This window comes from Microcoleus sp. Pol12B3 (assembly GCF_036701355.1).
Taxonomy (GTDB): Bacteria; Cyanobacteriota; Cyanobacteriia; order Cyanobacteriales; family Microcoleaceae; genus Microcoleus.
Genome location: NZ_JAUBQS010000001.1, coordinates 1 through 57,671 on the forward strand (window position 1 = coordinate 1; position 57,671 = coordinate 57,671).

A 57,671-nucleotide genomic window follows, 5' to 3' on the forward strand; every position below is an offset into this window, starting at 1 on the left:
ATAGGGTTTCATCATGAGACTCCTCAAAAGATTGGGGTAGTGCTATTATCCTCTATCCTTTACATAAAAGCACTACCTATTTTTGGATCTAGCTCAAGCAATTGAAGGGTTTCATAGAATTTATTGTGAAGGAAATTATTGTGATGAGGACACATTCAAAAAAATTAAAAATAAGCTAAATGAGACATTTTCTTCAGAACTAAAAAAATATGATATCGATCAAGCTTATTATGAGTCTTTACTAAGAAAAACAGAATATTGGAATGAATACTCTTTAAAAGAAAGGCTAGAAGATTTTTTGGATGATGGAAGTATATTCTGGAAAATATATTTTTTAAAATTGACACTAGAATCAATGTCATGTACTTTATTGCGTTATGCTAGTTTATTGCATTATGCTAGTTTATTGCGTTATGCTTATTCTCACTTAATATACTATTCGGAAAATAATTTTTCTAGTTGCTTACCTGATAATTTTTTTATCTCAAATGAGGACAAAGAAAATTTCATCAAACAAGTTAGAGACACAAGAGGTTTTTTAACTCATCCTAGTTCTGATTCAAAGTCGAAGAAAAAAAGTAGACATATAGTATCTGGTAATGAATTAGAAAATTTAATACGTAAGCTCAAAATCATTCTGGAAATTTGTTTACTAAAATCACTAGGACTTGATTCATCAAAGATTAAGGCGTTGACTCGTTCACGCCATCTCCTCTGATAAATCACACATATTTAACCAAGGTGGGCAAATAATGCCCTCCCTAATTCCTACTTCCCTACCGTGAAATACTCATTCTTAGCATACACGCTAATAATGCAGTCTCCCACTTCAAAAAACATCCCCTCTTGCTCATCTTTATAAAATTGCAAGTTGCCGTATTTAGAATTAATTTCCTCAGCAGTCGCCGCTTTTGCCTCCATTTCATCCGGGATAAGTCCGGTAGAACCGATATAGAAAACCAGCGGTGAAACTTTTTCCCTGTACACTTTTTCAGCATAAGCTTCCAGTCGCTCATTCGCATTAGCTAAAGCAGCGACAAACTCCTCTCGCTTGACATCTTCTCCCTGCCATTTCGCTTGCAAAAGGCGCAGCAAACTATCTGCACCCACTTTGGCTAAAGTAACGCTAACAATTCCGTTATTCTCCAACCCCAAAAACTCATCGAAAATCAGTTTCATCAAGTCGTCAACTTTGGTAATTTTTGTGCGGGATGACAACGTTTTGTGTGCGAAGACAACAGGCTCATCTAAGGTGATGTCAAATGTCGGTTTTGCTAGCTTTTCGCCCGTGTTTTTTTGGTAAACTTCATAAAGGCGATCGAGAAATTTGTTGGCAGAGTGCAATTTGCCGAAGTTGAGGATGTTTTTGCTGCCGATGTCGATTTTGTAGCTGACTCGCGAATCTACTGAACCGTTGGCGATAGCACTTTTTAAATCTGTGTATTCCGTCGTCGTCGGAAAGTTGATGTAAAGGTTTTTTGACAGATAATGCTGTTTCAATTCTTCCAATTGTTCCGCAGTGTAAGCCTCGGATTCTTCCTTCAAATGAGCCGAGAGAATGCTAGAGAGAATTTTGATTTCTGCGAGTTCCTCAAACACTCCGTCAAGGCTGCCGTAACGCCCGTCAAAAGGCACGAGGGGCAAAGTCTCTAACTTAATATCGTACTCTGAACGGAAGTCAAATTCTTGCACGGGCGAACCGTCTTTTTCAAGAACACCGCATTTTTTGAGCAAATCAAACACTGGTTTGCTGCTGATTTTTGTTCGCAGCGACTTAATATTAACTTCGCCGTCGCTGACAATGGTATAATTGTTGAAAGTATTGAGGTCGGTAACTAGAATTCCCGCCACTTCTGCGATTAAAGTTTCATCCTCAACTTTTACCAGCTTAGCTTTCCGGGTAATCAGCATATTGATGGTAGCGGTATTTTGATTGATGGCAAATGAACCCATTTGCACGTATTCGCCACCATCTAAGAATTCAGTTTTCAGCCAAGGCTTGACAAGGTTGCCGTTTTCGTCTCGCTTTCCCTCAAGTCGCTTCAAACCTTTTCGCTGATAATTTTCTTGCAAATGTTTCAAGTTGATGATGATGCTGTTGCTGTTTTCCTCGAATATCTCGATCAACTCCAGCAGGGAAATTTTATCGCTGACTTTTACCCGATCGCCAATTTCATGATTTTTCAACACATCAGGCGCAAAAACAGCCTGTTCCAAATCTTCCGTAAACTCCGCTATTTGGGCATTTGTCAAAGCTTTAACGTGTTTTTCCGTCAAAGTAGCGTCGAAGGTGCTCGCCAGCGCATATTTAGCCGTATTTAAATTGCCGTCAGCGAGGTTAGCTTTCGCAAAAGCAAACACCGACTCATCAGTTTGAGCAACGGGAACATCTAGTTTGTCATACTCATCTTTCGCGACTTTCTGATATTTGTAAAAAAGTCCCCGATCGTCTGCTTTCAGCCCGCAGATTTTCAGCGTGCTCGATGAACCGTTAATTTTCTTGCCACTTTTGGAAACAAAAACTTGATAATCGTATTCCTTAATTAACGGTTCTTCCAGCGGAGGTGCAACGGAACTGCCTAACAGTTTTGTGCTGTCGTAAAGAGCATCATAAACCATTTTGACTTCGCCAGCGCGGATGCAATTTCCCGATAATGTGTTGGCGATTTTGGAGAGAAGTTTGAAATCAGCACAGGCATAGGATATCGTGTTGGCAAACACATCCATGCCTTTGAGTTCTTCGCAGATTTCCCCGATTTTTGCAGCTTCCGAATTGGCACTGGGGTCATTTGCATAGCCGTCGGTGTGCAAATTGATCGCTGTCATTTCTCCCGCTTTAACCAGAGATTTAGCGAGTTGCATCGACTGCGATATGCAGGTACAGCCAGCCGTGTGGATTTTTTGAATTTCTTTGATATATTGAGAGTCAAACTTCAGCACTTCTTGAATGGGAATTCGCTGGAAATGACAAATTACGTCCCCATTGCTAGCATAGGAAATCAGGCTGACAATTAGCTGGTAATTGTTGTATTCGTCTAAGGTCAAAAGCTTGATTAGGGTTTCTTTCAGCGGTTCTAAGTCATAATACATTGAGCCGGAACGGTCGATGATGATGATGCTGTGAGCGACGGATTTTTCTGGGATATCGCCGGGCTTTCTTTCTAAATTAATGCGATCGACTAGATAGAATGCCTTTGCGTTTCCGGCAAAATTGTAGAGGGTAAATTTGGTGCGAGTATTCGAGGCTGCTTGGCTGCTGGAACTTTTGGCTTGAGATGATTGTTTTGCTTGCCGTGCCATAGTTTTGACCTATGTTGATTTATTCCTCAACTTTATGATTACACGCGCTTCTGTGGATGTCAAGGCCTGTCGAGAAAATTATCTGCGAGGCTGAATAAGCATTAATATTTAGGGCTGCGCTGCCAGGGAAAACTGCGGCGGTAGGCTAAAGGTGGGCTTTTTTGGCAAAAGTAGTGGATCTGCGTAAATATTTAGTAAATATTTACTAAATCATGCTTTATTTAGAAAATCCGCTGCTCAAACTTTATCTAAATCTGATCGCATGGGTGGCGTTGGGATTTTTTCTCGGCCGCCTGCTACCGAGAAGCTATTCTACATATTTAGCCAAGTTTCTTTTCTTCTTTGGCACGCCCTTGAGCATTGTTGCTTTTATCCGCCGTGCCAATTTGTCGGGCGCTATTTGGATGGCGCCGCTAATAGCTTGGGCGGCAATTCTAGCAGGTGGAGGACTCGCTTGGATTTTGATAAATTTCGGTGTCGGCGAGGAACGTTTTAAGACTCTTAATCCGATCGCCCAAAATAGCCCGGAACACACTACTGCTTGGAGTTTGCCCGCTCAAGGCAGCTTCTTATTGGCAACGATGGTGGGTAATACGGGTTATTTAGGCATTCCCGTCACGTTGTCCTTATTAGGCTCGGAACACTTTGCCTGGGCGTTGTTTTACGACTTGCTAGGCACTACCATGGCAATCAATATACTGGGAGTTGCTATTGCTTCTCACTGCGGTAAAAGCGATCGCCCTCAGAGTTGGTTAGGTCCGGTGCGGGCAATTTTTCTGAATCCGGCACTGTGGGCTTTTGGTTTAGGATTTGTCTCGCGCAGCTTGCCACTGTCGGTACCTATCGCAGAATTGTTAACAACAGGCGCTTGGACTGTAATTACTTTATCTTTAATTACGATCGGGATGCAGTTGAGCAAGTTGAATTCCTTGCACAACCTCAAACAAGTTTTGGCTTGTCTGGGGATTAAAATGTTGTTTATTCCCTTGGTAATTGGAACGGGATTAACATTTTTTGGGATCACGGGCGCGCCCCGACTTGTGCTAGTGCTGCAAATGGCAATGCCTCCTGCTTTTGGTACTACATTGCTGGCAGAAGCTTTCAATCTCGATCGCGAATTAGCCGTAACTGCGATCGGCCTCGGCTGCGTTAGTTTATTATTCACTATTCCAATATGGATGAGGCTATTTAATTTTTAAATAAAAGTGGATTGGTTTATTTTAAAAAAGGAAATTTGGCGTGACCTAAATCACAATTGCCAGCGATTTAGATCATATTAATGATACTTAAATATCACAGGAGTTGGAAACTATCTTTTCTTCTGTTAAGCTACAAACAGCCCGCCCATGAGGCCGATAATAAAAATATGAAAACTCAAAATTTTACATTGAGAGGTTATCAAACGCTCGAGCGCATTTACTCAGGAACTCGCACCCAAGTTTATCGAGCTTTCCGTATTCAGGACAAAGTGCCCGTCGCGATTAAAGTCTTGCATAGCGAGTATCCCACCTTTAGCGAACTCGTGCAATTTCGGAATCAATATACGATCGCCAAAAACCTCAACTTGCCCGGAATCATCCAAACATACAGCTTAGAAGCCTACCAAAACAGCTATGCGCTGGTAATGGAAGACTTCGGGGGAATTTCGCTCAAAGAATGGACTCAACAAGGGGAAACTCTACTCAATTTAAGCGAGTTTTTACAAATGGCGATCGCACTATGCCACACCTTAAATATTCTCTACCGAGAACGCATCATTCACAAAGACCTCAAACCCAGCAACATTTTAATTAACCCGCAAACCAAACAAATCAAATTAATCGACTTTAGTATTGCATCTTTATTGCCACGAGAAACCCAAACCCTGCTTAATCCTAATGTTTTAGAAGGGACACTTGCTTACATTTCTCCCGAACAAACTGGCAGAATGAACCGGGGAATTGACTACCGGACTGATTTTTATTCAGTTGGTGTCACCTTCTACGAATTACTGACAGGAGAGTTGCCATTTCAATCAAATGACCCGATGGAGTTAGTACATTGCCATATCGCCGAAGTAGCACCCTTAGTACACGAAATCAACCCACAAATTCCATATGTACTTTCAGAGATTGTCAGCAAATTGATGGCAAAAAATGCGGAAGACCGCTATCAAAGTGCTTTAGGACTGAAAACCGATCTAGAAAAATGTTTAGATCGGCTTAAAGAAACTGGGGAAATTCAGAGTTTTGAAATTGGGCAAAGAGATGTGAGCGATCGCTTCCTCATTCCCGAAAAACTTTACGGACGAGAAGCTGAAGTATCAATACTGCTGCAAGCATTTGAGCGAGTTAGTCAAGGCGCAACAGAAATGATGCTGGTAGCTGGCTTTTCTGGGATTGGTAAAACAGCAGTAGTTAACGAAGTGCATAAACCGATCGTGCGCCAACGCGGTTATTTTATCAAAGGCAAATACGATCAATTTCAGCGTAACATTCCTTTAAGTGCCTTCGTGCAAGCCTTTCGGGATTTAATGGGGCAATTGGTAAGTGAAAGCGATGCCCAAATCAAACAATGGAAAACTAAGATTTTAGAAGCCCTCGGTGACAGCGGACAAGTTGTTATTGAAGTCATCCCCGAACTAGAAATAATTATCGGTCAACAACCACCAGCTCCAGAATTATCGGGAACACCAGCACAAAATAGATTTAATTTATTGTTTCAAAAATTTATCCAAGTCTTTACCAATGCCTCACATCCCTTAGTGATGTTTTTAGATGATTTACAATGGGCAGATTTGGCATCGCTGAACTTAATGCAGCTCCTCATGGCTGATACGGGATATCTGTTATTAATTGGTGCATACCGCGATAATGAAGTCAACCCCGGACATCCATTGATGTTGACTTTGGGCGAGATACAAAAAAAACAAGCAACGATTAATACGATTACTTTAGTACCATTGAGTCAAGTCACAGTGAATCACTTAGTTGCTGACACCCTGAAATGCTCAAAAAAGTGGGCAGGTAATATTTTTCAACTGATTTATCAAAGAACCAAAGGAAATCCCTTATTTGTTACTCAGTTTCTTAAAGCATTACATCAAGACAATCTCATTCACTTCAATTTTGAATCAGGCTGCTGGCAATGCGATATTACCCAAGTTAACCAGCAGGTGCTTACAGATGATGTTGTATCCTTTATAGCATTGCAATTACAAAAATTGCCGCGATCGACTCAAAATGTATTAAAATTAGCCGCTTGTGTTGGTAATCAGTTCGATCTAGCGATTTTGGCAATTGTTTCGGAACAGTCCGAGATAGAAACTGCTGCTGAGTTGTGGAAAACTTTACAAGAAGGATTAATTTTACCTATTAGTGATGTTTATAAATTTTATCAAGAAAATGATGGCGATAAATTAACGCTAGAGAAGGGAAATACCACTAAACAATTCGCACGATATAAATTTTTACATGACCGAGTACAGCAAGCGGCTTATTCGCTGATTCCCGATTCTCAAAAACAAGCAACTCATCTCAAAATCGGACAATTACTTCGCAAAAATTTATCACAAATAGAACAAGAGGACAAACTGTTTGATATTGTCGAGCATTTGAATAAAGGAATTAAGTTAATTACTGAACCGAGAGAACAAGAAATGTTAGCTCAACTAAATTTAAAAGCTGGAGGTAAGGCGAGAAATTCTATAGCATACGCGGCAGCAATAACATATTTTCAAACAGGCATCGATCTACTACAAATACACTGTTGGCAAAGTCAGTATGAATTAGCTTTAAACCTCCATATTGCTGCGGCTGAAGCTAGTTATTTGAATAGTGACTTTGAGGGGATGGAACAGATAGCAACAATTATGTTGCGCTCGGCTCAAACGATTTTAGACAAAATCAAAATTTACGAAATTCAAATTGCAGCGCAAGTTGTACAAAGTAATGTGTTGGAGGCGATCGCTATTGGCAGAAAAGCATTAGAGCAATTGGGGCTTGAACTGCCTACAGAACCCGATCCAGCTAAGACTAGCATAATGCTACAAAGCCTTGCTACCCAACTCGAAGGTAGAAAAATTGAAGACTTGATAAATCTGCCATTAATGACCGATCCTACCGATCGAGCCGCAATGGAATTGATGGCAATGTTGTTTTCACCCATTATCCAAGGAATGCCCGGTTTATTGCCCTTACTGAGTTCGATGATGGTGAATTTATCTCTTCGATCCGGCAATACCGTGGCATCAACAACTGGGTACGGTATTCACGGCATGGTATTGTGTGCTTTCTTGGAAGATCCTTCCGCAGGCTATGCTTTTGGTAAATTGGCTCTAAATTTACTGGAAAAACTTAATATAAAAAAAATTAAATCCGGTGTTATGTCTCTATTTGGTTGCTTTATTCAACATTACCAAGAGCGCTTGGGTGCCACAATCCCGACTCTGAAAGCAGCTTACTATGCTGGCATAGAAACTGGAGATTTTTTACACGCTGGTTTTGCTCTCGGTGGTCACAGTAATGGCAGGTTTTTTAGCGGTGAAGAACTGAATAGTTTTATTCAAGACATGGCTGATTATAGTGTGGCATTGGCTCAGGTGAAACAAGAATCTGCTCGAGTATATGTAAATTTAGGCAAACAAGCAGCAGAAAACTTGATTGAATTAGTCAGTCAACCATATTGCTTGATCGGCAATTCATATAATGAAACGTTGATGCTAACTAAGCACCAGCAGGATAATGATTTAACAGCGATGGCGCAAGCTTACATCTACAAACTGCTGCTTGCTTACTACTTTGGTAATTATGCAGATGCACGCAACTATATCGACCAAGCGAAACCGTGTTTAATGGCAGTATCGGGATCGATTTTTGTTCCTATTTTCCATTTTTATGCCGCGCTAACTTATCTAGCACTCTTCCCTACCCAACCAGAACCGGAGCAAGCCGAACTGCTTGCTGTTGCTGCCACCCATCAAACGATTCTGCACCAGTGGGCGCACTATGCCACGATGAACCACTTGCATAAATGGTATTTAGTTGAAGCCGAACGCCATCGAGTTTTGGGTGAAAAAGTCGCAGCCAGTGAGTGTTATGACCGAGCCATAAATCTTGCTAGAGAACATCAATTCATCAACGAAGAAGCCCTCGCCAACGAACTAGCAGGAAAGTTTTACTTACAATGGAATAAACAGCGCATCGCTCAAGAATACGCGATTGAAGCTTACTATGGCTATGCTCGTTGGGGTGCAAAAGCCAAAGTCGCTGATTTAGACAAACGCTATCCCCAATTACTTGCTCCCGTATTACAGCAAACTCGTTGTACTCTTTCCACTAACGAAACTATCTTCGCCTTGGGGACTGTTACATCCACCAGTTCGGCTACTTCTAGCAGCAGTGCCTCTGTGGCTTTAGATTTAGCTACCATTCTCAAAGCTTCCCAAGCTATCTCCAGCGAAATCGAACTGTCCAAACTGCTTTCATCGTTGCTTTCCATTGTCATCGAAAATGCGGGGGCAGATAAATGCGTATTAACACTGCTACGAGACGAGCGCTTGCTAATTAAAGGCTCAATTAACAAGGGAAGAAACCCAGTTGTGTTGCAGAGGATTCCTATTGAGGAGAGTCAGGAAATTCCCCTAAAGCTAATTTACAAAGTTAAGCACAACAATCAGGCTGTTGTGCTGGTGAATGCGACAGCAGATCCTACTTTAGCCAACGATCCGTATATCATGCGCCAGCAGCCGAAGAGTATCTTGTGCAGTCCGATTTTGCATCAAGGCAAGTTGATGGGCATTTTATATCTGGAAAATAGTTTAGCAATAGGAGCATTTACGAGCGATCGCGTCGAACTCCTGAATCTACTTTGCGCTCAAGTCGCAATTTCCCTAGAAAATGCCCGACTTTACGAACAAGCCCAACAAATGCTAGTAGAACTGCGTGCCAGCAAAGCCCGCTTTCAAAAGCTAGTGGATAATCTTCCTGGCATAATTTACCAGATTTGCCTGGCTCCTGATGGTTCTGTTTCAATTCCCTACGTTAGTCCAGGCTGCGCCGCTCTATATGAAGTGTCACCCCAAGATTTCTTGGCAGGCATCACAAATTTTCGGATGCTCGAGCATCCAGACGATCGCCGATCTCTGACTGAGGCGTTCATCCATTCTGCCGAGACTCTCACGCCTTTTGAGCAGGAATGGCGCATTATTACGACCTCTGGCACTGTGAAATGGGTGCAGGCGGCATCACGACCGGAACGGCAGGCCGACGGCTCGATCGTCTGGGATGGCGTGATGATGGATATTAGCGATCGCAAAATTGCAGAACTTGCCTTCGAGCAAAAATCAGTGGAATTAGAACAAGCATTACACAACTTGCAAAACGCCCAATTACAAATCGTCCAAAGTGAGAAAATGTCGGCTTTAGGTAATTTAGTAGCTGGTGTGGCGCATGAAATGAATAACCCCCTTGGCTTTATTGCTGCCAGTCTCCAAGAAACTAAACCTACGATTGCCGAGTTGCTCGAACACTTGCAACTCTATCAAGAAACTTTCCCCAACCAGAGCGAGCCAATTATCGACCATGCCGAAGAAATCGATCTGGAATATACCTTGGAAGACTTACCTAAGATAATGGATTCCATGTCTATGGCCTGTGAAAGGCTGAAAAATATCAGTACCAGCCTCTGCACTTTCTCGCGTGCGGATCGAGATTATAAAGTTCCTTTCAACATTCATGAAGGCATTGATAGTACGCTTTTAATTCTCAAACATCGCCTCAAAGCTAATCACAAACGTCCTGCCATTGAAGTGATTACCAACTATGGAGATTTACCGATGGTCGAGTGTTTGCCGGGACAAATAAATCAAGTATTTATGAATATTATAGCTAATGCGATCGATGCTTTGGACGAATCCAATGCCGGGCGAACTATAACAGAAATCAAGGCTCATCCCAATCGAATTATCATTCAAACATCGGTGGAAAATCAGTTAGTAAAAATTGCCATTGCCGATAATGGTAGTGGCATGAATGAATCGGTCAAAGAAAAGATATTTGACCAGTTATTTACAACCAAAGCAGTCGGGAAAGGAACGGGATTGGGATTGGCGATCGCTAAGTCTATCGTTGTCGAAAAACATGGCGGTGCAATTCACGTTAATTCTACATTGGGGGAAGGAAGTGAATTTGAGATAGTGTTACCTATTACTGAATAAAAGTAGAAGATATTCTTCATTATTGGAGATTTGAGACTGAATAACTGGCAAGGAAAGATGATTTAATGATGGGGAAGTCGGACCTACAGTTGCATTTTTTTAAACTGGTATCTGAAGTAAAAGTTTGAGGAGGAAGAATGACAAAAGTTATTCCTTTTTCCTTCTTGCTTATTTCCTTGGTCGAGTTTGACCGAGAGAATCCAGGATACAAGCCCCCGGATTCATTCCTTCGCAGACTCAGGACGAAAAAATAAAAAATCTGTATCGAAAAACCAGCCTCCGAATTTATCCGTGGGGTCAATGCTTCAATTCTTTAATCTAAAATATAAAATCTAAAATCGATTGACTTTCTTGAGTCCGCTCGACTAATTTCTATTTAAAAAAATCCATAATAACGAAATTAGATTGCCGATCGAGCATTATACCAGCCCCGATCGCAACTGCAGACACGAGCAAAACTTCCAGCGCCCCTTCGGCAGATTGCCAAAATCTCAATTATGCTAACCTAGGCAAGCAGCAATCCCTTGTCACGAAGGCGATTAACATAATTTCAAACAATTTATTTTATTGAGGACCGGTGTATCCCGTATGGCAAACCTGATCGGCACAGACAGCAACGACTTTATTCTAGGAACTCCGCTGGGCGATCGAATTCGCGCCTTAGATGGCGATGACACGCCCCTGGGTGCGGGAGGAGATGACACCCTAGAGGGCGACGGCGGCAACGACCAGCTTCTTGGAGCGGACGGAGCAGATTCGTTGCTTGGCGGTGAAGGAAATGACGAACTCATTGGCAACCAAGGGCGCGATTTTGCTTCCGGCGGGAACGGCGACGACTCGATTCGCGGCGGTTTGGGCAACGACATCCTCGAAGGCAACGACGGGATAGACAGCGTGGTGGGAGACGCTGGGGACGACTTAGTTTTTGGCAACGGAGGCTCTGATGTGATTGCCGGGGGTACTGGCAACGACACCCTCACAGGGAATGACGGCGACGATTCCGTGTTCGGGAATGCTGATGATGACTTTCTCTACGGGAATTTTGGGAACGATTCTCTCAACGGTGGCAGTGGTAGGGATCAAATGTTGGGCGCTGAGGGCAACGATTATTTGACCGCCAGCGACGGCGACGACACTTTGTACGGCAATGCCGACAACGATTCGCTCTTCGGAGATGCTGGTAATGACCAGATATTCGGTGGGAAGGCTGACGATACAGCTTTTGGCGGCAGCGGTTCCGATACCCTTCGCGGCGATGAAGGCGACGACTCGGTACTGGGAGATGAAGGTAATGACTTCCTGTTTGGCGGCAAAGGTAATGATGGTATAGACGGCGGTTTTGGCGATGACTCCTTGGCTGGAGGTATCGGCGACGATACCATTTTGGGAGGTTTCGGCAATGACAATTTATTAGGGGCAGAGGGTAATGATTCTCTGATCGGAGGTGAGGGTTCGGATACTCTGATTGGCGGCAGCGGCAGCGATGTCTTTGGATTGGGAGCCGGGCCTGGCAGTTTGGCTTTAATTACTGATTACAATGACACGGAGGATTTCTTTGGACTGCCGAGCAATTTATCTTTCGCTCAACTGCAAGTTCGCCAAGGTAACGGTGCCAATGTCAGGGATACAGTAATTACGACGCTCGATGGCAAGCTTTTAGCAATTTTGACAGACACTCCGGCCGCTCTGATCGAGGCGAATGATTTTATCGCTGTGACTGGGACAGTTACCCCCAGACCAACCACCATTACAACTACAACTACAACTACAGTTACCAGCACAACTACAGATCCAACTCTAACTCCAACTCCGACTGAGACGCCGACTCCGACTCCGACTCCAACTCCGACTCCGACTCCAACTCCGACTCCGACGCCGACTCCGACTCCGACGCCGACTCCGACTCCGACGCCGACTCCGACGCCGACTCCAACTCCGACTCCGACAGCAGCACCGACGCCAACTCCAACTCCGACGCCAACTCCAACTCCGACAGCAGCACCGACTCCGACGCCGACAGCAGCACCGACTCCGACGCCGACAGCAGCACCGACCCCGACGCCGACAGCAGCACCGACCCCGACTCCGACTGCTTCGAGGATTCCAACTCCGCCGACAGTTAGCGTGCCTGATTCGCCTCTGCTATCAATTAGTTCGATTCCCCCGACTCCCAGACTATTGCCAATGCCGGGTCAGACGCCGATATTCCCGACGGCGGTGCCGAACCCGATACCTTTTCCTACACCTGTTCCTACACCTTTCGGGTTCTAGGTGCGATCGCGCAGCTCGCTGATGAGTGATGAGTTAATGTAAAACTCACTAAACTCATCACTCAAAACTATTTAACATCCTGGGGAGTTTCGGCCGAGTCTTCTGGCGACTCGGCCGGAGAATCTTCTAGGGGAGATAATTGTTGGGTGTACCCCAAGAGCGATCGAAGTTTCATGCGGTGGATGTAAGGCCAGCCGCCATTGGCTTCAATATTCCTGAGCAGTTTGTAAAGTGCTTGGCGGTTGTCGGGAAAAGACGCTTGAAACAAACCGTCGCGAATTTCCCGGTGCGAAGCTTCCAGTGTCCGCAGCAGGGCCAAAAGCAGCAGGCTGTCTCCCTGACAATTTTCGGCTAAAGTCCGAATCGCCTCTGTCACTGATTGCATTTGAGACTGCAAATTTTCTGACTCTAAATCTTTGCCGTTGTCCATACCGCTGCTTCCTTTGAAATCTACAAGGCCTTTGTCCCCAGCCTTTTGGTCAACCGACTAATCGAGCTAGTCGCGATCGCCATTCGGGGTCATAAGCAAAGTAACTTAAGTAGGTTGACTTAAGCAATATTAATTTGCAGTCCAAGTCAGGAAAAGAGCACCACCCGTCGTACCATGTGTATTGGGCTGCGATCGGAACATGATTGAGAAATCATAAGTTCTTGCTTATTTTCACGCCGCACTAGCTTGATTGTTTGAGTCAATGCCGGTGTCGGTGAAGCGAGGGATCAGGATCTAAATGCTGCCCGAAGCGCTGGCCTAGCCTGCCGGCGGGCAATTATATTTTGCTCGAAGTAGGGCTTTTTCTTAATATAATCCGATGTTGGATATTGAGGTTTGCAATGAAATATCGTGCTTTAATTGTTGCACTTTTAGCATTTTGCATGAGTGCGCTGGTTGCTTGTTCTTCTGCTCCTGACACGACGGTGGCGACTACCGAGTTGCTCACCTACGACCAGATTAGAGGTACTGGCTTGGCTAATAACTGCCCTAGCTTGGCAGAAACTTCTCGGGGATCGATCCCCATCGAAGCGGGCGCCACCTATAAACTGACTGGTTTGTGTTTGCAGCCTACAACTTATTTTGTGAAGGAAGAACCAGCAAACAAACGCCAAGAAGCGGAATTTGTGCCTGGTAAATTGCTGACACGGTTCACGTCGAGCATTGACCAAGTTCAAGGTACGCTCAAGGTCGATACTGACGGTACTCTGACTTTCACAGAAGAAGACGGCTTGGATTTTCAAGCTATTACGATTCAGTTACCGGGCGGAGAGCAAGTACCTTTCTTGTTTACCATTAAACAGCTAGTGGCCAGTTCCGAACCGGGAGTGGTTGCTATCAATACTTCCACCGATTTGCGAGGGGAGTTTAACGTTCCTTCTTACCGCAGCGCAGGCTTTTTAGACCCTAAAGCTCGCGGGGTAGCGACTGGCTACGACAATGCTGTGGCGCTTCCGGCTAGTGACAATTCCAAACGCGTGCGGGCTAATGTTAAGGTGGCTGACACTCGCGCCAAGGCGGGCAAAATTTCTCTCCAAGTTGCTAAAGTTAACAGCGGCACTGGCGAAATTGGCGGGATTTTTGAGAGTACGCAGCCTTCTGATACTGATTTGGGAGCTAGACCCGCTCTGGACGTGAAAATTCGGGGTTTGTTTTATGCTCGCATTGAGCCTTCTGTGTCATAAAATTGGGTTTCAGGATCGATCGAACTTGAGCAGTTTTTTGCCCTAGAGCTACTGCTCACCCTTCATTAGCCAACAGTCTTGAGCAACATAACTTAGGACTGTTGACTAATGACTAAATTTATGATTTAATTTGCATGAATACCAAGTTATTTATTTGGCATTTTTAATTAATTAAAGTATTGTATTAAAACAGCCTTAAAATTGTCATTTACTTTTAAAAAATTCCGGTTAAATTCTGGCTTGTGCCGAAGGTCTTCTGCCGGATCAAGTTCTGCCTTCTGTCGAAAAACTTTCGGATAATCCAGCTAAATCCCAGCACCTTCCGAAATTTAAACAGGTGTGTCCGCTATCACACCTATTAAGTGCTAGGATTACACTACCTAAAAGTGAATTTTTTTAGACTAGATTGGAAACTAGATCTAAAGCAAGCTCAGTCCTCTGCTCTACCCACCCTTATGCCACCATGTCTACCACAGTGCCGAACGAGCTAAAAAGCGAAAATTTGCAATTGTTGCGCGAGTATCAACTTTCGGGATCGAATGAAACCCGCAATCAGTTAGTTAAACTGAATATCGGGCTGGTGAGAAAAGAAGTTTATCACTGGATAAACCAGTGCGGTGAAAGCTACGACGATTTGCTGCAAGTCGGGTGTATTGGGTTGATCAGGGCGATCGAGCGGTTTGATATCGCCAAGGGACACGCTTTTAGTTCCTTTGCAATTCCCTACATACGGGGTGAAATTCAACACTACTTGCGGGACAAAAGCCCTTCTGTGCGATTTCCCCGCCATTGGCAGTCCCTCGAACGCAAATCAGTCGCAGCAATCAAAGATTTGCAGGTGCAGTTAAACCGCAAACCTACGGATGCTGAAGTAGCAGCAGTCCTTGAGGTTTCTGTGCAAGAATGGCAAGAAATTAAGTTGGCCCATCTCAACCGATCGCCTCTGAGTTTGGACGCGCCGATGCAAGATGAAGATGAGGGGGCGACTTGTCTGGGAGAATTGGTTCCCGATAGCAAGTATCGGAGTTTTCAGTTGGCGCAAGAGGATCAAATTCGCGTACAGCAAGCTTTGGCTATGTTGGAACAACGTACTCGCGAGATATTGGAGTTTGTGTTTCTCTACGATTTGACGCAGAAAGAAACGGCTGAACGGTTGGGTATCAGTGCGGTGACTGTTTCTCGGCGAGTTAAGAAGGGGCTGGATTTGCTGAAAGAAATCATGACGAAACAGCTTTAGTCAGCAGTCATGAGTCATTAATCATTGGTCATTGGTCAGCCGTAGTTATACCAATTCTGAAAAGTAGTGCTAGATATCAATTATCAGCTATCGCCTGCCGGAAACGGCACTGCCGTGTCCGGCAGGTGGTAAGAGCGAATGAACGATAATTTATATATAGCCATCCTAAATCATTTGTGAATTTCTTACTCCCGAACCGCGGGTTCGGGGAGAGCTGGGGTGGGGTAAAAAATTTACGACTCCTGTAAGGATTGCTATAGGACAATTACTGTAGCAAGACTTTTTAAAATGGGTATTAGTCAACAATCAGCAGTAGTCAGTCAACAGTCAATAGTCAACAGCCATCGGTAATTAGTCAGTGGCTACCAAGAACAAATAGCAAATGACTAATGACTAATGACTAATGACTACTAACTAATTTTTAGATGCTGCGGACAAATTTATCCAGCCTTTCTACAGCTTTTTTAATTGTGCTTAAATCGGTGGCGTAAGACAAGCGAATATGGTCGTCTGCACCAAAAGCAATCCCCGGAATAACGGCTACTTGCTGCTGTTCTAAGAAAGCGTCGCAAAATTCCAGAGAATTCAATCCAGTCTTGCTGATGTTGACAAACATATAGAAAGCACCGTCTGGTTTAATACAGCTAATCCCAGGGATAGCATCGAGTAATTCAAATATTACCTGACGCCTTTGGGCAAAAGCTAGACGCATTGTTTCGACAGACTCTTGACTGCTTTCCAAAGCTGCGATCGCCCCGTACTGTGCAAAAGTACACACATTTGAGGTACTGTGACCTTGAATCGTGCCGGTAGCTTTGATTAATTCGATCGGTCCGGCCAAATAACCGACTCGCCAGCCTGTCATCGAGTAAGCTTTAGCAAAACCGCTGCTGATTAGGGTGCGATCGAAGATTTCTTTGCCTAGGGAACCGATGCTGACGTGTTGAGCGCCGTCATATATAATTTTTTCGTAAATCTCGTCAGCAACGACTAAAATATCTCGATCGACTATCACTTCGGCCAATGCTTTGAGTTCCGCCGGAGTATAAACCATTCCCGTCGGGTTAGAGGGCGAATTCAGTACAAATAACTTGGTTTTGGGAGTAATCGCTCGACTCAGTTGTTCCGGTGTAATTTTATATCCTGTAGAAGCATCAGTCTGTACAATTACTGGCTTGCCGCTGGCGAGTTTCACCATTTCTGGGTAGCTTAGCCAGTAGGGAGCCGGAATAATTACTTCTTCTCCAGGCTCGATCAGAGCCATCATCAGATTGTAGAGGGAATGCTTGCCACCGTTGGTGACAATGATATTTTCCGGTTGATAGTTGAGATTATTGTCATCGCGGAGTTTGCGGGCGATCGCAGCTTTTAACTGCGGTTCCCCAGCCACAGGACCGTACTTAGTCTTCCCCTCGTCTAAAGCTTGTTTTGCCGCTGCTTTAACGTGTTCGGGGGTATCAAAGTCTGGTTCTCCCGTACTCAAACTACAGACATCAATCCCTTCGGCCTTCATGGCTTTAGCCTTAGCGGCGATCGCCAAGGTTATAGAAGGAGAAACCTCACCCACTCGTGCTGCCAACTTAATCATTGGATTTTAGATATTAGATTTTTGACTTTAGATCATAGGGTGACAAATCTTGATATTCAACCCTGTTGTTAGGAAATTATGACATTTGTTTACATATAGTAAATCTAAAATCTCAAATCTAAAATCTAAAATCTAAAATTTAAAATCGATTGACATTATTATTGTACCATTTTTGATGCCTCATTACCCTCAACGCCGATCTGCAAGCTTATGGATCTCAAATCTCTGATTCGCGACATTCCTGATTTCCCCAAGCCGGGAATTCTGTTTCGAGACATTACAACTTTGCTGCGCGACCCGCAAGGGCTCAGTTACACCATTGACAACTTAGCCGAAAAATGCTCTGCAATGTCTGCTGACTATGTGGTGGGCATGGAATCGCGCGGCTTTATCTTTGGCGCGCCTTTGGCTTATAAAATGGGAATAGGCTTTATTCCTGTCCGCAAACCGGGGAAACTACCCGGTGCGGTTCATTTTGCTGAGTACGAGTTGGAGTACGGTGTCGATCGACTGGAGATGCACCGAGATGCGATGACATCCGGCAGCCGGGTGCTGATTGTGGACGATTTAATCGCCACTGGCGGAACAGCGGCTGCGACGGCTAAGTTGTTAGAGCAAGCTGGCTGCGAGCTTGTCGGTTTTGCTTTTATCATTGAATTGCAGGGTTTGGGCGGCAGGCAGAAATTGCCCGATGTGCCGATCGTCACGCTAGTGGAATATTAGTTAGTTCACTGTTAATTACTCGTTGTGGTAAGGTGCGCAGTGCGCACCCTACATCTTACTAAGGATACCAGTTATAAAAAATAATGCAAATGTAGGCACCCTCCCAACCTGGTAGTTATCACTCATTCACAAATCTAAAATCTAAAATCTAAAATCTAAAATAGCATGACTTCTCTTAAGTTAAATCGGAATTGGCGAGCGTTGAATTCTCTGTTTGGCAACGAGACATTTACTTATGTTTTAAAGCGACTGTTGCAGGCACTTTTAACGCTATTTTTGGCTTCGATGCTTTGTTTTGCAATTATTGAGCTAGCACCGGGCAATTACTTGGATACTTTGAGCCAAAATCCGAAGATTTCGCCGGAGACACTCAAGCAACTCGAACAGCAGTTCGGCTTAGATAAACCAGCGATTGTGCAGTATTGGCTGTGGCTGCAACAAATTGTGACGCGGGGGAATTTTGGCACGAGTTTTGTGTATCAGCGATCCGTAGCTTCGCTGCTGTGGGAACGGGTACCGGCGACGTTATTAATGGCGATCGCATCTTTGTTGGTGACGTGGGCGATCGCGATTCCCTTGGGAATTATCGCCGCCGTCAATCAAAACCGCACAGTCGATCGAGTTCTGCAAGTAGTCAGCTACACGGGACAGGGATTTCCGAGCTTTATCACAGCGTTGCTGCTGCTATTTTTTGCTCAGAATACTTCGCCTCTGTTTCCCGTCGGAGGAATGACAAGTATTGACCATGCAGACTTACCTTGGTGGGGTCAAATCCTCGATTACGGCTGGCACTTAATTTTGCCAACTGTCGCCCTCAGCCTTACTGGTTTTGCGGGTTTGCAAAGATTGATGCGCGGACAATTGTTGGACGTGCTGCGTCAAGATTATATCCGAACAGCACGGGCGAAAGGTTTGCCGGACGATCGAGTAATTTACATTCATGCTTTGCGAAATGCTGTTAATCCGTTAATTACCCTATTGGGTTTTGAGTTTGCTAGTTTGTTGAGCGGTGCGTTTATTGCCGAATATTTCTTTAATTGGCCGGGTTTGGGAAAGCTGACTCTGGATGCGGTGAACAATCAAGATTTGTATTTAGTAATGGCAAGTTTGATGATGGGTGCGACGATGTTGATTGTGGGGAATTTGTTGGCGGATTTGCTGCTGAAAGCTGTCGATCCTCGGATTAAGCTGGAAGATTTGAAATAACAGACTTCACTCAGCGATCGGATGTCAATTGTCACTCAAATTTTGTCCCCCTTGGAGTGTTTTATGTCAGAACAAAAACCAAACGAGCCAAGGAGTTTTAGCCGCTTTGCCGACTGGTGCAGGCATATTGACAGTCTTTCAGAAGGGGCAAGGCACACAGTTGAAGTGTTGTTAAAACAGGCTGGGACTGATGATGCTGAAGCTGCGGAGCGAATACTTTTAAGCATGACAGAACTCGATATCGGTGGCAATGAAATTACCGACATCAGCTCCCTCGGTTCGCTCACCAATCTGACAAAACTGGATCTCTACATCAATGAAATTACCGACATCAGCTCCCTCGGCTCGCTCACCAATCTGACAACACTGATGCTCAACTGGAATTATATTACCGACATCAGCTCCCTTCGCTCGCTCACCAATCTGACAACACTAAATCTCTGCATGAATCAAATTACCGATATCAGCTCCCTCGGCTCGCTCACCAATCTAACAACACTGTATCTCGGCGATAATCGAATTACCGACATCAGCTCCCTCCGCTCGCTGACCAATCTGAAACAACTGTCTTTCGGCTACTATTACCCTCCAATTGCCCCTCTTAGAGTGTTAGGCGAACTCGCACAGAAACGTCTTGCTCTCTCGACTAAGCCAATTGATGCTGAAAAAGCCACAGAAGCAGTCAAAATTGCCTATGCAGCTATTGGCATAGAAGCACCAGAAGTGATTATTTGCAGCAGTCCCCGCGACGCTTATCTCCAAATCTTCAACTTGCTGAAATGCGATCGTTCACTAAACTGCTCAAACGAATGGATCTGGAATCGACCGGGGCAAAAGCTAGACGGGAAATGGATGTCTCGATCGATTGTGGGAGAATTTGCCAGTCCGGCGGTGTGGGAGTATGAACTCGATCGCGTGACAATCGAGCCCGAAACAGATAGCACACTGATTTGGCTAATGAGGGACTTTGCTAACGAATATGGGCGATCTGAACCAACTATAGAGCATGATTTTTCCCATTCTTTGTACGACCTGACATCCCCTGAAACCCCCACGACTTTGCTTAAAGAAATCTATTTGACTCAATGGTATATCTCTTCATTAGGCGTCAATCTTTCCCAAAAGGCACAAGAAATACATCACTGCCAAAAGCTGCTTTTCGAGCATTGCGGTTTTATATTTCCCTTTGAAAAAACTTGCTTTGTGTGCGATCGCCCCCGCCACCTGCGCTTTGACAGTCAAAACCGCTTGCACGCGGAAGGAGAACCTGCGATTGAGTTTGCGGATGGATGGAATTTTTACTATTATCACGGCGTCAGATTGCCTGAAAAATACGGTCAACTCCACCCAAATAAATGGCAATCCCAATGGCTTATAGCAGAAGAGAATGCCGAGCTGAGGCGAGTGTTAATTGAAGGAATTGGGTAAGATCGCATTTGTCAAGAGTTGGAAGCCAAACAAATAGATAGATAGTTGGCAGGAATATGCACTATTACAAATAGATAACGCCGATGTCGAGCCGATTAGTTTGTTAAAAATGACTTGTCCGAGTACGGGATTCATTCACGCTTTGAGAGTGCCGCCTGACTTGACATCAGCTAGGGAGGCAATTCGCTGGGCAAATTGGGATATCGATGCAGAGGAATTTTCCGTGCAGACTTGATATATAGCGGTTCGAGCGAAAGATGAGGTACGTAGTTGGGCTTTAGCCCTATACGTTTAAGTGGTTATATAATCTATCAATCATACCTCATCTTTTTGAGAAAGGCTATAGCAGAAGGAAGAAGGAAGAGGGAAGAAGGAAGAAGGAAGAGTTAATATTAGCAAGGATTTCAGCGATCGATAATGTCTTTGTTTTAATTTCAGAAACGAGATGACAATTCCTGCAAGAACGAGCTAGGCTAGCTGTAGGCATCTATTTCAATCGGGACTTACGCGCGGACGATGGGAAACGGTTTTTTTTGGGGAATACTTAGTTATAGCACCTAAAAGCGACAAAAACCCTGTTTCTTTGGTGTGGATGCGTAATATCCTGTCCGGTAGATTAGCGATTTGTCGTCGGGCGGGGGCAGGTTTATAAGATTGTCGGTTTTCGGCAATTATTGTCGGTGAACCTGCCCCTACAAGACATGGCGTTTGTAATAACGGATCGGATCTATCTGAGATATTGCTGCATTCTCCATTAGCTGTAGGGGCGGGTTCGCCAGTAGGCTTAAAGTTTGCAGACAGGTTAAATAAACCCGCCCTCCCCAACTCCTATTATTCCCAGAAATGCACCAATAAAAATTCATTTACCATCCAAAAATGGCAAAACAACTAGCAATAGAAACTCGCGGGCTGACGAAACAATTCGATCGCCATATAGCAGTCAATGACATCGATTTGCAAGTAGCAGCAGGCGAAGTATGCGGACTGATCGGCCCCAACGGTGCCGGCAAAACTACTTTGCTGCGGATGTTGGCGGCTGCTGAGGAACCGACTACAGGGGAAATTTACATCAACGGGGATAGGTTATTGCGCGATCGATCGCACCCGATTCTCAAACAGCGCATCGGCTTTCTTCCCGATGACTTTCCCCTCTACGACGACTTGACTGTTTGGGATTATTTAGACTATTTTGCCCGACTCTACAACCTCCAGCAACCGCGCCGCCGAGAGCGAATCAACTCCGTGTTAGAACTGGTGCAACTAACCAACAAGCGCAACAGCTTAATTTCCACCCTGTCGCGGGGAATGAAACAGCGCCTCAGTTTGGGAAGAACTATTATCCACGAACCGCTATTGTTGTTGTTAGACGAACCCGTTTCTGGCTTAGATCCGATCGCCCGAATGCAGTTCCGCGAAATTATCAAAGTTTTGCAAGAAGCCGGCATGACCGTAGTCATATCATCTCACGTCCTCAGTGACTTAGCCGAACTTTGTACCTGGGTAGGCATCATGGAACTCGGATATCTGGTCGAAAGCGCACCTTTACAAGAACTTTACAAACGCCTCAGCCGCCAGCAAATTTTTATGTCGGTTTTAGCAAATAAATTAGAAGCGCTAACATCGGAATTAAAAAACTTTCCTTGGGTGGAAAATTGGGCAATAATCCCGGAAACTCAGCAGGTGTGCGTTGATTTTTCAGGAAGCCCGGAAGATGCAGCCAATTTATTACGCGAACTCGTCGCGGCCAACATTCCCCTAACCGAATTCCACTGCACTCAAGAAGACTTAGAAACCATCTTCCTCAAGATGGGGCACCAGCAAGCATCCTAATTTGCTCGTTTCCTGTTTCCCACAATAAACAGTGAGTTATAACTAAGTCGTCACCCATTCCTAATCACCAATAACCAATGACACTCCACTTACTAGACAAAATAGGCAACTGGAATCCCCAGTTATTTCGAGAAATCAAAGGTCGCTTGAATACTGGCAATATGGCGATCGCCTCTGCCTTTTCCGTAAGCGCTCAACTGCTACTGTTCAAGTCTTTCAATGCCCAGATACCCGTTCCCCCACCTCATGGAGAGTACACTAACCCCATCTATCACAGATTTTGCACTTTCGATGGTGCCATTCGCTCTGCGTCTGAGAAACAGTGCGTCAGAGATGCCTTCGGCAACTTTGTTATTAACTGGCCGATGTGGTGGCTAGAGATATTCATTTGGCTGAGCATATTGAGCGTGTTAGCCCTATTAGTAGGAGGGACTTATATGCTGGTCAGCGACTTAGACAAGGAGGAACGCCGCGGCACGCTCAACTTTATTCGCCTCAGTCCCCAGTCAGCAAAAACAATTTTTCTCGGCAAAATGCTCGGCGTCCCAATTTTACTGTATCTAGCAGCAATTCTGACAGTACCGCTGCATTTGTACGCTGGATTAGTCGCTCAAATACCCCTACATGAAATTTTATGTTTCTACATAGCGGTTGCAGGTAGCTGTGCTTTGTTTTACAGCACGGCGATGCTATTTGGATTGACAACCAGTTGGTTGGGAGGATTTCAACCTTGGTTGGCTAGCGCTATGGTTTTTGTTGTGTTTGGGATTTCTTGGCTGCCGCTCACGCGAACTGCTGGGGATGTGTTACATTTTTTGTCTCCCATTGCTATGCTGAGATATCAGCTTTTTATAGTTGATAAAACTGATTTCGATTCGTTAGTTGAAAACTCAGACAAGTTGCAATGGTTTTACTCGCCAGTGGGTACAAATATTGCGAGTGGCATTGCTTTGTCTCTCTTGGTTTGTGGTACAGGAACCTACTGGATGTGGCAGGGATGGCAGCGCCGCTTTCCAAATCCCAGTGCTACAGTTTTGAGCAAGCGGCAAAGTTATTTGCTAGTTATCTGCTGTCAGGTAATATTTTTAGGGTTTGCACTCCAATCAGACGCCCCAGACAACGCTAATCTCATCTGTTTACTTATCTTGAATTTGGTGATGTTCTTAGCTTTAATTGCAGCTTTAACATCTGACAGACAATCATTGTACGATTGGGCGAGGTATCGGAAACAAATCGTTCCCAGCAATCAGAAGCTGTGGCGACGCTACCCACTACTCGATTTAATTTGGAGCGATAAAAGTCCGGCTGTAGTTGCGATCGCGATTAATTTCCTCAGCTCAGTAATAATTTTAACACCTTGGGCACTGTTGGAAAAAAGTGAGAATAATGGATTTTGGGGTGTAATTTTCTGCCTGAACATAATCCTAATTTACGCAGCCATCACCCAACTATTCCTATTTACAAAAACCCGAAATCAGGAAATTTGGGCTGCCTGCACAGTCGGTGGCGCTATCTTGTTGCCGCCTCTGATTTTATCTATGCTCTTGCTAACCCCTGAAAAAGCTCCTCTTTTGTGGTTGTGTTCAACATTTGGTGGCTTTTGGTCTTCGTCGTCTCTGGCAGCGTCAGGAAATACGATTTTGCTCTCCATACTGAGTCAGTGGACTGTCTTGGTGTTGTTGAATCTCAAATTGCGATCGCAACTGAGACTCGCAGGGCAATCAGCTTCTAAAGCACTGCTGAAAGCGTGAAAAAGCAGGGGAAGGGATCAAACGTGAAACTCCGATTCAGGCAGGGGCTTAAACCCCTGCCTGAAAGCTTAAGTCGTCTGAAGACGACTGTTAAACTAAATTATTATGCCAATTCTGCATTTATAATAATCCACTTTATATTGAGCGATGGTGGTCGCCGCTACACACACAAAGCCCACCTTCGCAGGCTTTAAGATTAAAGTTAAAAAATAATTTCTGACTGTACCGATCCAAAATTATAGAGTCAGCGTATATTACTAATGAAAGCAGTACAAAATTTCATAGGTTCGCACCGCTAAAAATTTCAGCTTGCCTGTTTGCAGTTGAGCTGCGATCGCCCTTAGCGACACAGCAAACTATAAAATACTGCTAAGTGGTCTGTATTTAGGAGTGAGTTTATTTTAATCCGGGGGCGAGTTTATGTATCATTTGAGCTGCCTGTAATACTTTGATTACAACCCACCCCTACAGCCGAAAATAAGAAAAACTATCCTAAAAGTGCTAATTTGTGATATTTTGACTGAGAATACCGCCGTCGTTAGGCAACAGAAGTATCAAAAGTATCAAATTTAGAGGGTAATTAGATCGTGGCAGATATTAGAGGCAGCGCACAAGCAGACTTGCTAGCAGGGACTCCAGAAAATGACCTAATTTTTGGTTTGATGGGCAATGACACCATTACGGCAAACTCTGGTAATGACAGTATTTATGGAGGAAAACAAAGCGATTTAATTGAGGGCAATTTAGGTCAAGATTCGCTTTTTGGAGATTTAGAGAACGACACTGTTAACGGCGGAGACGGTAACGATTTTTTGGTGGGCGGAAAAGGCAGCGATTCCATTTCGGGAAACTCCGGCAATGATGTTTTGTCGGGCGATCGAGATACTGATATCCTGATAGGCGGAGACGGGGCAGACTTATTTGTTTTGAGGCGCTATGCGGAGGCAGATCCTGGTCGTACCAGCGGCGGTGTTAGTTTGGCAAATGCGGACGCGATCGCCGATTTTGTACCAGGTACAGATTTAATCGGTTTGGGGGAAGGTCTTAGTTTTAGCGACTTAAATATTCTAGAAGCTGGAAACAATACTGTTATCCAAGACCGCGTAACAGGAGAATTTCTCGCTACCCTCCAAGGGGTGAGACAAAGTGCGATCAACCAGGCAAGTTTCACTAATAATATTAGCAGCGTTGTTCCCAATCCCCCGCCTCCAGCGCGGACAACGGCTTATGCTTTAACTCCTGCTAATCGGATTGTCGGTTTTAGCCTTTCCAATCCGGGAAGTGTGATCTCAGATTTGCCCGTGACTGGATTGCAAGCGGGAGAAAGTTTGCTGGGAATTGATTATCGGCCGGCTAACGGTTTGCTTTACGGTGTGGGTTCTAGCAATCGCTTGTATACTGTCAATCCGATGACTGGGGAAGCAAGTCCAGTGGGTAACGGGGAGTTTGCTGTTCCACTAACTCCGGGGGCTGCGGGTTTTGATTTCAATCCGACAGTCGATCGAATTCGGTTTGTCAATCAAGCCGATCAAAACGCCCGCCTCAACCCGGATACCGGGGCACTTGTGGATTTTGACACGCTGGCGGGGGGAATTCAACTCGACGGGAATTTGGCTTATGCTGCAGGCGATCGCAATTTTGGAAGTTCTCCGGCTGCTGCTGGGGCTGCGTATGTGAATAACTTTGCCGGCGCAACTTCCACCACCCTGTTTGCAATTGACAGCGATTTGGATGTTTTGGTGCGCCAAGATCCGCCGAATAATGGAGTGTTGAATACGATCGGATCTTTGGGAGTTGATGCTACTAGCGTTCTCGGCTTTGATGTCAGGAGTATTGGCGGCCGCGAGGTGGCAGTGGCGGCCCTGGAAGTTGGGGGCGTTTCGGGCTTGTACAATATCAATTTAAGTAGCGGTCAAGCTTCCTTTGTCGGTCAAATTGCCGACGGGAGACAGATTAACGGTTTGGCTTTGCCTTTGCCTACAGCTTACGCTTTAACTGTCAGAAATGGCGCTGAAACAATTGTCGGTTTTAACGAGGCGGGACCGCGGGCAATTCTCAGCGACGTGGCAGTTACAGGATTGCAGCCCGGAGAAAGTTTGCTGGGAATTGATTTTCGCCCCGCTAACGGTGTGCTTTACGGTGTGGGTTCTAGCAATCGCTTGTACGCGATTAATCCAGTTACTGGGGCTGCAAGTCAAGTCGGTAGCGGGCAGTTTGCTGTTCCCCTAACTCCGGGGGCTGCGGGTTTTGATTTCAATCCGACGGTCGATCGAATTCGGTTTGTCAATCAAGCCGGTCAAAACGCCCGTCTCAACCCTGATACTGGGGCACTTGTAGATTTTGACACCCTGACGGGGGGAATTCAACTCGACGGGAATTTGGCTTATGCTGCGGGCGATCGCAATTTTGGCAATCCCGGCGCTGCTGCTGCTGCTGCATATGTGAATAACTTTGCAGGGGCAACTTCGACGACACTATTTGCAATTGACACCAATTTAGACGTTTTGGTGCGGCAAGATCCGCCGAATAATGGAGTGTTGAATACGATCGGATCTTTGGGAATTGATGCTGGTACTGTTCTCGGCTTTGATATCAGGAGTGTTAACGGTAACCAGACGGCTTTGGCTGCGATCGAGGTTGGGGGAGTTTCCAGCCTGTACAATATCAATTTGACCACAGGTCAAGCTTCGATCGTCGGTCAAATTGGCGACGGCAGGGGATTTAAAGGTTTGGCACTAACTTTGATTTAGATGTTCTTAGTTGCCAATCTGGAATAGTAGTAAGGTGCGAATTACGCACCTTACAAATATGGTTAAGGCATAAGTCCTGTTAGTCAAACAAGTTTTGGAAAGCATACCAACCCTCGCCGAGATAAAAAATATTTTGATCGCCGTTGTTGCTACCGGGGGCCAAGCGAAAATTTATAGCTTGGAAACCACCGGCTTTGCGAGATAAATCCCGAACGAAACCCTGATGCGCCCACTTACCCTCTATCTCAATTGAGGTGATATTGGTTGTTGTCGGCGAGATTGCCAGATTATTTGGGGCAGATTCAGATGGGTCGTACACTCTATAGACACCAAGAACCTCCAAAATTCCTATTTTTTGACTCGGATTAAACTCCAATACTTTGTTTTGAGAGGTTGCGAATTTTACTCGGTCGGCTAATTTTTCTAATTCCGGCTTGTAAAGCGTGAAATTCAACCATAATACAAGATGTGTTGCCCAAGTTAGTGACAGAATCCCTGCTAGCAATGGAATTATCCACCAACGAAACTGTTTCAGCCGTAGACGTGCATTGCTTAGACTGTACACCCAAATTAGCAAGATTGACAGCCAAAGCAACCAAGCTAAACTATCCCAACTAAAATTAGATAATGAAGATAAGAAATTTAAAGGAATGTACAAAATAAATTTGACAGGAGCTAGGATAATTTTAGTTATATCTATAGGGTCAAGAATTTGATAGCTTGGCGACAATAAGCAGCCTAAGATAGTAGCGAAAGAGAAAAAGGCTATGCTATTCCAAATCTTCCCGGTCGATACGTTTAATCTTGAAAAATTTTTCATTTTTTATTATTCCTGAAGTTGTTGATGTTTTCTCTATTTTAAACTATAATAAATTTAGGAGTTACGCATAAACTCTATCTGTAAGGCGGGCCCTAAGCACTTTACCCCCTACAAATAGTGCAAAAATTGCACCTTTGCGTAAGTCCCTACAATTCATCGCCAATCTGAACAGCTAAAACATAAGATGTTATCTCAAGTTTTTTACTTGCTGCGTTCTCGTGCTGACGGCAAATATATCAGCGCTTGTCCCAATCCAGATTCGGCGGTGAGTTACCTGCTGATGTTTCGCGAAGACTATGACGCTTTGAGCTATCTCAACGCCCACGCTGCTGATGTTGCCGATCGATTCGGAGTAGAATCAATTTCCGGTTCTCAGGTAAAAAAGCTACTCGAACGTTGGGGATTTAACGGTGTGGGGGTTGTTCAAGACCCGCTGTTACCCAATATTGAGTTTTTATTGACAAAGGATTGACAATTGACAAGATTTGCTATTCACTCGGTTTCAGGAAGAAATCGGGTTTTTTTGTCAAGTTTTGAGTCGATCGCTCGATCGAGCTTGTACACTTGCGATCCCCATATCTAGTGCAAATTGTCAAATATATTAACCTTTAACCCTAAATCTGAATCCTGTTGTATATTCGTAGTCTGTTGATATATTCCGACACGTCAGTACACAACCTATGGTTCGAGAATTAGAGCGATCGAGTGCCAGCGAGAAACGCAACCTGTCCGATTTCCCCGAAACAGCACCCGCAGCCAATCCAGTATTTTTCAGGACTTACAGTCGCCGTACCGAGACGGGAAGGGAGACTTGGGCCCAAGTGTGCGATCGAACAGTCAAGGGGCTGCAAAAGCTGGGAAACCTCACCCCCGAAGAAACACAACTGCTGCACCGGATGCAAAACCAGCTCAAAACCCTCGCTTCAGGCCGCTGGCTGTGGGTAGGCGGCAGCAAATGGATCGAGCAACCAGAGAATTTTTCCGGCGCATATAATTGCTCCTCAACAAATATTCTCGACTGGCGTTCCTTTGGCTTGTTAATGGATTTGGCAATGATGGGCTGCGGCACTGGGGCAGTCTTGGAACCACAATATATCAACCAACTGCCGCCGATTCGCAACCGTTTAACCCTAACCATGCAAGGCGAAATCGGCTCTACACCCGCCCAGTCGCGCCGTCAAGAAACAGAAGTAAAAATAGCAGAAAAAACCGCAACTATTTATGTCGGAGATTCTCGCCAAGGTTGGGTAAACTCCTATCAAACTTTGCTGGAATTATCCACAGATGAAAGATTTGCAGGAGAAGTTCAAGTATTCATTGATTTGAGCGATGTTCGCCCGGTGGGAGAACCTTTAAAAGGTTTTGGCGGAGTAGCAAATCCGGTGAAATTGCCTGACCTTTATCAGCGCTGCGCAGCTATTTTGAATAAAGCTTTAGGGCGGCAGTTAAATTCAGTTGAATGCTGCGTTCTGATAGATGAAGCGGCGGTCACGATCGTCGCCGGAAATATTAGAAGATCGGCCGGAATGCGTCAGTTTTCTTCTGATGACGAACTGGGGGCAAATGCTAAAAACAATTTGTGGCAACAAGATGAAAGCGGCAACTGGAGAATAGATCCAGAACGCGATGCCCTTCGGATGGCTAACCATACGCGAGTTTTCCATACCAAACCTACACTAGAAGAATGTATTGATGCTGTCCGCAAACAGTATTACAGCGGCGAAGGTGCGATTCAATGGGCCGGCGAAGCTGTAGCTAGATCTAACGTTGATTTACTTTCAACACCGAGTCTTAAACTTGAATTTTTGAAAGCTTACGACGAAGGAAAATCTAAAGAGTGGTTGCAGGAACGCTATCCTAATATGACTGCGGAAGAATTAGAGCATCGGTTAGTCCGTGTGGGCTTAAACCCGTGTGGTAAGTAATTTTGCCTCACGTTAAAAACTTCGCAAAATCGGAGAAGACTGAGATGTTAACTCCGAGGTAAGTAAGGGAATTAAAAATTCTTTACCACCGTAGAGCGTACCGGGTGAACCTTCTTTTTTGAAGAATATAATCCTGGCAAGAGTGCGGGGCATTTACAAGTAAAGTAGATGAAAAAGTACGCCGAGCTACAGAGAAAATCGAATCTGTAGAACTAAAGGATAAAAAGCCTTTAGGGTAACAAAACTGGAAATCATCGGCTCTAATTTCCACTGTAATTTGGCGGAGGTTCACCTCAATCAAATTGATCCTTACAACTTCAAAGAACAGGAGGAAGCTTTCAGGGCTGCGGCTCTATCTGTCGCGGTACTTCTCAATCACAAATTTCTTGAACCCCGCTATCAATACAGCCGCGAACTAGACCCGATTGTCGGCGTATCTTTCACGGGATTGTTCGATTTCTTCGTTCACGCTTTCGGCGTTGAGTGGCTGCGCTGGTGGGTGGAAGGCCGCCCGCAAACTCCGCAAGGAATCGCTTTTAAACAGCGGGAAGAAGAGTATTTGAGTGGTTGGCGCGAGATTGTCGATCGCGTAGTATGGGATTATTGCGATCGCCATTCCTTAAAACGCCCAAATCGCTGCACAACCGTTCAACCATCGGGTACTAAATCTCTGCTGACAGGTGCTTCCCCCGGCTGGCATCCGCCGAAAGCCCAGCGTTTTATTCGCCGAATCACTTTCGGCAAAAACGACCCCGTAGCCCTCGCCTGCATCGACTACGGATACAACGTGATTCCGTCTCAATCTGACAAAGATGAAAACGGCAATTTGCTGAACAATCCCTTCGACGAACGCTGTACAGAATGGCTGGTAGAAATACCTGTTGCTGTAAGTTGGGCTGACTTGCCCGGTGCTGATGAAATTGACATTAACAAGTTCTCAGCGGCGGCACAAATGGACTTTTATATGCAGGTGCAAAAGTTCTATGTGCGACATAACACTTCGGCCACAATTGAATTGCGCGAAAATGAAGTAGAAAGTTTGGGTACTCGGATTTACGAAGCGATTCGCGATGATGAAGGCTACATTTCCGCAGCGCTTTTGGCTCGGTTTGATGCTCTTGAAACTTTCCCGCGTTTGCCCTTTGAACCGATAAACAAGGAAACTTACACCAAGATGGTGGAAGAGACTTTAGCGCGCCGCGAAATTGATGTTTTTCATGCGGCTTTGAGTCGCTATGACTTAGGTGAAATGATGGATTCGGGGCCGGCGGGCTGCGATTCTGATAAGTGTTTGATGCCGGAGACTAAGGCTATGTAATAGCCTTGAAGTAAATCCCCCAAATGGGGGATTTTTTATGTTTAATTCCAGATAAACATAAAATCGTAGATACTGTCTTGGTCTGTCAAGGGGTAGCGTTCAAATAATTGGGGTCGAAAGGCTTTTGGGATTTTAAAATCCCAAAAGCCAAATGCACTAACTTCCGATATCAGGGAAAAAACGTACATTGAGTGGGGGCAGGTTGCTCAGATTATTAATTTTTGGCGATTATGGTTGGTAAAAGTATGCCCTAGAGGAATTGGGGTTTAATGTTCCGCCGTCAAAAGCTTGAATTGCTCGGTATCAATGCGACTTGCTCGATACAAAACTTCAGCTATTTCCGAAAGCGCTAGCACAGAATGTGCGCGATAACCGTTGGCCTGCATCTTATCTTTGACTCCCTGTTCGTGGTCGATTAATACCACGATATCTTCCACATTCAAGCCAGCCGATTTTAACTTAGCCGCGCCTTCCATCACGCTTTTGCCACTAATCAAAATATCATCGACTACGACAATCGTTTCTCCTGCCTGAAAATGCCCCTCAATCAATTTGCCTGCACCGTAAGTTTTCACCTCCTTGCGCGGGAAAATCATCGGGCGTTCCATCCGCAATGCTAAACCCGTTGCTGTGGGTAAAGAACCGTAGGGAATTCCGGCAATGCGATCGAATTTTAAATCCTTGAGAATGTCTGCATAAGCGCTGACAATTTGGTGGAAAATCTGCGGAATAGAAATTATTTTCCGCAAGTCGATGTAATATGGAAATACGGCGCCCGATGCTTGTACGTGGTCGCCAAAAACTACGCAGCCGATGTCATAAAGTTGCAAGATTAAATCGCGATGAGGTTCCGGTTGCAAAAAGCAAACATCCGGCAGCCACAATTCGCAAGTGGGACTACCTTCGATCGCCCGCAGCCTCTGTTTATTAATACTATCCCGCAATTTCTCAATTTCTCGGCGCGGCTCTTTCCCCGCTAATAAGCTCGGGGGGACTGGCAGCAGCAAATCTTCACCATTCTTGCTTAAACCAGCCGCCAGCAGTTGTGCGAGGTCGTTTTCTTCTGTTAGGTCATTTTCTGCGGGGATGTCTCCTTCGACTAAAATCAGGCGTTCAGGAGCCTCTTTGCGGATGCGGGCTAACATATCCGGCATTACTCCTACTTCTAAACCGACTTTTTCGGGAGTTCCCCAAGTTTGAGAGAGTCGGACTAATTGCAAGTAAAAAGGGTTGTTTGGCGTTGGGTATTCTTGCAAAGCCGCCGCTGACGGGTTGGCGCTGGCACAGAGGACAAAAACAGTTTTTCCAGCGTATAACAAAAATGGCGCTACTTGGTCGAATCCGGGATAGGGACTTAAGGTAATAGCGTCAACTCGCCAGTCTTGAAATACAATTTTGGCAAACACTGTGCTGGTATTTAAATCGCAGTGTTTGGCATCTAAAATTACTGGCAGGTGAGGGGGAATAATTGTTAAAATTTCTTGCAGCAATGCCCAACCGGGAATACCGAGAGATTGGTAAAAACCGAGGGTGATTTTGCAGGCACAGATTAAATCGGCTGTTTCGTCGATCGCACTTTTTAGCTTTGACAACAAATCAGTTACAAAAGTTTGAGTCTCTTCCCCAGTCATGGAAACTAGGGCGGGCAAGGTTTCCGGGTCGGGGTCGAGGGCTAAATAAAGCAAACTTTGATTGCTTTCAACAGCCGCTAACAGTTTATCGAAAAAGTTGGTTCGATCCGTCATAGTGTGTTATGGAGGTAAGGGGAATTTAAAAAATTGCAGATCAAAGTGGGAGGGGTGTTGTGCCGGAAGAAACCGATCCCCGTTGAAATTGAAATTAAGAATCTTTTAAGATTGTAGAATGTAAAGAGCAGGAAATCTGTAACTTTGGGAGCAGTTTCATGGGGAATGATTTTCGGGTTGGCTACACCAGTGATTGCACCTAACCCGCAGCAAATCAATTAGTTGCGGTAAACTAACCAGTGTCCCGGCGGCGATTTGAGCGGCATTCGCCTGCGGTACGCGAGTTTAGCAAATGCGAATTTGCAAGGGACAGATTTGAGAGAAGCAAATTTTAGGGAAGCTAATTTATCCGGGGCAAATTTGAGCGGGGCTTCTTAGCGGCAAGCTAATTTACAAGGTACTAATTTTACTCAAGCTAATTTAATCCAGAGCCCGTTTAACGGGGCTAATCTAAAAAATCCTACCGTTGGAGGTATTATTTGGGTTGACGGTAGTATTAAATAGATGCAGAAGCTAAAGGAATGCCCGCCTTATATTAGGGATAGTAATAAATGATCGGTACGATCGACTTTACGATTTGGGACGAGTTGCTGCAACGCTACGTTGACGATTTGGGCCGCGTCAATTATCGGGGCTGGAAAGCTGAGGGGGCGGATGTTTTGAGGGCGTGGCTGGAAAGTTTGGCGGATCTGGATTTGGCGGATGGTACTGATGCGGATGCGCGGCTGGCGTTGTGGCTGAATGCGTATAATGCGATCGCAATTTCTCAAGTTCTGGAAGTATATCCGATCGCGTCCATCCGTCCCAAAGTTTTGGGAATTCCCAACTGGCTGAGTTTTTTGGATTTTTTCACTCGTTCAAATACGATTATTGGCGGCAAAAAGTACAGTCTCAATCAAATCGAACACGCAATATTGCGGCCGGAATTTGCCGAACCGCGCATCCATTTTGCATTAGTTTGCGCTTCAGTCGGGTGCCCGCTGCTGCGCCGGGGGGCTTATTTCCCGGAGTCGGTACGGACTCAATTAGAAGCGGATGCGAGGCGTTTTATTCACAATCCTGATAAGGTGCGATATGATGCCGAGAAAAAGACGCTTTATTTGAGCAAGATTTTTAAGTGGTACGGCGAGGATTTTGTAAAGGCGGCGGGTTCGGTGGCTGAGTATGTGGGCGGTTATTTGGGGACGGAGGCGGCTGTGGGTGATAAATGGGCGATCGTTTTTTTGCCTTACGACTGGAATTTGAATCGGGTTGAAGGATAAAATTTGCGCCTAGGGATAGGTGTTTTTTTGAGGGAGTAATTTTTTTCGGCTGTCGTTACCCCTTCAAATTGCCAGATTCAACAGGGCGATCGGATCACGTAAATAGTTGACGTGTACTATAGAGAGGTTATTATAATGGTTTGAAGCTCAAAACTTGTAAACGCTGATATTTTCAGTATTTAATAAATATAAAATATGCCTCAAAGAATTAGTGATGTGTTTCAGGTAGATTCAATAATATTAAGGGAACATAATGTATTTAATGGATTTATTGATAATGATTCAAAACTATATATAGACCCAAGACTCTTATCAAAAACATCTGTGATAGAGCTAAAAAATGCTGATGAAAAAGTTATGAATTATTTTGAAAACAGAATAAAAGAAATACAAGTTATTATTGAAGTAAAAAAAGAACTTAAGGAATTAAAAGCTAAGGAAAGTTCAGAGAATTTCTTTTATAGACCTTCACCTAAATATTTGAGACTTCAAGAAGAGTATAAAGAAATAAGAGTTGAAGTTCGTGATAAATTAATATTTTCTGAAACTCCTCTAGCTGGTTTAGGATACTCAAACAAAGGTAGTGGAGGTAAAGGTATTGGATGGAGTATAGCATGGGATTTATTAGATAATATTACAAGTTTTGTAGAAGTGGGGCTGGTAGATCCTATTATTTTTCAATTAGCAGCAGTTTTTCAAAAAAATATAGGTGCTGATAGAATTAGTGATATGATTATTTCTATAATTTTACCAGAATTAGCTCAATTTTCAAGTCGTATTGCAGAACAATTAAATTTACCCAAAGCTGATTCAACTGATATTAATGGTAATAGATATTGTAATTTACCTTGTTACTTAGATAAAGGAATTCTTTTAGTACCCGAAAATATATTAACTTTTCTTCCAATTAGTTATTTGTGGAGTGAAAAAGATGCTATAAAACATCATAATTTAGAACTTAGAAATTATATGAATGATAGAATGCGAACTTTATTTGCCGATGGTTTAACATGGAATGATATTGTTAAAGATAAGAATAGTTTACAAGAATTACTTGTAGAGCATCCTGATATGATGACAAAATTAATTGATACATATAAATCAACAAAACCTATCCCCTATGATTTTATTAAAGATCCTGAAAATTTATTTAGTTGGCATGATGTTGCAAGATTTTATTCTGAAAAATATCCTTTAAATATTGAAAATATTAGTGATATATATTTTATTAATAGTGAAGAATTGTTAGAAACAATACGTGTATATTTTTCACAAATTGTAAGTTGGGGACTGTGTAAAGAATTTTATAATGTAATAAATTTTCCTCAAATAAAACGTGTTCCTAAAGAAGAAACAATAGCATTATTTATACTATCAGAATTGTTAGATTATCATCTAAAAGATAGTTGTTTAACTGTGGAATGCGTCCCTAAAGAAAACGTTATAAAATTTTCTAATCATGATAGAATCATATTGAAATTCACTTCTAGCCGTGGGATAATTAAAAAATGTCATAAATTAATAATAGAAAATAATCATCCCAATTCTACTAATTCAACTACTATTTTGTTTCTTATAATTGTTAATGGTGGTAAGTCAGAGAACGAGATTAGATCATCATTTAATGTAAATGGAAAAAACATATATATAGAAAGTGAGTTTTTTAAAATATTTTTTATTAATGCCAGATGGTAAAAATAACTATACGTTAAGGTCGGATGGTTTCATAGTCCTATCATATTTATGGTTCTATAGGCGCACGATGCTCGGACGGCTGTATAGTCTTACCATAGGTACGGGTTGTATTCTAAGCACGTTTTACACATCTGACACGTCTGGCACGGCTCCCTCATACGTTTAGCGGATGGTCGGAGCGATCGTCTTGCTTGCACGGTCAGACGGTCTAGCGGCTTGCACGGTCTAGCCGTCGTAGCGGTGGCAAGGTCTAGCAAGAAAGCGTCACGGGTGCAATAATCAGCCCTAAGTATAATTTATAGGTCTTTATGTAAATCACCCATAAGTATAATGTCCAGGTCTTTATGTAAAGGGTATATTTTTAATAACCATTTGTAAATGTAAGGAATAAAATTAGTGGCTACACTCAAATTTGATTTAAGAGAACTGAATTTAGTACCTTGTGAGGGTGGAAATTCATTTATAGAAACTCCAGAATATTCAGATTTTTATGTTTTTTTAGATACATCCGTAGTTAAGTATTTGACTGACTGTAAACATATAATTGCTCTTAATAATATGTTTCTAATTATTGAAACTGAAAATGATGAACATTGGAGAATTTCACACCGTAATGAAGAAGGTGGTTTTTGGGGTTGTGTTGTTGGTGGAAAAATAATAAAAAAAGTAGAGGAGAAAATAAAAATATTGTGTTCTGAAGCTGATATTAAATTTAGCACATCTAGGGTTTCTGGAATAGATAACTGACGTATTGGTTAGGGTTACAAGCTTTAGGCGGGGAAAGTTGAGTTTCCCCGCCTATATTTATTTAGCAAAGTAAGGTTGGTGATATTCTCACGTCACTATCTAAAAATGGTGTGACTGTTAGCGAAACTTACAGGTTGCAATCAACCTAAATCCCTATCAGGGATTGAAACATGGCCTCAATCAGGTTGAGGGTGGAGATTTTCACTAATCGGTAGGTGGTTAGATGAATGCTAACCAATTAGCTATCGATCCGCCCTTAAACATCTCCACTCAAAATCTGTTGAACCGTCAAACTTAGCTGTGGAAACATCGGAGATACTATCCCCTCTCCATGCCGAAATACCCCAACCTCAACATATTGCCCCTCCTCAAGCCGCAAAACCGTCACCACTTGTTCAATTGGATCGATAACCCAATACTCTGCGATGCCCCGCGCTGCGTACTGAGCTCGTTTGCGTTGGCGAAGCCCTCGAAGAGGATCGTAATCCCGATCCCTGCCCAGTCTACCCGGACTCACTACCTCCACAACAAACCGAGGAGGCAACATATCGAAAGTGATAGTTAGCCTGATTGCTGTCAGCGGAATATGTTCAGGTTCCAGAATTATCAAATCGGGGTAGCGGTTGGCCGCATCTCCCGATCGCAAAACGGCAACTTGAACCTCGCAATTATGCGTTTTAATCAGCCTGAGTGGCACTAGCCCGCTGCTAGCAAGATAGAAAAATAGATAGTTAGCAATGAAATTATTAGGTTCAGATTCTGGTGGCAAAGCTATTAACTCCCCATCAATTAACTCATAGCGTTGACCCGTATCATTTGAGTAATTAAGGTAATCGTCAAAAGTTAATTTTTTAGATTGAGCTTGTACCATAATATTACATTCCTTGATTTATTCGTTTCTTTCTCCTGGGAGTTTGTTTATGTAGAAACGGTTTCAACAGCCGAAGGATATCAATCAAATCTGCTGTGCAAGTTCAGCAGGTGTCCCAGCCTCGCTCGACAATCAACCCACAAGTGACATATTAAAAACTATCACAGTTCAAATCCTCTGGAATATAAACAATGATTTCAGATAAATTTCGGCGCGAGTTGCGAGAACAAGCCAAACTCTGGCAAGCAGAAGGACTCATCGACACTTCATTCTACCAACAACTTTCCGAACGCTACCAATTCAACACACTCGAAACGGCCTCCCGCAACCGTTTCCTCAGCATTCTCATCAGTCTCGGCGGCATTCTCCTCGGTATAGGAGTCATCACCTTTGTAGCCGCAAACTGGCAAGTTTGGTCGCGAGAAGTGAGAGTTGCACTGCTGCTAAGTCTTTTCGTAGCAGTCAATGCAGCAGGTTTCTATCTGTGGCGAATTCCCCCATCCCGAAGCCAAAACTCCAATCCCAATATGCCCGCAACAAAAGGGCGAAACAAACTCCTAGGTGAAGGATTGTTGCTGTTAGGAGCTCTGATTTTAGGAGCAAATATGGCATTGATGGCGCAAATGTTCCACATTGGCGGTTCTTCCTACGGACTTTTCCTTGCTTGGGGAATCGGCGTGCTCGGAATGGCTTACAGTTTGCGGTTGACTTCTTTGGGCGTTTTGTCAGCCCTTTTGATCGGTTTGGGCTATTGGCTTGCCGTGTTAGATTGGTCTTCCAAAGTCGAGTTTTCTTGGCTGGAAGTTTTGGTGCGGCAAATGCCGATCGCAGCCAGTATAATGTTTGTGCCGCTGGCTTATTGGTGTCGATCGCGTGCTATTTTTGCCATAGGTGCGATCGCGATAATTTTTTCCCTACAAGTTTCTATCGTCCAAGGCTTAAATCTAACCTGGGGTACAGCAATTTTTTGCGCCCTACCGCCCGCTTTGCTGTGGGGATACGACGATGGAATGTGGCCGAAGGTACACGGCAGGCTGTTTCAACCTACCGCCCGCAGTTTAGCACTGCTGTTTCTCGCCGGTGTATTTTATGTTCTTTCTTTCTACGGGTTTTGGCAAGATTCGCCGAATCCTGCGCCAACAGAGTCCGATTGGGTTTTGCTGGCAAATGTGGCTGTTTTGGGCGGTTTCACCGTGTTTGAATGGCTGCGTTTGGGACGTTTGGAACTGCGGCGGCCCAAACAAAAAGGAGTGGATTTGACCACAAGTGCGATCGCACTTTTGATAGTCACCAGCGCCTTAATACCGCTTATTCACCTCAATTTTACCCCCATTCCTCAATTAGCGACTTTTCTGTTCAATGTTTTCTTGTTTTTGCTCGCTGTCGGCTTAATCCGAGAAGGTTTAGCATTAGGAAACCGCCGGAGTTTTTGGGGAGGAATGGTATTAATTACCCTGCAAATTATCAGCAGAGTCTTTGAATATAACACAGGATTGTTGCTCAAATCATTTGTATTTGTTTTGTGCGGGATAGGCGTAATTGCTGCGGGTTTGTGGTTCGAGCGCCACTTCGCAAAAATCCCCGATGAATAGAAATTATTCATCTCTCTCTTCTCTCACTCAGCGCCCTCTGCGGTCTCTGTGGTTTAATCATTCCGAAACCACCGTAAACAATATCACCCATACATAACGTGAACACAAACAACATTGACTTATTAGTTAAAAATCCAGATACAACAAATCTGTTTCAGCTTCCACCGGAAGCAAAACGCCTTCCTGCGTGGCGGCTATGGGTTCCTTTGCTGCTGCAAATCGGACTAATTGCCGCCGTACCCGCGACCGCAGTTTACACTTTTATTACTGGGAAAACAGTTGTCCTGCAAACAGCACCAGTAGATCCTTACGACTTTTTGCGCGGATATTACCAAGTTTTGAGATATGATATTTCCGATCTCACAAATCTCCAAAAACTCCCCGGCTGGAAAAATTTACCGACCGAAAAAACACCTTGTCCTCCCGGAGTTGTTTGTCCAAAAAATACGCACAATCTCAAACCAAAAACCAGTTTTTATGTAATCTTAGAAACTCCCAAAGCCGCGACTAATCCCGGCCGCCCCCAAGCTTGGAAACCCGTCCGCGTCAGTCTAGAAAATCCCACCAATTTGCCCGCCAATCAAATCGCCATTAAGGGCAAATATAACGGTTGGCAGATGGAATACGGCTTAGAAACTTATTATATGCCAGAGGATGAAAGGGAAAAAGTCAATCAGGAGATTAGCGAAGCTCAAAGGAAGCAGCGACAATCTTTTTTGGTAGAAGTAAAGATTGACAAAACAGGCCATGCCGTGCCAGTGAGTTTGTGGGTGCGCGATCGCAATTATCGATTTTAGCTGATATCTTGCACCATTGTCAGCAACAGGCTGTCCGGCCTGTTCCACAAAATATAAATTTTCTCGCTTCACAGGCCCAAAAGCCTGTTCCTAAACAAGTAATTGAGAATGGTGCAACATATGAGTTTTAGGCAATCAGGTCAAAAGGTCGATCGGCTTTTTGGTCTAGGTTTGAGTATTTTAGCTTAGGGAGGGGGCTGCTGGTGGGCGATTCCCTACCGCAACGGACTCGCACCCACGTTCGGTATAGCTTCGCTGGCGCAGACATTTCAATTGCCGACAACCCAAGAGAATCTATTAAGATATATAAGACTTGTGCAAATCTTGCCAATTCAAGGGCGCAAGTCATGACTCTACTGGAGCTTCTCATGTTAGCCGAGCTAATCTCTGCCAGACGAATACTCAAGACCAAACTCCTCGACTTCTTAGGACTTCCCGAAAATTGCCAAGACAAAACAGATCATCTCGTCAACCGAATTGTATCCCTGCTGGAAGCAAATCCAGCCGAACAAGAAAGATTTTGGGAAACATTCAAAAGTGAATTAGCCGTCGATCCTGCTGAATTAGAAGCAATGCTCAAGTGTTCGCCAGCAGAACGCCAGCAGTGGATTGAACAAGACAAACTCCCTGTTCTAGAATACCGCTCTTTCCGCAAATCAGGAATCCATTTAGAATATCCCGTTCACGACAGAAGATTCATCTTAAGTCTAACGCCAACCGATATTAATAATTGGCGCAAAGAACCCAAAGGGCTGATTAAAAATAATCGCCCAATACCCCCCCCAATCAATACAGAAAAACCTGAAGAAAACGAACAATCGCGAGTAGCTTTTAGTTCCGAGTGGGAAAAAATCATTGCCGACTGGAAAGAACAAGGTTCGGCGGAAATTTCAGCAACATTCCAGCTAGCTTACTGGACAGTTTGGGCGTCGCGGTGGGCAAAAGAAAATCAGCTCAACAGCTTTAAAGCAATTAATAAATATAAGGAAATCTACGAAACTCACCAGCACGAATGGTACGAGCGAAAAAATCAAGCAGTCAAGTTACTGATTGAAATGCCCTACGCCATGCTTTACTTCTACCGTCCGGCCGATGCTGACAAATTATATCTCGAACTGTGCGACGACCACCAGGAAATGATGAAAGATGGCTACTATTGGGATAAGTGGGATTTTTTCTATCAGAACCGCAAACTTGTAAATAAGTGCCGCGAATGCGTGTACTCCGAAACCAAAGATTATTACTCGCTTTACTATCTCGAAATCAAGAGCGACAAGTTTCCCGATTTTAGTTTTTCTTTCCACACGCCCTACACCATCGGCAGAAAATTTTTGCCGCATCCAGAAACGCTGCCTTATGTAGACCACGTAGAACAGGACGGCATTTTTCGCTTTGGCCGCCCGCTGCTGGAACAAGAGAAAGTTATTCACACCGAAAAGGATGTATTGCTCAAGTTTGAGGCTGCTTTGGCAGCAGCGAAAAAGTTTGTTTAGTTAGGAGTCATTAGTCATGAGTCATTAGTAGACTTATTGCAGGTTTTTTGAGTGCTAGGGAAACCGCAGATAAACGCAGATGCTTTTCCAGAGCGTCGGCAAGAAAAGGTGATTTTGTATACTAATGACTGTTGACTAATTATATCAAATTTATTCTCTTTATCTGCGTGAATCAGCGTCAATCCATTGTTATCGGCGGTTAATACATTCTCTTTTTTTAACCGCAGATGATGGCCGATCGACACAGATTAACGCAGATAATAAATGAGAGAGATTCTGGTTGCACCCGGGGTGATTTTTGACGGTTGACTGGATTTGACACCCCACGATGCTACCGGATTTGATATAACTTTTGAACTTGGATTACTTGAATGCTGCAGCCAGCAGAAATTTTGGGTTGTTGAGCTTCTTTGAAATTGTACGATCGCCATTCCACCTCTGCCAACAAAGTTTCCAAGTTAGTTCCGCTCAACTTCCATGCAGTTTCAGTCTCAAACAACCACAAAAATACAGCCAACCCTGGCAAAAATACCGGATTTGTGGGTAGATGAAAATCTACCAAAATGAATAGACCACCGTACTCGATCGCGCGCTACACTTCTTAAAAGATTTGTCGCAACTGTGCCGATCGTATTTCGTGCATCGCAACGCTGCTGTCTGCCAAGTCAAACTGACAGTCGGCAAAAGGCCTCGAATCGGCAAAAGCTTCTACATAATTGGCTGATGGCACATTTTTTCTGGCCGGTTGCAGAGATATTGGCGCAGCGTCAACTCCTGTGACATCCTAGGAATATTGCACCAGAAATTGCTTCATTTGACCGCTACCGCAGCAAAGGTCTAAAACTTTAGCTTCGGCGCTGACGGTCAAATTTTATCAGGCTAGTTGGCCCAAACGAGCATTGCCGCCTACGCTCACTCGCAGCCAGACGCGCGATCGCATCCTAGAGCCACTGATACCGATAACTTAAATCTCTAAAAAATGTTGCCACAGTCAAAATTATGTATACCTTGCTATCGACTTAAGATATTATTAAGTTATATGATAAAGATAAGTAACAGAACTGAGACGATGGGAGAGCTGTAACCGCTATGGGTCGTGTGGGAGTATTGCTATTAAACTTGGGCGGGCCAGATCAAATCGAGGATGTCCGTCCTTTCCTGTTCAACTTGTTTGCTGACCCGGAAATCATTCGCATTCCGTTTCCGTGGATGCAAAAACCGCTCGCCTGGTTGATTTCGACCCTGCGCTTTCAAAAATCCCAGGAAAACTACCGCCAAATCGGGGGCGGCTCTCCTTTGCGGCGGATTACCGAGGAACAAGCGGCTTCGCTGCAAGAACTCTTGCAAGAAAAGGGACAGGATGCTCGAGTTTACGTGGGGATGCGTTACTGGCATCCTTTTACCGAAGAGGCACTCGCCAAAATAAAGCGCGATCGCATTGAACATTTGACAATCTTGCCGCTGTATCCTCAATTTTCCATCAGCACCAGCGGTTCTAGCTTCCGGCAGCTAGAAGAAATGTGGGGCAAAGATCCAGCCCTCAAGGATATCGAATATACCGCGATTCCTTCTTGGTATAAGCGGCCAGGCTACATTCAGGCAATGTCGGAACTGATAGCCCAAGAACTAGACCACAATCCAGATCCCGATCGAGTTCACATCTTTTTCAGCGCCCACGGCGTCCCCCTCAGCTACGTAGAAGAGGCTGGAGATCCCTATCAGCGCGAGATTGAAGATTGCACTCGTCTGATTATGGAACATTTGAACCGACCGAACGAACACACTCTAGCTTATCAAAGTCGGGTTGGCCCGGTGGAATGGCTCAAGCCTTACACCGAAGACGCCATTACCGAATTGGCAGAAAATGGAGTCCAAGATTTGTTGGTAGTTCCGATTAGTTTCGTTTCCGAACACATCGAGACTCTGCAAGAAATTGACATGGAGTATCGGGAATTAGCAGAAGAATCGGGAATTCAGAATTTCTACCGAGTGCCCGCCCTGAATACTCATCCGGTGTTTATTGAAGCCTTGGCCGATTTAGTCATCGAGTCGATAGAATCTCCCAGCGTTAAATTCTCGGATGTGATACGCCCTTCCAAGATAGTGAAAATGTACCCTCAAGAGCAGTGGGAGTGGGGTTTGACCACGGGGGCTGAAGTCTGGAACGGTCGTGTGGCGATGATTGGTTTTGTAGCACTATTGCTGGAGTTAATTACGGGTCAGGGCCCGCTACATTCGATCGGATTGCTTTAAATTGACAGTTGACAGTTGACAGTTGACCGTTGACTGTTGACTGTTGTTACAAATCACTAATGATATCAAATCCGTTGGGAGCGGAATTATTCATCTCTCTCTTCTCAAACTCAGCGCCCTCTGCGGTCTCTGCTGTTAAATCATTCCGAAACAACCGTAAACGATATGATTAATCGCCAATAACTAATCAATAATTAATCAGGATCGTGCTTGCGGCGGCGGGGATTTCCCCTATCGCCCGGTATTCCCTGACTTTTGTACCACCGATACCACTCTTTAGAACTGCGAATTGCCAGCCACAGCAGCATCATCGCAACTAACCCTCCCTGCCGCGGGGCGTCAAAGGCAAACAAAACCAAGGAAATGCACAGAACATCTTGGAGAAAAATCACCCAAATCGGCAAACCCTGCAGCCGATAAAACCATCCTGCTTGTACCAGTTGCAGCACTAAAGCCAACAAACCTCCGACAATACCAATTATCCACAGCATCCAAGGGTGAGCAATAATTTCCTCGATCGAACTTAATTGAGCGATCGTAATTCCCATAATTGCTCCTACAATGGGGCTGAAAATAATTTGCACAATTTGTAGCACCCGCTGCCCCACAAAAGTTTTAGAAGCAAATAACTCTAACAGCGACCAACTCACCAAGATGGTGATAGCCACTTGGGGGGGGACCCCCGACAATAAAGGTATTTCTGACCAAAGTTTGTCAATCCGCAACAAACCAATTAACAGCAGGGGCAGGGCAATTCTCATACCCCCTGCCGCAGACGCAGAGAGTGCGGCTAGGAGTCCAACCATAATAATAATTCAGTTTCTAACGTCAGCTAAAGCCTCGATCTATTTCAGAATTTAATTCCCCTGATGGCTGGCTGTAATTTGAGCAATCGAACTCAAATTGCGGCTTGAGGTTAAATATCACCTTCTATTGTAAGTGTATCTGCTTAATCGCTGCTTGGCACTGCTCGAAAAGTCGATCGACACAAGGTAGTTGACTGTTGTCAGAAGAAAGGAGGCAGCATTCAACCAGGATTGTGATTAAATTAGCTTAAGCACTCCAAGCCTTCTTCTCTCTGACAACAGTCAACTAACAACAGTCAACAGTCAACTAACTTCTTATGTCTGATTCATTATTTGCCGATGCCAGTCGCCGATTAGAACGAGCCTTAAAATATGTGTCCCTTTCCGAGGATACGATCGAACGGCTGAAATATCCCAAATCCAGTTTAATTGTATCTATTCCCGTGCGGATGGACGACGGTTCCCTGCGAATTTTTCAAGGTTATCGGGTGCGCTACGACAATACCAGAGGCCCGTCTAAAGGAGGAGTGCGCTATCATCCGGGAGTATCCCTTGATGAAGTGCAATCCTTAGCATTTTGGATGACTTTTAAATGTGCAGTTTTGAACTTGCCTTTTGGAGGAGCCAAGGGCGGAATTACTCTCAATCCCAAGGAATTGTCTAAACTGGAATTGGAACGGTTGAGCCGGGGCTATGTCGATGCGATCGCAGATTTCATCGGCCCCGATGTCGATATTCCCGCACCGGATGTCTACACCAATCCCATGATTATGGGTTGGATGATGGATCAGTACAATATTATTAAGCGACAGCTTTCTCCAGCGGTGGTGACTGGAAAACCAGTGACAATTGGTGGCAGTCTGGGCAGAGATACGGCAACAGCAATGGGTGCTTTTTTTGTAGTAGAAACTATTTTACCCAAATTTGAACTCAATCCTCAAGATACCACTGTAGCAGTACAAGGTTTTGGTAATGCAGGTGCCGAAATAGCTGAACTGCTCTGGAAAGCAGGTTACAAAGTTGTTGCTGTCAGCGATTCCCAAGGGGGAATTTATGCTAAACAAGGGCTGGATATCCCCAGTATTCGAGGCTTTAAAGACTCTCACAAAGGTATCAAAGCTCTTTACTGTGAAGGCTCTGTTTGCAATATTATCGAACACGAAATCTTGACAAATGAGCAACTTTTAGCATTAGATGTAAACGTGCTAATTCCAGCCGCTTTGGAGAATCAAATAACGGAAGCGAATGTTAATGATGTTAAGGCTAAGTTTATTTTTGAAGTAGCTAACGGCCCGATTGATTCTGCTGCTGATTTGATTTTAGAAACGAGGGGAATTCACGTAATTCCTGATATTTTAGTTAATGCCGGAGGCGTAACGGTTAGTTATTTCGAGTGGGTGCAAAATCGCAGCGGACTTTATTGGACGCTGGAGGAAGTCAACCAGCGGTTGAAGCATAAAATGGTTGAAGAAACAGAAGCAATTTGGAAAGAATCTCAGGAATTGTCAGTTTCCATGAGAACTGCTGCTTACGTGTACGGGTTAAATAGACTCGGGGAAGCGATGAATGCGAAGGGAACGCGGGATTATTATGTGAACGGTTGAGGGAAGTGCGGTAAGATTGTGCGATCGCACAATCTTACCGCAGTTATTCGAGAAGAGTGCAGTCTACGAACCGACTTGGCAAAACTTAGCTCAGAATAGGGAAATTTTAGGCCTGCACGCAGCAGTTTATTTGACCGCAACTTTGCTATTGCACAAGCGGAAAGATATTTTAAAATAGAGATTTTAAATAGAGAGAAATATGTTAATTTTTACGAACTACCTAATTGTACAAGACCCGCACTTATCATGTAGGGGAAACCACCGGAGGATTACCCCGAACAAACACCATATTGCGAGATCATGCTTAAGTTTGGATCTTGCAATTTTCTAAATCAATCGCCGCTGCACAATACGGGCATTCTTTTTTACAGCACTTCCGGATGTTATGAGGTACAGTAGCAGCAATTAGTAAACCAGTTTTTAAGATGTTTCGGATTAATCAAGTCAAGAGGCACAGCAATTATCGTGTCAACCATTTTAGTGCTGGTTGGTGAAAACAGTCGCAATAAAGATTTGAGTTGCGACCACCATAATTCAATTGGATTAAAATCAGGAGAGTATGGGGACAAGCACAAGATATAAGCACCCACCGCTTCAATCATAGGCTTAATTGAATCTACTTTATGCGCTGGTAAGTTATCAATTCACGTCTACTGGTCCCGACCACAAGTGTGGCACTAAACATTGATCGATAAACACCTCAAATGCTAGGTCATCCATCGAGTTGTCTATGGTCATTAATGCCACTACTGGCTGGAAACTAATTCCACCAATTACTGTGATTTTATTGGCCCGATAAAAAGGTTTGACAGCATAGGCTCTCGTTCCTCGTTGGGAACCTGCATGAGTTCTGGTTAAACAAGCGTAATACTCCTGTATCATCTAAAAAAACTAGATTTTTGGGGTCGATATGCTTGACTTTTTCCCAATGCTCTCACCTTAATTTCATGACTCTTTCTGTGCCAGCTTGGCTACTTCTCACTGTGTTTTTTTTACGATTTAATCCCAACTTTTGTAAAGCGTTACACGTGGCTGTTCTACCCACCCAATTTCCCGTCTCCTGGGCAAATAACTCACACAATTCTAGTAAGGTAGAATCGGGAGGTGCTGCCACTCTTTGTCTCAACTCTGCTGTGGAATAATTCAAATGACTGTATCTCGGTTTGCCCCTGGGTTTCGGGTGTAAGTTTCCCTCTATTTTTTGTTGCTTGACCAGTTTTTGAACAGAGCTTTTACTGACGGAAAATATCGCTGCTGTTTTTCTGATCGACAGCTTCTGATCTTGATGGGCTGCTACTATTTTTGTTTGCAAATCTACTGAATACGCTTTTCTTGGTGTATTCTTTTAATCTATTATTATTGTACCTCATAACACCCGGAAGTGCTGTAACTTGTGAGTAATGGGTTAGCCCCCGCTTGGGCATACGGTTTCAAATTACACCAGAAACCCTGGAAATTTATCGCCCAGACGATCGCAAATTCCTCACTTCCGTAGAATTAGATCGACTTCGAGGACAGGAAAGCCAACTTGCACGCGAACAGCAAGAAAAACAACTCGTTCAACAACAGCTAGAAGAAGAACGCACTCTGCGACAACAGTAACAGCAGCGATATCAAGCTTTAATAGAATGGCTGCGAGAAAAAGGCATGGACCCCCAACAATTGTAAGGGCGATCGCCCGCCCAACACCACCAATACCTCCAGACTTGCTACTGTAAAGAGAGTTAGATTTAATCAAAATCAGCGCAAGCAATTATGAGCGGTACTGTTACATCCCCCAACAACCTCAACCAGCAGCGGCCACTCTCCACGGAATCCGCTGACACTTCCAGTTCCCTGCTGGGCGACTTCATCCAAGAAACTCTCGCCTTAACCAAGCGCCTGTTTATTCAATTGCAGCGCCGCCCCTCGACGCTAGTTGCAGGAATTATTCAGCCGCTGATGTGGTTGGTTTTGTTCGGAGCTCTGTTTGAAAATGCTCCCGCAGGCTTGTTCGGCGAAAGCCAGAATTACGGACAATTTCTCGGTGCTGGTGTAATCGTTTTTACTGCATTTGCCGGGGCGCTGAATGCTGGTTTGCCGATTATGTTCGATCGCGAGTTCGGATTTCTCAACCGCTTATTAGTCGCGCCGTTGGCTTCCAGATTTTCGATCGTCCTCGCTTCGGCTATTTTTATCGTCACCCTCAGCTTCATCCAAACCGGCACAATTGTCACGGCCGGAGCATTTTTGGGCGCCGGATTCCCCGGAATTGCCGGACTCGGGGCGATCGCCCTAATTGTCCTACTATTAGTTTTGGGCGTCACCGGCTTGAGTCTGGGTTTAGCCTTCGCCCTTCCCGGCCACGTAGAATTAATAGCGGTAATTTTTGTTACTAACCTACCGCTGTTATTTGCCAGCACAGCCCTCGCGCCGCTGTCATTTATGCCAGAGTGGCTGCAAGTTGTGGTGACTCTCAATCCTCTGAGTTACGCGATCGAACCCATCCGCTACCTGTACCTGCACAGCGATTGGTCCCTAGCCAGTGTCGTGATGCAGGCTCCTTGGGGTAATGTTACCTTTGGAGGAGCGCTGTTAGTATTGCTAGCCTTTGATTTGGTGGCGCTGCTGAGCATTCAACCGCTGCTGCGACGCCGGTTTGCGTGAGGAAGGGCGATCGCGACCTATCTGCGGGCGATCGTTTAACCTGCACCATCAATTGTAGGGACACGGCATTGCCGTGTCCTTAGCCCCAGCGAAGTAATATAATATTTAGTCACAAGTCAGAATATTGTTTAGATAGAATTGTTTTTTTGAAAGTTCAACTAATAAATTATGAACACCAAAACTTCCAAATCGGGCAAATTGATGATGGGGATTGCTGCAAGCGCGATCGCATCCTGTACTCTGTTATCGCCTCAAGCAAGCTTCGCTCAAGCCAGCGGTTTAAATAATGCCCAACCGCTGCAAGACTTTCAAACTCAAGACAATACCGACCCCTTTTCCGGCCGCAGCAGCGGCAGCGGAATATTTGATTTAATTCACCGGTCCAATTTGGGAGGCGGACGCAGCATGGAAGAATTTAATAGCGAACAGCGCCAAAATTTGAACGATGCGGCCGCAGAATTTCGCAACAAACAGCGCCTTTTGCTGCAAAAACAAGACCCAACAGTGCCTTCACCCGCTATCGCACCAGCAGAAGTTACCGCCCCCGTCCCTTAGATTGACAAGTTTTGTTCGCACCAAGGACTTGAGTTTTTATTTGCTAAAAACTTCCGACATAGAAAACTAATTTCTTCGTCTCAAGTGAGATGGACGAAAGTTTGTGTAGCAGCGATTTCAAGATCCGAATCTTATCTAAAAACCATCCTCCTTAATCCCGTTCCAACCACGCGCGCATTTTACCCGGATTAAGCAAACCGTAAGGATCGACCAACTCTTTAAACTGCAACTGTTCCACATTAATACTTTTCATCCCTCCATCTTCCAATATATAAGTGTGAGGATTAGCAATCAGTGCGCCTTGCTGTTCGTGATAGCGAATAATTTCATTGAGCCGTGATTCGGTAGTGTAGCGAACTATTTGCAAAGCTGCGGCGATCGCCCTGCCGTTCATCCGCAAAAACTCCAAGTGCATCATCACCTCATCCCCATAATAATTGTACAGTTCCTCAATTAACTTCAAACCTTTATCTGGGGGAAAAAGCGTCTGCAAATAAGTCAGAGACGGGTCAGCGCTGCGAGCGTGCAAAGTGGTATGATTCCAAGTAAATTCAGCAAGGGCTGCACCTTTGCTCGCTGCTTGCGCGGTTTTTTGATAGCAAATTGTGCCGCCATATTCCCGCACCAAATCTTGCAGCGGTTCCAGACAAGATTCAGCCACCATTAACAAAGCGAAGTGCTTACCTTCAGGAATTGCATCGCGGAAAGCAGCAAAATAAGCAGGAATCGGCCAAGCACAAACACAAATTAGTTTTTTGATAATTCCGTCAGCATCGCCCAAAGCTTGACCGAAGTTTGCCGATGTCATAAAATCGTCAAAAGCGACGATGATTTCCGCCCAAGGATAAGCAGGGGCGAGGGGAATTTCTAACTCAGTAATAATCCCATTTGTGCCGTAAGCGTGATTGACTTTTTGCACTTCATCGCCGCGCAATTCGATGACACGGGGATCGTCTTCCATTGTAACGACTCGAACGGCATGAAGATTTCCCCGATCGCGCAATTGCCCGTAAGTTATCGAACCAATTCCCCCGCTACCGCCGCCGATAAATCCCCCAATCGTTGCGGTGCGATAGGTTGAGGGAACCATCCGCAATTCCCAACCAGTTTCTCGCGCCTGTTTGTCGAAAACCGACATTTTCACCCCTGGTTCTACGCAAGCTAAACCCGGTTTTATCCAGCGGATACTGTGCATTTTGGTGGTATCTAAAATGACGCCGCCCTTGAGGGGAATGCACTGCCCGTAATTGCCCGTTCCTGCACCTCTGACAGTTAGCGGAATTTTGAATTTGACGCAGGCTGCAGCAATCCGCAAAACTTCGGCTTCGCTGGCGGGACGAACGACTAAATCTCCTGTTTTATCACTTAAGAGAGGTTGCAAAACTGGACTGAAGTGATAATAGTCTTGAGATAGCTTGACAACTTGCGCGCGATCGCTAATTATTTCAATTCCCGATAGTTCCGAAGAAAAAGCATCCCAGTCAATACTTTGAATCGCATTTGCAGTCATTTTGTTTTCTCAATCCTGACAGGATTATATATTTTCTCAAGCATAACTTAGTAACCTAAAATACTAACTGCCATCTTTCTTTACGCAGTAAGGTGCTGAGGTTTCATCCTACATAGCAAAGCTGGTTTTTTCAATTAATAAATCCCCCAAACACCGCCATACCGTAGTATTTCCAAGGCACTGCAACAGTGTCAAATCCAGATGAGACAAGCATTTCCAACTGGGCCGAAAGTGTAGCTAGGCGATCGGGATTAGAATACCCGTAAGAGACACTCGTTCCCACCTTTGCGCGAATTTGTGCTAAGGTTTCCCCCTGACTTAGCGCCCAATCTTCTCGCGCCGCTTGATAAATATCTTTCATTGCTGCTGATTCTGCTAAAAGAGGATCGGCATTCCAAAAACAGCCACCAGCATTTAAACTTTTGCGAATCCGTTGAAACAATTTCAACTTCATCTCATCCTCAATATGGTGAATTGCCAGAGAGGAAATGCAAGCATTGAATTTATCAGCTAAGCCTGATGAATTTGGATTGTTCGCCCATTCTCCAAAATCCATTTCTATGCCAGTCCACCGAGCTGCGTATCCTGCCGACTCTATTTTGGCGCGGGCAAAATCAAGCATCCGCGGCGAGTAATCGACAGCAACTATTTCCGCAAATGGGTAGCGTTTAAGAACTTTTACAGTGAGTTCTCCGGTACCGCAGCCGAGTTCTAAAATGCGGTTGTTTGTGTTAGCAATGCAGCCGGCTAATACATCCAGCATTTCGTCATATTTAGGTAAAAGTCGCCGAATGCCCGTATCAAAATCAGCAGTATTAACGAAAACTTCTCCCGGAAAAATTTCCTTGTTAGTAGGTGAGACAGTAGAGTCAGAATTCACGATCGCCAACCATAGACTACAATTGCTATCCTAACCGAGATAAAGCAAAAAGTGCGTGAAGTAGAGACACGGCACTGCCATGTCCTTAACCGAGCATCTGTACTTCACTCAACAGAAAATCCCTATAAAGTTATGGGTATTCTTACGGATAAGCGAAACACTCGCGGTAAACAATAATTAACCCTCGGTTGCACTCAGAGAGTCTTGCTTTACCCCGGACGCCAGCAAAACAGTCTGAGAAAGCAGTGTTATGTTAGTAGTGCATAAATTCCAATCAAGATTAAACCTCACACGTGAGGATACCATGCCCCAGTTGATTTATCGAATTCGGGCTGCCATCAGCCAATTAATTTACAAGCGAATTCTGCTTGCGGTGACAATTTTATTTTGTGTAGGTGTAGGAGTAGCGATGGCAAATATGTCTCGTCTTTCCTCCACCCTAATCGAATCGCAAGCTCTCCAAAATGCCACCCTCTATGCCCAAGCAGTTAAAGAAGCCCGCACCCTTTACAGTTCCGATGTTGTTAGTCCTCTCAACACCGCTGAAGCAATTAACTTTACCCACGACTACAACCCGACAAAAGTAACAGTTCCCGTACCAGCCAGTTTCTTAATAGAACTAGGCAACCATATCACAAAAAAAAATCCCGAAGTATCACTTCGTCTCTACAGCAACTACCCGTTTCCCTGGCGGCAAAAAGAAGGCGGAGTCCGAGACGAGTTTGAACGGCAAGCTATTACGTATTTGACGCAAAATCCGACAGAAAAATTTTTCCGCGTTGATGATGTTCGCGGCAAACCCGCCTTTCGATATGCCGAGGCAGATATTCTAAGTTCTAGCTGCGTGAACTGTCACAATACTCACCGTGACAGTCCTAAAACTGATTGGAAAGTGGGAGATGTGCGGGGGATATTAGAAATTACTCAACCTCTCGATACCATCACTCAACATACTCAAAGTGAACTTAAAAACCTGTTTTTACTGTTAGTAGGACTTTCACTTTTAGGGGTCACAGGATTAACTTTATCTATCAGCAGGTTGCGCCAAAATGCTAAACAATTAGAACAGCGCGTCAGGGAACGCACGGCACAATTGCAAGAAACTAATGTAGAATTGCTGAAAGAACAGGAAAAGAGCGATCGCCTGCTGCTCAATATTTTACCCGAATCCATTGCTGCTAAGCTAAAAGATGGTCACAGCAGTATTGCTGACGGCTTCGCAGAAGTCACGATTTTGTTTGCGGATATCGTAGGCTTTACCGTGCTTTCTGCACAAATATCTCCTGAAGAACTGCTCAAGTTTCTAAACGAAATTTTTTCAGCCTTCGATAGCTTAACGGAAAAGTACGGCTTGGAAAAAATCAAAACAATTGGAGATGCTTACATGGTAGTGGGAGGTTTGCCAAATCCCAGCACCAACCACGCCGAAAGCATTGCGGAAATGGCTTTAGGTATGCAGGAGGAATTAGCAAAATTTAATGCCAAACATCATGCAGGAATTAACATTCGCATCGGCATCAATACCGGGCCGGCAATTGCTGGGGTTATTGGCACTAAAAAATTTATTTACGACCTCTGGGGCGATGCCGTCAATACAGCAGCCCGCATGGAATCCCACGGAATTGCCGGCGCGATTCAAGTCACACAATCAACTTACGATATTTTGAGAAATAAGTATCTGTTTGAAGACAGAGGAATTATCCACATCAAAGGCAAGGGCGATATGAATACTTATCTGCTTGCAGGCAGGCTAGTCAGCGCAGTTCCGGTTTAATTTGTTTATTATATTATGAAGGGGTATGCTAGTTAGTCCGAAGTCATCAGTCATTAGTTGTTAACCGTTAGCCAAGAACTAACAGTTAATGCCTGCTGGCTTTTGACTGCTGACAATTACAGGAATTACAGAGGGGATGTGAGAACCCGGTTTCTGCGCGGTTGCTTCGTTGACAAACCAAAAATTTATTACGAGAAACCGGGTTTATTTTCTTATGTCCTACATTAGCCATTTGCAAAATAGTAAGTTTTATGTTATCGCGGATTTTATCATTCTTGAAATTTTTCCAATCTCGCTTGTCTAGGCAAATAGCTTTGTGGGTATTTGCTAGTATTCTTGTCATAGAGGGAATTATTTTAGTTCCCTCTTATTTTCGGCGAGAAAATGAACTTTTAAGCCAACTGGAACAGGTATCTCGGGCGACTGTTGATTCCCTAGAGTTTTTGCTCCAACAAGATATTTCCGATCGCACTTTCTTGCAAGAAGAAGTAAAAAATATTATTAAGGATTCTCAAGTAGTGTTAGGACTATCTATTTACCAAGCTAACAGTGAACTAATATATACACTTGGCGAACCGCCAGAAATCAGTTTAGATAAACTAAAAAAAGCTCGTATAGTTCACAGTCACAATTTCGATGGTAAGCGCTACGATATTGCTTGGACTGAGCGACATTTTGGAGGCGATTACATCTTAATTGTTCGCCACGATGCTTCCACCGTTCAACCGGAACTCTACGCATTTATCGGGCGGATTGCGGTTCTAGTCATCATTATATCAGCCTTTGTCACTTCGGTGACTATGTTTTTTTTAGGGGTGACAGTAATTTCACCTCTCTTGAGATTGCGCGATGACTTGATCGCTGCTGGAGACGCTTTGAGCAAAGATCAAGAAAAACCTGATTTCTACTCTCTCTCTGTCAAGCGCGATGACGAGTTGGGAGAACTCATGGTCGCATTCAATCAAATGTTTCACCGAGTATACAAGGAAATTGCACAGCGGAAACAAGCTGAAGAAGTATTACGCACCGAACAAGAAAAGTCGGAACGTTTATTACTAAATATATTACCTGTCATGATTGCCGATCGCCTAAAACAAGGTCAGATAAATATTGCGGACGGATTTGCCGAGGTTACGATTTTGTTTGCTGATATTGTGGGCTTTACCGACATATCTTCGCGCACATCTCCTGAAGAATTAGTAGAATTACTTAACAAAATATTTTCAGCTTTCGATTGCTTAAGCGAACAATACGGCTTAGAAAAAATTAAGACTATCGGTGACAATTATATGGTAGCAGGCGGTTTGCCGCTTCCCTGTACAAATCACGCCGAATCTATTGCAGAAATGGCTCTAGAAATGCAGCAAGAAATTATGAAATTCCGCGACGAATGTGGTAAACCTCTCAATATCCGCATTGGCATTAATACGGGGCCTGTTGTAGCCGGTGTCATCGGCACTAAAAAGTTTATTTACGATTTGTGGGGAGATGCTGTGAATACAGCAAGCCGCATGGAATCTCAGGGACTTCCGGGTAAAATTCAAGTTAGCAACTCAACTTATGAGTTGCTGTGCGATAAGTATTTGTTGGAAAAGCGCGGTAAAATTAATGTTAAAGGCAAAGGCTCTATGACGACTTATTTGCTCAAAGGCAGAAAATTGTAACTGACAATTTTAACCATCGCCCGCGAATACGTGGTATGGTGGCTGACGTTGCAGGGCAGGCGCCCTCGCCACCAAACTATATTTTTTTTGAACGAACCGCGAAGACGCTAAGGATGCGAAGGAAGAGAAGAGAAGAAAAGAGAAGAGAATATAAAGAGTTGCCAAGTGAGTTAACTTTGTTATATTAAAATGGGAGTTGATATTAGTTAGATGGGTAAAAATGACGGCGGATCAGGAACCGAATTCTTCTACTTCACCGATTTGGCAGCCCTTCACGCAAATGAAAACGGCGGCCCCGCCACTGAAGGTAATTCGCGGCAAAGGATCGGTGCTGGAATTAGCAGACGGGCGACAAATTCTCGACTGTATTTCTAGTTGGTGGGTGACTGTTCACGGCCACAGCCATCCGGTTCTCGCGGAGGCTCTTTATGAACAAGCTCAAAAGTTAGAACACGTAATCTTCGCGGGGTTTACTCACGAACCGGCCCAGAAACTTGCGAGTAAATTGCTAACTCATACGCCTGCTTCTTTAACGCGGATTTTCTTTTCTGACAACGGATCGACTGCTGTTGAAGTTGCTCTGAAAATGGCATTTCAATATTGGCGCAATCTCGGAGAAACTAACCGTACTAGCTTTATTAGTTTTGAGGGAGGTTATCACGGCGATACTGTGGGCGCGATGTCTGCTGGTAGAAGTTCGCTGTGGTGGGAATCTTTTGCACCTTTAATGTTTGCTGGGGATGTTGTTCCTTTTCCTGCGACTTTTGACGGCGATGAGGAGGTGGAAAGCAAGGAGGCCACGAGTTTAGAGAAATTGGAGTTTTTGTTAAAGCAGGGCGGCTATGCGGGAATTTTTATCGAACCTTTGGTGCAAGGTGCCGGGGGAATGCGAATGTGCCGCCCTGAGTTTTTGCAGGCGATCGCACAACTTGCCCGCCAGTTTAATGTATTGTTGATTTACGATGAAGTAATGACTGGTTTTGGTCGCACGGGCGAACTGTTTGCCTCTGTTAAATCTGCAACTTCACCAGATATCCTGTGTTTGTCTAAAGGATTGTCTGGCGGCTGTTTGCCAATTGCTGTCACAATGGCATCGGAGGATATTTATCAAGCTTTCTGGCGAGATGAACCGGACAAAGCTTTTTTTCACAGTCATTCTTACACTGGAAATCCCTTAGCTTGTGCGGTGAGTGTAGCATCCTTGGAGCTTTTGGAGCAAAACCCAAATGTGTATCAAGGGATGGAAAAACTCCACCACAAATATCTGAATCAATGGCTGAGAAATCATCCTAAACTCGAACGGATTCGGGCTTGCGGCACCATCGCAGCCATGGATGTAAAAACCGAAAGCGTTTCCGGTTATTTTAATGACATCGGTTCAGTTTTGAAAGCCAGATTTCTCGAAGCGGGGTTTTTGCTCCGCCCCTTGGGAAATACGCTTTACTTGATGCCTCCTTACTGCATTTCTCCTGATGAACTAGAATCGATTTATCGGGTGATTCGTCAGGTTTTGGATACTCTGTAAACCCTTTAACTTTAGTAATGAATTTACCCAATTGGAACGATTTGGCTGACGACGCACTGGCGGGCAAATGTATCTCTCGCGAGCAATCTTTAGCCGTATTGCGCGCACCGGATGAGGTTTTGCTGGAACAACTAAACGCAGCTTATCGGGTGCGCCGCCACTACTGGGGAAACCGAGTCAGGCTGCACTATTTGTTAAACGCTCAAAGTGGCCTTTGTCCTGAAGATTGCCATTATTGTTCTCAGTCAAAAATTTCGACTGCGGAAATTGAGAAATATCCGCTTTTAGCTAAGGAGAAAATTCTGGATGCCGCGCAACGCGCAGCAGAGTTAAAAGCTGGTACGTTTTGTTTGGTGATTTCGGGCCGCCAACCTAGCGCATCTACTTTTGATCGCGTTTTGGATGCTGTCGAGACTGTGAAGGCAAATTATAACCTGAAAATCTGTGCTTGTTTGGGATTGTTGAGCGAGGAGCAAACTCATCGGCTGGCTAAAGCTGGAGTCGATCGCGTAAATCACAATCTCAATACTTCCGAATCATATCACTCGGACATTTGCACGACTCACACTTTTGGCGATCGGGTTGAAACCGTCGAACACGTAAAAGCAGCGGGAATCACAACTTGTTCCGGCGGCATTTTGGGGATGGGCGAATCGGATGATGATGCGATCGATTTAGCGCTTTCGCTTCGCAAGTTGGGGGTTACTAGCGTCCCGGTCAACTTTTTCATTCCGATTCCCGGCACGCCATTTGCAGATGTGAACAGGTTAACTCCCCGCCAATGTTTGCGAATTCTCTGTTTGTTCCGATTTTTGCTTCCCAGTCAAGAAATTCGGATTGCTGGGGGACGGGAGGTGCATTTGCGATCGCTGCAACCTCTCGGACTCTACCCCGCTAATTCTATCTTTGTTGGCGATTATCTGACAACTCCCGGACAAGCTGCCCATCAAGATTGGGACATGATTCGAGATGCGGGATTTGCGATCGAATCCCCTGAAGGTTCTCTCTTAGAAGTTGATTCAGCAGTTACCAAATCGGAACAAAAAACCCTGGTTGTTTAACTATTATAGTAGTTTTCAATCGAATGAAATAGAGTAGGACACGGCAGTGCCGTGTCCCTACCCAATATCTCTACTTCACGCTTACGCATGGGCGGATAGAAACCGGGTTTCTGAGATAGCAAATGCGTCAGCCTTAAGTTCTTAGATTGTAGCCAGAAACCCTTATTCTACCGTT

Annotated in this window: 44 protein-coding genes and 4 pseudogenes; 34 read left to right on the forward strand and 14 right to left on the reverse strand. The window is 44.4% G+C overall.

The window, feature by feature from the left end; translation table 11 throughout:
- Positions 1 to 82 precede the first annotated feature (82 nt).
- A complete protein-coding gene (locus QUA53_RS00005) occupies positions 83 to 718 on the forward strand; it encodes a HEPN domain-containing protein (protein ID WP_333094159.1) in 636 nt (211 codons plus the stop codon).
- A 50-nt stretch (positions 719 to 768) separates the two neighbouring features.
- Here the strand turns inward: QUA53_RS00005 and QUA53_RS00010 are convergent, their stop codons facing one another.
- Complete coding sequence (locus tag QUA53_RS00010) at positions 769 to 3,300, reverse strand: vWA domain-containing protein (RefSeq protein WP_333094161.1); 2,532 nt, start codon at positions 3,298 to 3,300, stop codon at positions 769 to 771.
- Between the two features lie 212 nt (positions 3,301 to 3,512).
- Between QUA53_RS00010 and QUA53_RS00015 the strand changes: the two genes are divergently transcribed.
- The 3 genes from QUA53_RS00015 to QUA53_RS00025 all read left to right on the forward strand — a co-directional run bounded on the left by QUA53_RS00015 (position 3,513) and on the right by QUA53_RS00025 (position 12,766).
- On the forward strand, positions 3,513 to 4,499 hold the full coding sequence (locus QUA53_RS00015) for an AEC family transporter (RefSeq protein ID WP_333094162.1): 987 nt from the start codon (positions 3,513 to 3,515) through the stop codon (positions 4,497 to 4,499).
- A 167-nt stretch (positions 4,500 to 4,666) separates the two neighbouring features.
- The gene (locus QUA53_RS00020; protein WP_333094163.1) at positions 4,667 to 10,495 is read left to right on the forward strand and encodes an AAA family ATPase; all 5,829 of its coding nucleotides are present in this window, start codon (positions 4,667 to 4,669) and stop codon (positions 10,493 to 10,495) included.
- 588 nt (positions 10,496 to 11,083) lie between these two features.
- Complete coding sequence (locus tag QUA53_RS00025) at positions 11,084 to 12,766, forward strand: calcium-binding protein (protein ID WP_333094164.1); 1,683 nt, start codon at positions 11,084 to 11,086, stop codon at positions 12,764 to 12,766.
- A gap of 67 nt (positions 12,767 to 12,833) precedes the next feature.
- Here QUA53_RS00025 and QUA53_RS00030 read toward each other — a convergent pair whose 3' ends face one another.
- The gene (locus tag QUA53_RS00030; RefSeq protein WP_333069282.1) at positions 12,834 to 13,196 is read right to left on the reverse strand and encodes a hypothetical protein; all 363 of its coding nucleotides are present in this window, start codon (positions 13,194 to 13,196) and stop codon (positions 12,834 to 12,836) included.
- Positions 13,197 to 13,597: 401 nt separating this feature from the next.
- Between QUA53_RS00030 and QUA53_RS00035 the strand changes: the two genes are divergently transcribed.
- On the forward strand, positions 13,598 to 14,440 hold the full coding sequence (locus QUA53_RS00035) for a photosystem II manganese-stabilizing polypeptide (RefSeq protein WP_333094165.1): 843 nt from the start codon (positions 13,598 to 13,600) through the stop codon (positions 14,438 to 14,440).
- Positions 14,441 to 14,903: 463 nt separating this feature from the next.
- On the forward strand, positions 14,904 to 15,677 hold the full coding sequence (locus QUA53_RS00040) for an RNA polymerase sigma factor SigF (protein ID WP_333094166.1): 774 nt from the start codon (positions 14,904 to 14,906) through the stop codon (positions 15,675 to 15,677).
- 421 nt (positions 15,678 to 16,098) lie between these two features.
- Here QUA53_RS00040 and QUA53_RS00045 read toward each other — a convergent pair whose 3' ends face one another.
- Positions 16,099 to 17,265, reverse strand: a complete 1,167-nt coding sequence (locus QUA53_RS00045) for a pyridoxal phosphate-dependent aminotransferase (RefSeq protein ID WP_333094168.1) — start codon at positions 17,263 to 17,265, stop codon at positions 16,099 to 16,101.
- Positions 17,266 to 17,475: 210 nt separating this feature from the next.
- Here QUA53_RS00045 and QUA53_RS00050 point away from each other — a divergent pair, with 210 nt between their 5' ends.
- The 7 genes and pseudogenes from QUA53_RS00050 to QUA53_RS00080 all read left to right on the forward strand — a co-directional run bounded on the left by QUA53_RS00050 (position 17,476) and on the right by QUA53_RS00080 (position 26,953).
- On the forward strand, positions 17,476 to 17,988 hold the full coding sequence (locus tag QUA53_RS00050) for an adenine phosphoribosyltransferase (protein ID WP_333094170.1): 513 nt from the start codon (positions 17,476 to 17,478) through the stop codon (positions 17,986 to 17,988).
- 165 nt (positions 17,989 to 18,153) lie between these two features.
- Complete coding sequence (locus tag QUA53_RS00055; protein WP_333094171.1) at positions 18,154 to 19,194, forward strand: ABC transporter permease; 1,041 nt, start codon at positions 18,154 to 18,156, stop codon at positions 19,192 to 19,194.
- A 225-nt stretch (positions 19,195 to 19,419) separates the two neighbouring features.
- Positions 19,420 to 19,725 (forward strand): annotated as a pseudogene (locus tag QUA53_RS00060) (leucine-rich repeat protein); the annotation flags it as partial.
- A gap of 624 nt (positions 19,726 to 20,349) precedes the next feature.
- Positions 20,350 to 20,857, forward strand: a pseudogene (locus tag QUA53_RS29075) (DUF6745 domain-containing protein); the annotation flags it as partial.
- A 641-nt stretch (positions 20,858 to 21,498) separates the two neighbouring features.
- On the forward strand, positions 21,499 to 22,452 hold the full coding sequence (locus tag QUA53_RS00070) for an ABC transporter ATP-binding protein (RefSeq protein ID WP_333094172.1): 954 nt from the start codon (positions 21,499 to 21,501) through the stop codon (positions 22,450 to 22,452).
- Between the two features lie 77 nt (positions 22,453 to 22,529).
- Complete coding sequence (locus QUA53_RS00075; protein WP_333094173.1) at positions 22,530 to 24,203, forward strand: hypothetical protein; 1,674 nt, start codon at positions 22,530 to 22,532, stop codon at positions 24,201 to 24,203.
- Between the two features lie 587 nt (positions 24,204 to 24,790).
- The gene (locus QUA53_RS00080) at positions 24,791 to 26,953 is read left to right on the forward strand and encodes a DUF4394 domain-containing protein (RefSeq protein ID WP_333094175.1); all 2,163 of its coding nucleotides are present in this window, start codon (positions 24,791 to 24,793) and stop codon (positions 26,951 to 26,953) included.
- Between the two features lie 79 nt (positions 26,954 to 27,032).
- On the opposite strand, the gene QUA53_RS00085 is transcribed toward QUA53_RS00080, so the two are convergent.
- Complete coding sequence (locus QUA53_RS00085) at positions 27,033 to 27,773, reverse strand: hypothetical protein (protein ID WP_333094177.1); 741 nt, start codon at positions 27,771 to 27,773, stop codon at positions 27,033 to 27,035.
- Positions 27,774 to 27,957: 184 nt separating this feature from the next.
- Between QUA53_RS00085 and QUA53_RS00090 the strand changes: the two genes are divergently transcribed.
- The 3 genes from QUA53_RS00090 to nrdJ (QUA53_RS00100) all read left to right on the forward strand — a co-directional run bounded on the left by QUA53_RS00090 (position 27,958) and on the right by nrdJ (QUA53_RS00100) (position 31,016).
- Complete coding sequence (locus QUA53_RS00090) at positions 27,958 to 28,245, forward strand: hypothetical protein (protein ID WP_333094178.1); 288 nt, start codon at positions 27,958 to 27,960, stop codon at positions 28,243 to 28,245.
- 208 nt (positions 28,246 to 28,453) lie between these two features.
- Entirely contained in the window at positions 28,454 to 29,698 is a 1,245-nt protein-coding gene (gene nrdJ / locus QUA53_RS00095) for a ribonucleoside-triphosphate reductase, adenosylcobalamin-dependent (RefSeq protein ID WP_333094180.1), read from the forward strand.
- Between the two features lie 253 nt (positions 29,699 to 29,951).
- Complete coding sequence (nrdJ, locus tag QUA53_RS00100) at positions 29,952 to 31,016, forward strand: ribonucleoside-triphosphate reductase, adenosylcobalamin-dependent (protein ID WP_333094414.1); 1,065 nt, start codon at positions 29,952 to 29,954, stop codon at positions 31,014 to 31,016.
- 266 nt (positions 31,017 to 31,282) lie between these two features.
- Here nrdJ (QUA53_RS00100) and QUA53_RS00105 read toward each other — a convergent pair whose 3' ends face one another.
- Positions 31,283 to 32,761, reverse strand: a complete 1,479-nt coding sequence (locus QUA53_RS00105) for a bifunctional orotidine-5'-phosphate decarboxylase/orotate phosphoribosyltransferase (protein WP_333094182.1) — start codon at positions 32,759 to 32,761, stop codon at positions 31,283 to 31,285.
- Between the two features lie 255 nt (positions 32,762 to 33,016).
- Here QUA53_RS00105 and QUA53_RS29080 point away from each other — a divergent pair, with 255 nt between their 5' ends.
- The 5 genes and pseudogenes from QUA53_RS29080 to QUA53_RS00120 all read left to right on the forward strand — a co-directional run bounded on the left by QUA53_RS29080 (position 33,017) and on the right by QUA53_RS00120 (position 36,465).
- Positions 33,017 to 33,139 (forward strand): pentapeptide repeat-containing protein, encoded by a 123-nt coding sequence (locus QUA53_RS29080; protein ID WP_445304904.1) that lies wholly within the window; start codon positions 33,017 to 33,019, stop codon positions 33,137 to 33,139.
- A gap of 15 nt (positions 33,140 to 33,154) precedes the next feature.
- A pseudogene (locus QUA53_RS29085) lies at positions 33,155 to 33,265 on the forward strand (hypothetical protein); the annotation flags it as partial.
- A 47-nt stretch (positions 33,266 to 33,312) separates the two neighbouring features.
- On the forward strand, positions 33,313 to 34,023 hold the full coding sequence (locus QUA53_RS00110) for a DUF547 domain-containing protein (RefSeq protein ID WP_333094184.1): 711 nt from the start codon (positions 33,313 to 33,315) through the stop codon (positions 34,021 to 34,023).
- Between the two features lie 195 nt (positions 34,024 to 34,218).
- Positions 34,219 to 35,718 (forward strand): hypothetical protein, encoded by a 1,500-nt coding sequence (locus tag QUA53_RS00115; protein WP_333094185.1) that lies wholly within the window; start codon positions 34,219 to 34,221, stop codon positions 35,716 to 35,718.
- A 396-nt stretch (positions 35,719 to 36,114) separates the two neighbouring features.
- Positions 36,115 to 36,465 carry a hypothetical protein gene (locus QUA53_RS00120; RefSeq protein ID WP_333094186.1) on the forward strand — a complete coding sequence of 117 codons (351 nt, stop codon included), beginning with the start codon at positions 36,115 to 36,117 and terminating at the stop codon, positions 36,463 to 36,465.
- A gap of 256 nt (positions 36,466 to 36,721) precedes the next feature.
- On the opposite strand, the gene QUA53_RS00125 is transcribed toward QUA53_RS00120, so the two are convergent.
- The gene (locus tag QUA53_RS00125) at positions 36,722 to 37,336 is read right to left on the reverse strand and encodes a Uma2 family endonuclease (RefSeq protein ID WP_333094187.1); all 615 of its coding nucleotides are present in this window, start codon (positions 37,334 to 37,336) and stop codon (positions 36,722 to 36,724) included.
- A 191-nt stretch (positions 37,337 to 37,527) separates the two neighbouring features.
- Here QUA53_RS00125 and QUA53_RS00130 point away from each other — a divergent pair, with 191 nt between their 5' ends.
- The 3 genes from QUA53_RS00130 to QUA53_RS00140 all read left to right on the forward strand — a co-directional run bounded on the left by QUA53_RS00130 (position 37,528) and on the right by QUA53_RS00140 (position 41,218).
- Positions 37,528 to 38,928: a DUF2157 domain-containing protein gene (locus QUA53_RS00130; RefSeq protein ID WP_333094190.1), complete on the forward strand. Its 1,401-nt coding sequence runs from the start codon at positions 37,528 to 37,530 to the stop codon at positions 38,926 to 38,928.
- A gap of 98 nt (positions 38,929 to 39,026) precedes the next feature.
- A complete protein-coding gene (locus QUA53_RS00135) occupies positions 39,027 to 39,725 on the forward strand; it encodes a GDYXXLXY domain-containing protein (protein WP_333094191.1) in 699 nt (232 codons plus the stop codon).
- A gap of 368 nt (positions 39,726 to 40,093) precedes the next feature.
- Positions 40,094 to 41,218 (forward strand): hypothetical protein, encoded by a 1,125-nt coding sequence (locus QUA53_RS00140; RefSeq protein ID WP_333094193.1) that lies wholly within the window; start codon positions 40,094 to 40,096, stop codon positions 41,216 to 41,218.
- A 331-nt stretch (positions 41,219 to 41,549) separates the two neighbouring features.
- Here QUA53_RS00140 and QUA53_RS00145 read toward each other — a convergent pair whose 3' ends face one another.
- Positions 41,550 to 41,780 carry a hypothetical protein gene (locus QUA53_RS00145; protein ID WP_333094195.1) on the reverse strand — a complete coding sequence of 77 codons (231 nt, stop codon included), beginning with the start codon at positions 41,778 to 41,780 and terminating at the stop codon, positions 41,550 to 41,552.
- Positions 41,781 to 41,819: 39 nt separating this feature from the next.
- A complete protein-coding gene (locus QUA53_RS00150) occupies positions 41,820 to 41,948 on the reverse strand; it encodes a hypothetical protein (protein WP_333094196.1) in 129 nt (42 codons plus the stop codon).
- A 359-nt stretch (positions 41,949 to 42,307) separates the two neighbouring features.
- Between QUA53_RS00150 and hemH the strand changes: the two genes are divergently transcribed.
- Positions 42,308 to 43,471 (forward strand): ferrochelatase, encoded by a 1,164-nt coding sequence (gene hemH / locus QUA53_RS00155; protein WP_333094198.1) that lies wholly within the window; start codon positions 42,308 to 42,310, stop codon positions 43,469 to 43,471.
- Positions 43,472 to 43,665: 194 nt separating this feature from the next.
- On the opposite strand, the gene QUA53_RS00160 is transcribed toward hemH, so the two are convergent.
- The gene (locus tag QUA53_RS00160) at positions 43,666 to 44,277 is read right to left on the reverse strand and encodes a DUF4126 domain-containing protein (RefSeq protein ID WP_333094200.1); all 612 of its coding nucleotides are present in this window, start codon (positions 44,275 to 44,277) and stop codon (positions 43,666 to 43,668) included.
- A 317-nt stretch (positions 44,278 to 44,594) separates the two neighbouring features.
- Here QUA53_RS00160 and QUA53_RS00165 point away from each other — a divergent pair, with 317 nt between their 5' ends.
- Together QUA53_RS00165 and QUA53_RS00170 are read left to right on the forward strand one after the other, a co-directional pair.
- On the forward strand, positions 44,595 to 45,881 hold the full coding sequence (locus QUA53_RS00165; RefSeq protein WP_333094202.1) for a Glu/Leu/Phe/Val dehydrogenase: 1,287 nt from the start codon (positions 44,595 to 44,597) through the stop codon (positions 45,879 to 45,881).
- Positions 45,882 to 45,897: 16 nt separating this feature from the next.
- Complete coding sequence (locus QUA53_RS00170; RefSeq protein ID WP_333094203.1) at positions 45,898 to 46,059, forward strand: hypothetical protein; 162 nt, start codon at positions 45,898 to 45,900, stop codon at positions 46,057 to 46,059.
- A 205-nt stretch (positions 46,060 to 46,264) separates the two neighbouring features.
- Here QUA53_RS00170 and QUA53_RS29090 read toward each other — a convergent pair whose 3' ends face one another.
- The 3 genes and pseudogenes from QUA53_RS29090 to QUA53_RS29095 all read right to left on the reverse strand — a co-directional run.
- Positions 46,265 to 46,525 carry a transposase gene (locus QUA53_RS29090; RefSeq protein ID WP_445304907.1) on the reverse strand — a complete coding sequence of 87 codons (261 nt, stop codon included), beginning with the start codon at positions 46,523 to 46,525 and terminating at the stop codon, positions 46,265 to 46,267.
- Positions 46,521 to 46,763, reverse strand: coding sequence for a hypothetical protein (locus QUA53_RS00175; protein ID WP_333094205.1), 243 nt, complete (start codon positions 46,761 to 46,763; stop codon positions 46,521 to 46,523). The genes QUA53_RS29090 and QUA53_RS00175 overlap by 5 nt, the downstream gene beginning before the upstream one ends.
- A gap of 52 nt (positions 46,764 to 46,815) precedes the next feature.
- Positions 46,816 to 47,196 (reverse strand): annotated as a pseudogene (locus QUA53_RS29095) (hypothetical protein); the annotation flags it as partial.
- A 101-nt stretch (positions 47,197 to 47,297) separates the two neighbouring features.
- Here QUA53_RS29095 and QUA53_RS00180 point away from each other — a divergent pair.
- The 3 genes from QUA53_RS00180 (at position 47,298) to QUA53_RS00190 (ending at position 49,082) form a co-directional block, all read left to right on the forward strand.
- Positions 47,298 to 47,483 (forward strand): hypothetical protein, encoded by a 186-nt coding sequence (locus QUA53_RS00180; RefSeq protein ID WP_333094207.1) that lies wholly within the window; start codon positions 47,298 to 47,300, stop codon positions 47,481 to 47,483.
- 153 nt (positions 47,484 to 47,636) lie between these two features.
- On the forward strand, positions 47,637 to 48,527 hold the full coding sequence (locus QUA53_RS00185) for an ABC transporter permease (protein ID WP_333094209.1): 891 nt from the start codon (positions 47,637 to 47,639) through the stop codon (positions 48,525 to 48,527).
- Positions 48,528 to 48,695: 168 nt separating this feature from the next.
- The gene (locus QUA53_RS00190; protein WP_333094211.1) at positions 48,696 to 49,082 is read left to right on the forward strand and encodes a hypothetical protein; all 387 of its coding nucleotides are present in this window, start codon (positions 48,696 to 48,698) and stop codon (positions 49,080 to 49,082) included.
- 151 nt (positions 49,083 to 49,233) lie between these two features.
- Here the strand turns inward: QUA53_RS00190 and QUA53_RS00195 are convergent, their stop codons facing one another.
- Both QUA53_RS00195 and QUA53_RS00200 read right to left on the reverse strand, forming a co-directional pair.
- Positions 49,234 to 50,592 (reverse strand): FAD-binding oxidoreductase, encoded by a 1,359-nt coding sequence (locus tag QUA53_RS00195; protein WP_333094213.1) that lies wholly within the window; start codon positions 50,590 to 50,592, stop codon positions 49,234 to 49,236.
- Between the two features lie 130 nt (positions 50,593 to 50,722).
- On the reverse strand, positions 50,723 to 51,472 hold the full coding sequence (locus tag QUA53_RS00200; protein ID WP_333094215.1) for a methyltransferase domain-containing protein: 750 nt from the start codon (positions 51,470 to 51,472) through the stop codon (positions 50,723 to 50,725).
- Positions 51,473 to 51,776: 304 nt separating this feature from the next.
- Here QUA53_RS00200 and QUA53_RS00205 point away from each other — a divergent pair, with 304 nt between their 5' ends.
- The 4 genes from QUA53_RS00205 to bioB all read left to right on the forward strand — a co-directional run bounded on the left by QUA53_RS00205 (position 51,777) and on the right by bioB (position 57,496).
- A complete protein-coding gene (locus QUA53_RS00205; RefSeq protein ID WP_333094216.1) occupies positions 51,777 to 53,246 on the forward strand; it encodes an adenylate/guanylate cyclase domain-containing protein in 1,470 nt (489 codons plus the stop codon).
- Between the two features lie 251 nt (positions 53,247 to 53,497).
- Positions 53,498 to 54,910, forward strand: coding sequence for an adenylate/guanylate cyclase domain-containing protein (locus QUA53_RS00210; RefSeq protein WP_333094218.1), 1,413 nt, complete (start codon positions 53,498 to 53,500; stop codon positions 54,908 to 54,910).
- A gap of 220 nt (positions 54,911 to 55,130) precedes the next feature.
- Complete coding sequence (bioA, locus tag QUA53_RS00215) at positions 55,131 to 56,435, forward strand: adenosylmethionine--8-amino-7-oxononanoate transaminase (protein ID WP_333094220.1); 1,305 nt, start codon at positions 55,131 to 55,133, stop codon at positions 56,433 to 56,435.
- 17 nt (positions 56,436 to 56,452) lie between these two features.
- Positions 56,453 to 57,496 carry a biotin synthase BioB gene (gene bioB / locus QUA53_RS00220; RefSeq protein ID WP_333094222.1) on the forward strand — a complete coding sequence of 348 codons (1,044 nt, stop codon included), beginning with the start codon at positions 56,453 to 56,455 and terminating at the stop codon, positions 57,494 to 57,496.
- Positions 57,497 to 57,671: the final 175 nt, after the last annotated feature.

Bases quoted from the DNA above. Each gene is read 5' to 3' on its own strand.
- QUA53_RS00010 (WP_333094161.1), bottom strand. From the start codon at position 3,300: ATGGCACGGCAAGCAAAACAATCATCTCAAGCCAAAAGTTCCAGCAGC.
- QUA53_RS00015 (WP_333094162.1), top strand. From the start codon at position 3,513: ATGCTTTATTTAGAAAATCCGCTGCTCAAACTTTATCTAAATCTGATC.
- QUA53_RS00020 (WP_333094163.1), top strand. From the start codon at position 4,667: ATGAAAACTCAAAATTTTACATTGAGAGGTTATCAAACGCTCGAGCGC.
- QUA53_RS00025 (WP_333094164.1), top strand. From the start codon at position 11,084: ATGGCAAACCTGATCGGCACAGACAGCAACGACTTTATTCTAGGAACT.
- QUA53_RS00030 (WP_333069282.1), bottom strand. From the start codon at position 13,196: ATGGACAACGGCAAAGATTTAGAGTCAGAAAATTTGCAGTCTCAAATG.
- QUA53_RS00035 (WP_333094165.1), top strand. From the start codon at position 13,598: ATGAAATATCGTGCTTTAATTGTTGCACTTTTAGCATTTTGCATGAGT.
- QUA53_RS00040 (WP_333094166.1), top strand. From the start codon at position 14,904: ATGTCTACCACAGTGCCGAACGAGCTAAAAAGCGAAAATTTGCAATTG.
- QUA53_RS00045 (WP_333094168.1), bottom strand. From the start codon at position 17,265: ATGATTAAGTTGGCAGCACGAGTGGGTGAGGTTTCTCCTTCTATAACC.
- QUA53_RS00050 (WP_333094170.1), top strand. From the start codon at position 17,476: ATGGATCTCAAATCTCTGATTCGCGACATTCCTGATTTCCCCAAGCCG.
- QUA53_RS00055 (WP_333094171.1), top strand. From the start codon at position 18,154: ATGACTTCTCTTAAGTTAAATCGGAATTGGCGAGCGTTGAATTCTCTG.
- QUA53_RS00070 (WP_333094172.1), top strand. From the start codon at position 21,499: ATGGCAAAACAACTAGCAATAGAAACTCGCGGGCTGACGAAACAATTC.
- QUA53_RS00075 (WP_333094173.1), top strand. From the start codon at position 22,530: ATGACACTCCACTTACTAGACAAAATAGGCAACTGGAATCCCCAGTTA.
- QUA53_RS00085 (WP_333094177.1), bottom strand. From the start codon at position 27,773: ATGAAAAATTTTTCAAGATTAAACGTATCGACCGGGAAGATTTGGAAT.
- QUA53_RS00090 (WP_333094178.1), top strand. From the start codon at position 27,958: ATGTTATCTCAAGTTTTTTACTTGCTGCGTTCTCGTGCTGACGGCAAA.
- nrdJ (WP_333094180.1), top strand. From the start codon at position 28,454: ATGGTTCGAGAATTAGAGCGATCGAGTGCCAGCGAGAAACGCAACCTG.
- QUA53_RS00105 (WP_333094182.1), bottom strand. From the start codon at position 32,761: ATGACGGATCGAACCAACTTTTTCGATAAACTGTTAGCGGCTGTTGAA.
- QUA53_RS00110 (WP_333094184.1), top strand. From the start codon at position 33,313: ATGATCGGTACGATCGACTTTACGATTTGGGACGAGTTGCTGCAACGC.
- QUA53_RS00115 (WP_333094185.1), top strand. From the start codon at position 34,219: ATGCCTCAAAGAATTAGTGATGTGTTTCAGGTAGATTCAATAATATTA.
- QUA53_RS00125 (WP_333094187.1), bottom strand. From the start codon at position 37,336: ATGGTACAAGCTCAATCTAAAAAATTAACTTTTGACGATTACCTTAAT.
- QUA53_RS00130 (WP_333094190.1), top strand. From the start codon at position 37,528: ATGATTTCAGATAAATTTCGGCGCGAGTTGCGAGAACAAGCCAAACTC.
- QUA53_RS00140 (WP_333094193.1), top strand. From the start codon at position 40,094: ATGTTAGCCGAGCTAATCTCTGCCAGACGAATACTCAAGACCAAACTC.
- hemH (WP_333094198.1), top strand. From the start codon at position 42,308: ATGGGTCGTGTGGGAGTATTGCTATTAAACTTGGGCGGGCCAGATCAA.
- QUA53_RS00160 (WP_333094200.1), bottom strand. From the start codon at position 44,277: ATGGTTGGACTCCTAGCCGCACTCTCTGCGTCTGCGGCAGGGGGTATG.
- QUA53_RS00165 (WP_333094202.1), top strand. From the start codon at position 44,595: ATGTCTGATTCATTATTTGCCGATGCCAGTCGCCGATTAGAACGAGCC.
- QUA53_RS00175 (WP_333094205.1), bottom strand. From the start codon at position 46,763: ATGATACAGGAGTATTACGCTTGTTTAACCAGAACTCATGCAGGTTCC.
- QUA53_RS00185 (WP_333094209.1), top strand. From the start codon at position 47,637: ATGAGCGGTACTGTTACATCCCCCAACAACCTCAACCAGCAGCGGCCA.
- QUA53_RS00190 (WP_333094211.1), top strand. From the start codon at position 48,696: ATGAACACCAAAACTTCCAAATCGGGCAAATTGATGATGGGGATTGCT.
- QUA53_RS00195 (WP_333094213.1), bottom strand. From the start codon at position 50,592: ATGACTGCAAATGCGATTCAAAGTATTGACTGGGATGCTTTTTCTTCG.
- QUA53_RS00205 (WP_333094216.1), top strand. From the start codon at position 51,777: ATGCCCCAGTTGATTTATCGAATTCGGGCTGCCATCAGCCAATTAATT.
- QUA53_RS00210 (WP_333094218.1), top strand. From the start codon at position 53,498: ATGTTATCGCGGATTTTATCATTCTTGAAATTTTTCCAATCTCGCTTG.
- bioA (WP_333094220.1), top strand. From the start codon at position 55,131: ATGACGGCGGATCAGGAACCGAATTCTTCTACTTCACCGATTTGGCAG.
- bioB (WP_333094222.1), top strand. From the start codon at position 56,453: ATGAATTTACCCAATTGGAACGATTTGGCTGACGACGCACTGGCGGGC.